We start from the raw sequence: 53,989 nt of genomic DNA on the forward strand, positions 1-53,989 counted from the left end.
CCGCGTTGTTCTTGTGTCTGGTGGGCTGGTTTTTTTTAATACGAGCCGGGGGGGGGGGGTCGCGCGCGGCGCGGGGGGGGGGGCGGGGCCCACACCCCCCCCCGCCCCCGCCCCGGCCCCGCTCGGCTCGGACCCCGCTCCGGCTCAGACCTCGCGCACGCCCGCCCGCCAGACCGCCGCGGTCAGCGGCACGCCCGGCCGGTAGGCCAGGTGCACGTGCGAGGGCGCGTCCAGCAGCTGAAGGTCCGCCCGGGCGCCCACCGTCACCGTGCCGACGTCCGTGCGCCGCAGCGCCCGGGCGCCGCCCGCCGTCGCCGCCCACACCGCCTCGTCCGGCGTCATGCCCATCTCGCGCACCGCCACCGCGATGCAGAACGCCATCGAGCTCGTGAAGCTGGAACCCGGGTTGCAGTCGGTGGAGAGCGCCACCACCGCCCCCGCGTCCAGCAGCCGGCGCGCGTCCGGGTAGACCGCGCGGGTGGAGAACTCGGCGCCCGGCAGCAGCGTCGCCACCGTCGAGGAGCCGGCCAGCGCGGCCACGTCCTCGTCGGTCAGGTGGGTGCAGTGGTCGGCCGAGGCCGCTCCCAGCTCGACGGCCAGCTGCACGCCCGGACCGTAGGTCAGCTGGTTGGCGTGCACCCGGGGCGTCAGCCCGCGCGCCGCCCCGGCGCTGAGGATCGCCCGCGCCTGGTCGCCGTCGAAGGCGCCCTTCTCGCAGAACACGTCCACCCAGCGGGCGTACGGCGCGCAGGCGTCCAGCATCGGGCCGGTGACCAGCTCGACGTAGCCGGCCGGGTCGTCCGCGAACTCCGGGGCCACCACGTGCGCGCCCAGGTAGGTGGTCTCCGGCGTGTACGAGGAGGCGATCCGCAGGGCCCGGGACTCGTCCTCCACGGTGAGCCCGTAGCCGGACTTGCACTCGACCAGCGTGGTGCCCTGGCGCAGCGCCTCGCGCACCAGCCGGGCCAGGTTGGCGTCGAGCTCGGCGTCGGCGGCGGCCCGGGTGGCGGCCACCGTGGTGCGGATGCCGCCCGCCGAGTAGGACTGCCCGGACATCCGGGCGTTGAACTCGGCGGTGCGGTCGCCCGCGAACACCAGGTGGGCGTGCGAGTCGACGAAGCCGGGCAGCAGGGCGCGGCCCGCCGCGTCGAACCGCTCGTCGGCGGCGGGCGCCTCGGCGGCCGGTCCGACCCAGGCGACGGTGTCGCCGTCGATCACCACCGCCGCGTCGGTGAGCAGGCCGAGCGGCCCGGTCCCGTCCGCGGGGTTGTTGGTGACCAGCGTGCCGATGCCGGTGATCAGCGTGCTCGGGATGCTCGGGGAGGTCACGTCATGCCTTTCGGGGGGACTCGGGGAGCTCGGGGGCCGGGGAGCTCCGGGGCCCGGAGAGCTCGGGAAGCAGCGTCTCAGCAGCTCAGGGCGTCGATCGAGGACCTCAGCGCGCCCGGCACGTCCGGCACCAGCAGGTGCACGCCGTCCCGGACGACCTGCCGCCCGCCGACCACCACGTGCCGCACGTCCGCCGCCGAGGCCGCGAACACCGCGATCTCCGCGCCGAGCCGCGGCGCGGGACCGGCGGTGCGCACCGAGTCCAGCGCGATGACCGTGAAGTCGGCCAGCGCGCCCGCCTCGATCCGCCCGGCCTCGGGCCAGCCGAGCGAGGCGTGGCCGTCCTCGGTCCCGGCCCGCAGCAGCGCGTTCGCCGTCCAGTGGCCGCGGGTGCGGGTGCGCAGCCGCTCGTCCAGCTCCAGCGCCCGGGCCTCCTCGAACGGGTCGATGACGGCGTGGCTGTCGCTGCCGAGGGTGACCGGGCAGCCGCCGGAGGCCAGCTGCCGGGCCGGGCCGATGCCGTCGGCGAGGTCCCGCTCGGTGGTGGGGCACATGCAGACGGTGGTGGAGGAGTCGGTGAGCAGCTTGACGTCCTCCTCGGTGAGGTGGGTGGCGTGCACGGCCGAGGTCCGCGGGCCGAGCACCCCGTGGTCGGCGAGCAGCCGGGTCGGGGTGACGCCGTGCGCGGCGAGGCAGGCGTCGTTCTCGGCGGTCTGCTCCGAGAGGTGGACGTGCAGCGGGGCCTCGCGCATCGCCGCCCAGTGGGCGACGGTGCCGAGCTGCTCGGCGGGCACGGCGCGCACCGAGTGCACGGCGGCGCCGATCCGGGCGTGCTCGCGCGGGCGCAGCGCGGCGGCCCGCTCGGCCCAGGCCTCGGCGTCGCCGTCGCTGAACCGCAGCTGCGGCTTGGCCGGCTCGGCGCCGAAGCCGGAGGAGAGGTAACAGGTGTCGAGCAGGGTGATCCGGACACCGGCCCGGGCGGCGGCCTCGATCAGCGCCTCGCCCATCGCGTTGGGGTCGTCGTAGCGGACGCCGCCGGGCGCGTGGTGCAGGTAGTGGAACTCGCCGACGGCGGTGATCCCGGCGAGCGCCATCTCCGCGTAGACGGCGGTGGCGAGCGCCAGGTAGCGGTCCGGGTCGAGCGCGCCGGCGAACCGGTACATGGTGTCGCGCCAGGTCCAGAAGGTACCGAAGCCGACCTGGACGTGGCCGCGCAGCGCCCGGTGGAAGGCGTGCGAGTGCGCGTTGGCCTGGCCCGGCAGCAGCAGGCCCTCCAGCCGGACGGCGCCGGGCGGGCAGGGTCCGCTGTCCGGCTGCACCTTGGCGATCTTGCCGCCGGCGCCGGTGTTGATCAGGACGTCCTGTTCGACCACCGGCCCGTTGACGTGCGGCAGCCAGGCGTACTGCGCCCAGAAGGTCGTCGTCTGCGTGCCTCCGGCACGGCCTAGTGACACGCCAGGTCCTCCAGTACGTCGGCGAGGGCGGCGACGCCGGCCAGGCAGTCGGCGGTCTCGGCGTGCTCCGCCGGGGAGTGCGAGACGCCGCTCGGGTTCCGCACGAACAGCATGGCGGTCGGCACGGCCGATGCCAGGATTCCGGCGTCGTGTCCCGCGCCGGTGGGCAGCACGGGGGCGCCGCCCAGCACGGCGGCGAGGCGGTCGCGCAGCGGGCCGTCGAAGTCGACCACCGGGGTGTACGACTCGCGGGTCAGCTCGACCCGGACGCCGTCGCGCTCGCCGCGCTCGGCGGCGGCGCGCTCGATCTCCGCGACCAGCGCGGCGAGGGTGGGCTCGTCGGCCGCCCGGGAGTCCAGCCAGCCGCGGACCAGGGAGGCGATCGCGTTGGTGCCGTTGGGTTCGACGGCGACCTTGCCGAAGGTGGCCAGCGCGCCCGCGAGCCGTGCCTTCTTGCGGGCGGCGAGCACGGTGGTGGCGTAGGTCAGCATCGGGTCGCGGCGGTCCTCGATCCGGGTGGTGCCGGCGTGGTTGGCCTCGCCGTGGAAGTCGAACCGCCAGCGGCCGTGCGGCCAGATCGCCGAGGCGACGCCGACCGGCCGGTGCTCGGCGAGGTGGCGGCCCTGCTCGACGTGGAGTTCGACGAAGGCGCCGATCCGGGCCAGCCGCTCGTGGTCGGCGCCGATCGCGGTCGGGTCCTGGCCGGCCCGCTCCATCGCGTCGGGCAGCCGGACGCCGTCGGCGTCGCGCAGCTCGTACGCGGCCTCCCGGCCCAGCACCCCGGCGGTGAGGCGGGAGCCGATGCAGGCGACGCCGAACCGGGCGCCCTCCTCGTCGCCGAAGTTGACGATCGCCAGCGGCCTGTTGAACTCCGCGTTCCGGGAGCGCAGTTCGTCGAGCGCCGCGAAGGAGGACACCACCCCGAGCGGGCCGTCGAAGGCGCCGCCGTCGGGGACGGAGTCCAGGTGCGAGCCGGTGACGACGGCGTCGCCGGCCGCCGGATCGCCCAGCCAGGCCCACTGGTTGCCGTTGCGGTCCAGCTCGTAGGCGAGGCCGCGGTCGCGGGCCTGCTGCTCGAACCAGGCGCGGCACTCGGCGTCGGCGGCGTTCCAGGCGAACCGGCGGTAGCCGCCGGACGCGGCGGAGCGGCCCACGGGGAGCAGCTCCGCCCACATCTCCTCGAAGCTCCCGGCGGTCAGCCCGGTCACAGCTCGCCCATCGGGACGCGCACGCCGCGCTCGGCCGCGACCTCGGCGGCCCGGTCGTAGCCGGCGTCGACGTGCCGGATGACGCCCATGCCCGGGTCGTTGGTGAGCACCCGGCGGATCTTCTCTCCGGCCAGCGCGGTGCCGTCGGCGACGGTGACCTGCCCGGCGTGGATCGAGCGGCCGATGCCGACGCCGCCGCCGTGGTGGATGGAGACCCAGGACGCGCCGGAGGCGACGTTGACCATGGCGTTGAGCAGCGGCCAGTCGGCGATCGCGTCGGAGCCGTCCAGCATCGCCTCGGTCTCCCGGTAGGGGGAGGCGACCGAGCCGCAGTCCAGGTGGTCGCGGCCGATGACGATCGGCGCGGAGAGCTCGCCGCTCGCCACCATGTCGTTGAACCGCTCGCCGGCCTTGTCGCGCTCGCCGTAGCCGAGCCAGCAGATCCGCGCCGGCAGCCCCTGGAAGTGCACCTTCTCCTGGGCCATCCTGATCCAGCGGTGCAGCGACTCGTTCTCCGGGAAGAGGTCGAGGACGGCCTTGTCGGTCTTGTGGATGTCCTGCGGGTCGCCGGAGAGCGCCGCCCAGCGGAACGGGCCCTTGCCCTCGCAGAACAGCGGGCGGATGTAGGCGGGGACGAAGCCGGGGAAGGCGAAGGCGCGGTCGTAGCCGGCCAGCTGGGCCTCGCCGCGGATCGAGTTGCCGTAGTCGAACACCTCGGCGCCGCGGTCCTGGAAGCCGACCATCGCCTCGACGTGCCGGGCCATCGACTCGCGGGCACGCCGGGTGAACTCGGCGGGCTTCTCGGCGGCGTAGGTCGCCATGTCGTCGAAGGAGACGCCGACCGGCAGGTAGCTCAGCGGGTCGTGGGCGCTGGTCTGGTCGGTGACGATGTCGATCGGCGCGTCCATCGCGAGCAGCTGCGGGACCAGCTCGGCGGCGTTGCCGAGCACGCCGATGGAGAGCGGCTGCCGCTTGTCGCGGGCGGCGGTGGCGAGCTCCAGCGCGTGGGAGAGGTCCTTGGCCTCGACGTCCAGGTAGCGGTGCTCGATCCGGCGGGCGATCCGGGACGGGTCGCAGTCGATGCAGATCGCGACGCCGCCGTTCATGGTGACGGCCAGCGGCTGGGCGCCGCCCATGCCGCCGAGGCCGGCGGTGAGGGTGATGGTGCCCTCCAGGGTGCCCTCGAACCGCTTGTTGGCGACGGCGGCGAAGGTCTCGTAGGTGCCCTGGAGGATGCCCTGGGTGCCGATGTAGATCCACGACCCGGCGGTCATCTGCCCGTACATGGTGAGCCCGAGGCTCTCCAGCCGGCGGAACTCCTCCCAGTTGGCCCAGTCGCCGACCAGGTTGGAGTTGGCGATCAGCACCCGCGGCGCCCACTCGTGGGTCTGCATGACGCCCACCGGCCGCCCGGACTGCACCAGCATGGTCTCGTCCTGCTTGAGCCCCTCCAGCGTGCGCACCATGGCGTCGAAGGACCGCCAGTCGCGCGCCGCCTTGCCGGTGCCGCCGTACACGACCAGCTTCGACGGGTGCTCGGCCACCTCGGGGTCGAGGTTGTTCATCAGCATCCGCAGGGCCGCCTCCTGCTGCCACCCCTGCGTCGTCAGCCCCGTCCCCCGCGCCGCCCGCACCTCACGGGGTCCGCTCGCCTGCTGCACCATGTCCCGGCCTCCTTGCGGATGAATTCATTCAGGATCGACACGGCTGAATATATCCAAACATCCAGCCTCCGGCCAGAGGCTGCACGCTGAGCAGATTGAAGAATTGCCAGTGCTGCCCAGTCCTGCCTGAAGCATCTGCTACTCTAGTCGAGCACGATTCGACGAAGGGGGAAAAGTGCCGCACGTAGAGGTCGACATCCAGACCGCCAGGGCGCTGGAGTTCGCAGCACGGATGGCCGGGATCACACCGGGGCAGGTCGTCGCCCGACTGGTGCAGGAGGCCAGCCCGGTGCACACCCGGGAGGCGACACCCACCGAATCCAGGCCGACGGGCGACAAGCGCGTGGCGATCCACGCGCAGTACGAGGGTTTCCTCACCGAAGCCCTGTTCGACCCGGCGACCGGACGGGTGGACATCATCTCCGGCCCCCTGAAGGGCACCTCGCACAGGACTCCGAGCTCCGCGGCCAGGGCGATCATCAACCACCACAACCCCAAGGTCTCGGGCGCTCGCAATGGGTGGTCGTTCTTCTCGCTGAGCGACGGCAGCGGCCGCCCCCTGCAGACCATCCGACCCTGAAGCCCCAGGAGGGGTTAACAAGAGTCAGCTCATCGCAATGCACTTGATCGCGGGCGGATGACGCAGTAACGTCTCCAGTGCCGGGGAAGGTGCTCGCGCGGCTGATCACGCCGCACGGACACCGGGAGCGCGGGGCTGCCGACGCGCAAGAAACAGCAGTGCCCCGGGCGGCTTGATTTCAGAGGCGACCCGGGGCTTACCCGATCGACACTACCACTCATCCTCGGGGCTTCAACGGTCCCGCAAGATCCCAGGGGGGACTCCAATGGACACCGGCGAGTGGACGCCCTGGATGCTGCGCAGCCTGTCGCAGCCGCGACTCGACTCCTACGCTGCGGCCGCCGGCGGCATCGCCGAGGGCTCCCGGCTGTACTGGTGGAACATCGAGGCGTCCGGGGCGTTCTACGCGCCGCTGCAGTTCCTGGAGGTCGCCCTTCGGAACGCGCTTCACAACACCTTGCGGCAGAAGTACGCCCGCGCGGACTGGTGGTCGGCCGCCCCGCTGGACCCGCACGGCATCCGGCTGGTCGACAAGGCTCGCCAGGACCGGGTGCACCGGAGCCGCCCTTCGGCAACCGCCGACGACATCGTGGCGGGGCTGTCGTTCGGCTTCTGGGTCAAGCTGCTGTCCAGCCGGCATGACCGGACGTTCTGGGTGCCCACGCTTCACCGCGCCTTCCCGCGGGGCGTCGGGCGTCGGGACTCGCTGCACGGCCAGTTCAACAGCATGCGTGAGCTGCGCAACCGGATCAGCCACCAGGAGCCGATCCACCACCTCGACCTCGAAGCCGCCCACACCACCCTCCATCGTCTGCTGGGCGCCCTCGACCCCGAGCTCGCGCAGGAGGTCCTGCGGATGGACCGGACGCCGACCGTGCTCAAGAACCGTCAGGACACCTGTGCGGGACTGCGGACACCACAGTTCTGACCGGACGGACAGGGAGGAACCGATGACAGAAGCAGCCGAACCGCTGTTCTCCCGCTCGGAGATCGCCGAATACGCCGGGGTGAAGCGGCCCGCCGTCACCAACTGGGAACGGCGGCACAGCGACTACCCCCGGCCGGTGGCGGTCGAGGGCAGCGAGCTGTTCCGGGGCCAGGAGGTGGCCGCGTGGCTGTCGACCCGCGTCATTCCGGTTCGGTCGCTACTCCCTGGCGAGGCAGCGGGAACCACCTACGGCGACCGGTTCCGCCGTTCCGTGCAGCTGCCCGCGATCGACGACCGAGCCGGCACGGCGACACACGGACATGACGCGGCGCAATCGGCACAGATGGCGCACGCGCTGTTGGGTGCGCCCTTCGAGCCATGGCGACAGACCGGGAGGGCGAGCGAATACCTGCAGATCCTTCTGATCCTCGTGTTCGTCCGTGGCCTCATGCCCGAGGAATGGCGAGCCTCATACCAGGAAGCCCGCTGGGACCGTAACTGGTTTCACCAGTTCTCTCGGTTGCTGCCCGAGGAAGCCCGACCGGTCGGCGATTCGCTGCTGATGCGGCTCGACGACCAGCTGAGCGAGTCCGACCTCCGCGCGCTGGATCACGCCGAGTGGATCATCAACAGCCTCGACAGCCGCGCTCAGGCGGCCGCGCTCTTCGAACACCTTCTCCTGGTCACCGCTGAACGGGAGGGCCCGCGCAGCTCGGAACTCGTCACCCCGCCCTCGCTACGACGGCTCATGGTGGAACTGGCGACCGACCAATCGACTCCGACGAAGGTGTATGACCCGTACTGCCGCTCCGGCGAGCTGCTCACCGAGTTCGCGCGAGCACGCACCCGGCTCACGCCCACCTACGAGGCCGTCGTCTCCACTCCCATCCAGTACCACCAGTTCGTCACCGCTCTGAACCTCGGCCTGCACGACGTTCCGTTCAAGAGCCGTCTGGACCACGATCTCCCCGCCCCGCCGGCCGCAGCCGCCCGCAGGATGTACGACCTCGTCCTCAGCAACCCGCCGTTCAGCATGCGAGCCCGCTACGGCACGGGTTTCGACCAGTACGACTGGCCCTTCGGCGCTCCACCGCGCCATAACGCGGATCTGGGCTGGCTCCAGCACGTCGTCGAGTCCCTGGCCCCCGGTGGCAGGGCTGTCGTCGTCATGGCCAACGGAGCAGCGTTCCGCCGAGGCCGGGAGAAGGACATCCGCGGGCGGTTGCTGGAGGCCGGTGCCGTGGATGCCGTGATCGCCCTTCCGCGCAACCTCTTCAGTTCGACCGGCGTGGCGGTCAGTCTGTGGCTGCTGCGCTGTCCGAACGATGACCGCACCACAGATGTGTTCTTCCTCGACGCGCACGACGCCGGTTCCATGGTGACCAGGACCCTGCGGGCACTCACCGATGCGGACATCACGGACGTGATCAGCGAGTACCGCTCCTGGCGCCGGGCTCCCCGCGGGTTCGAGGGTCGTCGCACGGCGACATGGTCCAGCGGCAAGGCCACGTTCGCCGAACTGCGTGACAACGACTTCGTGCTCGAGCCCACCCGCTACGTACGCCCATCCGACGACAAAATCCCGGATCGCGAAAGCGTCCTGACCGACATCGGGCAGCTGTACGAGCGGCTGCGCCGACTCCATGGGCAGGCGCAGGATGTGGATGAGCAGGTCAAGCAGCTGCTGAACGGAATGACATGACGCCCTCCTCGCCAGTACCGTCCGCCGCCGGCTGGGCGAGCACTCTGCTCGGTGATCTTTGTGAAATCCATTCGGGTCCCGGCCACTTGGCGGCGCCGGCCAATCGCGCCGAGCGCGGTATCCCCCTGCTGCGCCCCATGAACATCGGTCACCGCGGCGAGATCGTCCACCACGATCTGGCCCATGTGCCCGAAGAGGACAGCACCAAGGTCTCCGGGTACCGGCTCGCGGTCGGCGACATCCTCTGCGTACGCACCGGTTCGCCGGGCCGAGCTGCCCAGGTCTCCGAAGCCGAGGCCCAGTGGCTCTTCACCAGCAATCTCCTGCGCCTGCGACTCCGTACGCCCGAGCTGGGGCGCTACTTGGTGCACTATCTGAACAGTCCTCAGGCCAGAACCTGGATCGGGCGGGAGACCCCCCGGGGTGTCGGCATCCCGAGCATCTCGGTAGCCGTCCTGGCACAGCTCCCTGTCGCCGTTCCTCCCCCGGACGAGGCCGAGCACATCTGCACCGTGCTCGACACACTGGCGGAGAAGGCCTCGGTGCACGAGGAGATCGCCCGCACGACCATGGAAATCCGTGAGCGTTTGTCCGCTCTTCTCTTCGCCGGGTTCGATCACACCCTCGGGAGGACCGCGGGGACCATGTGATCCCCGCGCCCTCACGCTGCGGCGTCGTCGTCCCAGTGGATGCCGATCTCCTCCAGCCAGCGGCGGTCGGCGGCGTCGGGGACGGGGGCGCGGGGCGGGCGGGGGATCTCCTGGACGGGGCCGAGGCCGTACTGTGCGGCGGCCTCGGCGGCGCGGGCGTCGGGTTCGATCACGCCGACGTGGACGACGGTCTCGTCGCCCGGGTCGAGGACGGTGAGTTCGGGGTCGGGCAGACGGCGCAGGGTGACGCGGCGTCCGCAGGTCGGGCAGGACCACTCGTCGGCTCCCGAGGCGAGCCGGCCGACGAACTTCATCTCGTGGATCACGCGCATGGCGGCACCCCCTGACTGGAGTGATGCCCGCCCTGGGCGGATCGCCAACCTGCGGGTACGGTCGGCGGAGCCGGTGAACCGGCCGGGGTCGACGGGGAGGGGCGGCATGGACCGCGAGTGGAGCGTCGAGGAGAGCATCGGCCTGGCGGCGGAGCCCGCCGCGGTCTACCGCGCCGTCAGCACGGTGCGGCGGACAAGCGAGTGGAGCCCCGAGTGCCGGGCGGTGTGGGCCCCCCGGGGACCGCTACGGACCGGTGACCGGTTCGTCGGCTTCAACCGGCGCGGGCTCCGCGTCTGGTTCACCACCTGCCGGGTGACGACGGCCGAGCCCGGCCGCGAGTTCGTCTTCCGGGTGGAGTCGTTCGGGCTGCCGATCGCCGAGTGGGGCTACCGCGCCGAGCCGGACGGGGCGGGCGGCACCACCCTCACCGAGTACTGGCGCGACCTGCGGACCGGGCGCGGGGCGCCGGTCGCCGAGCTGCTCGGCAAGGTGTTCACCGGCGTCCCGGCGGAGCGGCGGGCGGCCGCCAACCGGGCCGGCATGCGGCTGACCCTGGAGCGGATCCGGCGGGCGCTCACCGTCTGACCGCTACTCCAGGAACAGCCCGCGGGCCGCCGCCGACTGCTCGATGGCCTCCAGCCGCGCCTCGGCGCCCGGGAGTTCGTCGCACATGGTCTGCAGCAGCACCCGGCCGAGCATCATCGGCGCGCAGGCCGTGTCGAAGACCAGGCCGGTGCCGACGGCGGCCGGCAGCATCAGGTCGGAGAGCTTGGCGACCGGCGCGAAGACGCTGTCGGCCACGGTGATGACGGTCAGTCCGCACTCGCGGGCCACCGCCAGGGCGTCCATCAGCTCGCGCGGGTGGCGCGGCAGGGCGAAGCAGAGCAGCACGCTCGCGCCGGCCGCGGCGGCCTGTTCGAGGCGGTCGGCGAGCATGCTGCCGCCCTCGTCGAGCAGCCGGACGTCCGGGTGCACCTTGGCGGCGAAGTACGCGAAGCCGCGGGCCTGCGCGGAGGCGGCGCGCAGGCCGAGGACGGGCAGCGGGCGGGAGGCGGCGAGCAGCCGGGCGGCCCGGGTGATCGGCTCGGGGTCGGCAAGCAGTTCGGCGAGGTGGCGCAGGTGCTCGATCTCGGCGAGGACGGCCTGCTGGTGCTCGTTGCGGACGGCGTCGGCCGGGGTCTCGGGGGCGGCGGGCTCGCCGGCGCCCAGCTCGCGCAGCTGCTTGCGCAGCGCCGGGTAGCCGTCGTAGCCGAGGGCCACCGCGAAGCGGGTCACCGAGGGCTGGCTGACGCCGGCGAGTTCGGCGACCTCGACGCTGGAGAGGAACGGCGCCTCGGTGGCGTGCCGCACCAGCGAGTGCGCGATCCGCCGCTGGGTGGGGGTGAGCCGGTGACCCTCGAAGAGCTGGAGCAACCGGGCGGAGGGACCGACCGGGCCGGCGTCGTCGGTGGCGGTCATGGGGCGGTACCTCCGGATGCGAGCTGTTCGGATGACTGTGCAGCAGCGGACCGCCACTGGCAAAGACGTCTCGTACGGCGGGACGACGGCTGAGATGTCCGGGATGCGGCCCCGTCCGGGCCGCGCACGGGCTCGGGGTGACCCTGAAATCCCCCTGAGACCCCCCTGAATACCGGCGAACGGGTGGACCCGCGTGCCCCGGCGGGCGCAGTCTGGTCTCCATGGACACTCGCCAGGACGGCCTGGGACGCGATCTGGACGCCACGCTGCAGGCCCGCAAGGAGCTCGGCAAGGAGTACGAGTCGGAGCTCATCGACTCCTTCCTGTCCCGGCTCGACGCCCGGCTGGACGCCCGGGTGGAGCGCCGGGTCAGCGAGCGGCTCGGCCCGGCCGACGGGTACGGCGCCCCGGCCGAGGCCGGCCGCCCCTACGGCCCGAACCCGGGGTACGGGCTCGGGCCGCACCGCTTCGGCCGTTCGGCCACCCGGCTGCCGATCATCTCGATGGCCCTGGGCATCCCGCTGTCGGCCATCTCCGGCGGTGTCGCCGGCTTCTGGGGTCTGCTGGTCTGCTGGGGCGGCATCGTCGGCGTCAACATCTCGGCCGCCCGGGCCGAGCGCCACGAGGAGAAGAGCCGCTCCTCGGCCGCGCGGAGCGAGTGGGAGTAGGCCGGGGCGCCGATCCGCCGTCACCCGTCCCACCCGCTCCGCACGATCGGGCCGGCCGTCAGGCCAGCGGCCCGGTGACCCGCTCGACCGCCCGCACCAGTTCGCCGGAGGCGACCAGCGCGGCCGCGGCCTCCAGGTCGGGCGACAGGAAGCGGTCGCGCCCGGCGCCGCCCACCCCGGCGGCGCGGGCGGCGGCCAGTGCCGCGGCCGTGGCCGGAGCCGGCGCGCCGCTGGCGTCGGCCTGCTGCCGGATCTCCAGGGCCCGTGCGGCGGCGGTGAGTTCGACGGCGAGGATGCGGCCGAGGTTCTCCACCGCCTGGCGCAGCTTGCGGGCGGCGGACCAGCCCATCGAGACGTGGTCCTCCTGCATGGCCGAGGAGGGGATCGAGTCGACCGAGGCCGGAACGGCGAGCCGCTTGTTCTCGCTGACCAGCGCCGCCTGGGTGTACTGGGCGATCATCAGACCGGAGTCCACGCCCGGGTCGTCGGCCAGGAAGGCCGGCAGGCCGTGCGAGCGGGCCTTGTCGAGCAGCCGGTCGGTGCGGCGCTCGGAGATCGAGCCGAGGTCGGCGGCGGCGATGGCGAGGAAGTCCAGCACGTAGGCGACCGGGGCGCCGTGGAAGTTGCCGTTGGACTCGACCCGGCCGTCCGGCAGCACCACCGGGTTGTCCACCGAGGCGGCCAGCTCGCGGGAGGCGACCAGCTGGGCGTGCGCGAGGGTGTCGCGGCCGGCGCCGGCCACCTGCGGGGCGCAGCGGATCGAGTAGGCGTCCTGGACGCGCGGGGCGTCGTCCTGGTGGTGGCCGGTGAGGCCGGAGCCCTTGAGCACGGCCAGCATGTTGGCGGCCGACAGCGCCTGCCCGGGGTGCGGGCGGATCGGGGCGTGCAGCTCGGGGGCGAGCACCTTGTCGCTGCCGAGCAGCGCCTCCAGGGTCATCGCGGCGGTGATGTCGGCGGTGGTGAACAGGCGCCGCAGGTCCGCGACGGCCATGACGAGCATGCCGAGCATGCCGTCGGTGCCGTTGATGAGGGCCAGGCCCTCCTTCTCCAGCAGCTCGACGGGCTCGATGCCGGCGGCGGCGAGCAGCTCGCCGGCGGGCTTCTCGACGCCGTCGGGGCCGGTCGCCACCCCCTCGCCCATCAGGACGAGCGCGCAGTGGGAGAGCGGCGCGAGGTCGCCGGAGCAGCCGAGCGAGCCGAACTCGCGGACCACCGGGGTGATCCCGGCGTTGAGGATCGCGGCCATCGTCTCGGCGACCAGCGGGCGGACGCCGGTGCGGCCGCTGGCGAGGGTCTTCATGCGCAGGAACATCAGCGCGCGGACCACCTCGCGCTCGACCGCCGGGCCCATCCCGGCGGCGTGCGAGCGCACCAGCGAGCGCTGCAGCTGGGCGCGCAGCTCGGGGCTGATGTGCCGCACGGCGAGGGCGCCGAAGCCGGTGGAGACGCCGTAGACGGGGCGCGGTTCGGCGGCCAGGGCGTCGATCCGGGCGCGCGCGGCCGCCATCTCGGCGAGCGCGTCGGGCCCGATCCCGACCCGGGCGTTCCCCCGGGCGACGGCCAGCACGTCCTCGGCGCTGACGTCGGCCTTGCCGACCTGGACGAGCGGCGCGTGGGGGGCCGCAGCACTGTGCATATCCATATACACCATCTCACCAGGTGAATGAAGATATGACAACCACCCCGGCGCGGTGGAACGTCGGCCACCGCACCGACCGGTCACCTGGATTTTCGGATATCCCGTCCGGTGGCGCACTCTGTGGGGAGGCGGACGGCACGGTGCCGGACGCGGCGGGCGGAGAGGCGGACCTGGCGATGACGCGGGCGACGGCACGGCGGCGGGTGCTGCGGCTGCGCGGGGACGGGCGCACCACCCGGCCGGACGCGCTGGCCGCCGAGGAGCCGCTGGAGATCCGGCTCGGCGGCGAGCCGCTCACCGTCACCATGCGAACCCCCGGCCAGGACTTCGACCTGGTGGCGGGCTTCCTGGTCGGCGAGGGCATCGTCCACACCGCTGAGGACCTCGCGGCGCTGCGCTACTGCGCCGGCACCGACGAGAACGGCGCCAACACCTACAACGTGGTCGACGCGACGCCGCGCGGCGGCGCCCGGCCCCTGCCGCTCTCCGCGCACCGCAACCTGCTCACCACCAGCGCCTGCGGCCTGTGCGGGCGGGACACCGTGGACGCCGTGCGCACCCACGTCCGCCACCCGGTCGGCGACGACCCGCTGACCGTCCCGCCCGCACTGCTCTACGGGCTGCCGGACCGGCTGCGCGCCGCCCAGCGGACCTTCGACTCCACCGGCGGCCTGCACGCCGCCGGACTGTTCGACGGCCGCAGCGGCGAGCTGCTCTGCGCCCGCGAGGACGTCGGGCGGCACAACGCGGTGGACAAGGTGGTCGGCTGGGCGCTGCGCGCGGGCCGGCTGCCGCTGACCGGGCACGTGCTGCTGGTCAGCGGCCGGGCCTCGTTCGAACTGACCCAGAAGGCGGCGCTGGCCGGGGTGCCGCTGCTGGCCGCCGTCTCGGCACCGTCCTCGCTCGCCGTGGACCTCGCCGAGGAGCTGGGCCTGACCCTGGTCGGCTTCCTGCGCGGCGAGGGCGCCAACGTCTACACCCGCCCCGACCGGATCGGCTGACCGGATCAGCCGAGCGCGGCCCGCGTCAGCTCCGCCTCGACGAGGTCCGCCGCCCGCGCCGTGCCGCCCTCGGCCCGGACCTCGGCGCGCAGCTCCGCCAGCCGGCCGGCCACCGCCGGGTCGCCGGTCAGCTCCAGCAGGGCGGCGCGCAGCGCGCCGGCCGTCGCGTCCTCGGTGTCCAGCCGGCGGGCCACGCCGAGCGCCACCAGCGAGTCGGCGTTGGCGAACTGGTCGACCGCCTGCGGCACCGCGATCATCGGCACGCCGTGGAACAGGCCCTCGCTCGCGCCGCCGGTCCCGGCGTGGGTGACGAAGGCGTCGGCCTGCGCCAGCACGTCGAACTGCGGCACCCACCGGTGCACCTCGACGTTGCCCGGCACCTCGCCCAGCGCGGCCGGGTCGGTGTGCTTGCCGATCTGCAGGACGACGTGCCAGCCCGGCAGGTCGCCGAAGGCCTCCGTACACGCCCGGTAGAAGGCCGGCCGGTCGGTGAAGGCCGAGCCGAGCGAGACCAGCAGCACCTTCTCCGCGCCTTCGGGCCGCTGCCAGTGCCCCTGGTGCGAGCGGTCGCCGAAGCACTGGCCGACGAAGGTGATCCGCCCGGTGTCGACCCGGTCCGCGTTGGGCTGCAGGGCCCGAGGGATCAGGGCGAGCGCGCGCTCGGGGCGGTTCTTGAAGCGGTCGACGTCCCGGACGGCGGCACCGGCGCCGGCCAGCCAGTCGCCGAACCGCCGGTAGTGCTCGGGGCCGCCGGGGCCGGTGCGGAGCGCCTCGAAGACCTCGGCCATGTCCTGCTCGATGCCCTCCCAGCCGACCATCGTGGGCGAGAGCTGGAGCAGCGGCACGCCGTGCGCCTCGGCCACCGCCCGGGCGGCGAAGGCGCCGATGTCGTGCAGCACGAGGTCGGGCCGGTCCTCGGCGAAGAGCTCGCGCAGGACCGGCGTCATGGCGACGGCGTCGTCGAGGAAGACCTCCTGGACGGCGACCGGGTCCTCCGGCCACCCCGAGGGGTCGTCGGCGAGCGGCAGCGCCGTCGGGTACGGGACGAACGCGGCGCCCGTGGCGGCGACGGTCCCGGCGAAGGACGGGTCGTTGACGTAGCTGACCCGGTGGCCCCGGGCGACGAGCTCGGCGATCACGGCGAGGCTCGGGTTGACGTGGCCGTGGGCCGGGATGGAGGCCATGACGATGTGGGCGGAGCGGCGGGTCATCTCGGCGTTCCCTTCGACGGTGCGAGACGAGACGTTTCGTCTCGCTGACGTCCCATAAGAATGCGCCCCCGGGAGGGCGCTGTCAAGACGATACGCATCGTCTCGCCGGATCGTAGGATGGCCCCCATGGCCAGACCGCAGAGCGCCCCCGACCCCAGCCGCCGCAACGAGCAGAGCCGCGCCGCGATCCTCACCGCCGCCGGCGAGCTGGTCGCCGAGATCGGCTTCGGCAAGCTCACCATCGAGAAGATCGCCGCCCGCGCGGGTGTCGGCAAGCAGACCATCTACCGCTGGTGGCCGTCCAAGGGCGCCGTCGTCTTCGACTCCTTCCTCGCCGCCAACGAGAACGCCTCCGGCAGTCTGGCCCTCCCCGACAGCGGGGACCTCGACGAGGACCTGCGGGCCCTGCTGCGGGGCACCGTCCTCGAACTCGCCGACCCCGCCTTCAACCGGACCGGACGCGCCCTCGCCGCCGAGGTCCTCACCGACCCCGACCTGCTGCGCGAGTACCGCGAACGGCTGCTGGACCCGCTGCTGGAGGTCACCCGCGACCGCCTGCGGGCCGCCCGGGAGGCCGGGCACCTGCGGGCGGACACGGACCTCGACCTCGCCGTCGAACTCCTCTACGGTCCGCTGTACTACCGCTGGCTGCACGGGCTCGGCCCGCTGGACGCCGGCTACGCGGACCGGGTGGCGGCGGCCCTGCTGGCCGCGTTCGGCACCACCGGCGGCTGAGCCGCGCCCGGGCTCAGGACCGGTTGCGGCGCCGGAGCAGCAGCACCACGGCGATGACCGCCACGACCACCACCAGCACCACGACGGCACCGATGATCAGGGCCAGGAACTTGCCGAGGCCCTTCTTTTTCTTCTTCTTCGACTTGTCCTTGGCCAGCTGGGCGGTGATGTGCCGGTTCGCCGCCGCCCCGGCCCGGCCGGCCTGCGCCGCGTGGGCCGTACCACCCGCCACCGCGCCGCCCGCCACCGCGCCCACCGCCCCCGCTCCCGCCGCCGTCCGCGGCGCGGCCACCGCCGCCGAGGCCGCCGGAGCAGCGGCCAGCGCGGTGCCGCCGAAGGCGAGCACCGCGGAGAGAACCAGACCCGTCAACCGAGCGCGCACAGGAATCAACCCCCGACATCCGACCCGGCGGCGCCCCGACGGCCCGCCGACCGCGGACACCCTCCCACGCGGACCCCGCCGCGCCCACCCCCGCGACCGGACCGCGACCCGCTCGGGACAGACCGGTCACCGAAGCTCCACACTCCCCCGGCCGGACCCTCAGCCCTCCGGCGGGGAGGCCGGGCCGGCCAGGGCCACCGCGGCCAGGGCGCGCAGGGCGGAGGCCACCTGCCCGAGCGGCAGGGTGGCGTCGTCGGCGAACAGCTCCAGCAGCCAGCCGCCCGCCACGTTCTGGCCGCCGGCCGCGACCATGCCGCGGTAGCCGGAGACCACCAGCATCGCCTCCTCCGCCGGGTCGTTGCCCGCCGCGCCCGCGCGCAGCGCGAAGGCCCCGCCGCGCACGGCCCGCCGCGTCATCGGGTAGTGGCGCAGGTCGAAGACGGCGTCCGGGGCCTCGATCTGGGCGCGCTGGGTCTCCGCCCGGGTGCTGCTCGGCCCGCTGGTCATCCGGTAGACGGCGTGCCGGGCGGTGCGCATCAGCTGCGAGCCGGGCGGCACGTACGAGATCCACCAGCCGACCGCGTCCAGCAGCCGGGCCGAGGTCTCGGCCACGATCGTGAGCTTGCCGATGGTGTCGGCCGGATGCACGGCCCGCACCGCGCCCTGCCGGTCGAGCGCGGCGAGCACCGCCGTCAGCAGCTGCCCCGGGTCGGCGCTGTGCGCGGCGCCGCGGAACCGCCGCCGGTCCCCGGCCCCGGGACGGCCGCCGGGGCGGAACCGGCCGTCGCCGCGGTGCTGCGGCTCGGCGGCGTCGGCCAGCAGCACCGTCGGGTCGGGCGCGAACCCGGGACCGTGGCTGCGGCCGGCCACCACGGGGTGGGCGGCCCGGGCGGCCTTGGCCCGGTACTGGGCGGCGTCGGCGAGCCGGAACAGCCGGTCGGGGGTGGTGACGGGGCCGATCGAGTCACCGGTGGAGGCGACCCCGCAGGCCACCCCCTCGCCCTCGGCCAGGGCCAGCGCCCGGGCGCACAGCTCCTCGGCGACGGCCACCACCTCGTCCGCCTTCTGCCCCTCGACCAGCAGGCAGAACTCGTCGCCGCCGAGCCGGGCGGCGAGGCTGCCGGGGAGCTTGGCGGCGGCCAGCGACAGCTGGTGGGCGAACCGTTCCAGCAGCCGGTCGCCGACCTCGTGGCCGAGCTGGTCGTTGACCCGCTTGAGGCCGTTGACGTCGCAGACCACCAGGGAGACGACGGTGTTGTCCCGGTTGTGCGCGGCCAGCGCGTTCTCCAGCCGGGCGTCCACGGCGCGCCGGTTGGCGAGGCCGGTGAGCGGGTCGGAGAAGGCGAGTCTGCGCAGGTCGGCGAGGCGTTCGGTCTGGGCGAGGCCGGCCGAGATCTGGGCGGCCAGCAGGGTCGCGTAGTCGGCGTCCGCCTCGGTGAACGCGGCCGTCCCGGCGGTCCGGGCGAGATAGAGCTCGCCCCAGGCCTGCCCGTGCAGCACGATCGGCGCGACCACGCAGCAGGCCCGGCCGCGCCGGCGCAGCGCGGCGGCGCGCTCCTGGCAGTACGCGCCGGCGGTCGGATGCGCGTGTCCGGCGTGCGGCTGGCTGTTGTCGGCCGTCTGCACCCAGGCGCGCGGCAGCCGCCCGGTCGTCCAGCGCTCCTCCAGGTACGTGACGATCTCCGGGAAGTCGGCCACCGGGTAGGACTCGTCCTCGGGCAGCTCCTCCTCGCCCGGGGCGAGTTCGCCGTGGTTGACCAGGACCCGCAGCCGACCGGACTCGCGGTCCCAGACCGAGACGGCGGCCATCGTCGCGCCGAGCGCCTCGGTGGCGCGGACGGCGGCGGCCCGGACGGCCTCCAGCGGGGTGAGCGCGCCGGCCATGTCCTGGGCGAGTTCGACCACGGCCCGCAGCCGCGCGTCGGTGGCCGGGGCTCCGCCGCCCGCCGTCCCCGCCCCGGGCTCGGGCACGGCGGGCGGCGGCTGCTGGGTCCGGCCGCGGTCCGTCATGATCGCCTCACTGCTCACCGGCTCGCCTCGCTCCCTGTGCCCGGTCCTGCTGGTGGCCCACCCGGACGCCCGCGTCGGCGGGCGGGGCCGTGCCCGCGCCCCGACCGCTCTCCTACCCGTCCGGCGGCGCCGCCCCGCGGCCGATCGCACCGAGGCGCCTGCACCAAGACTATGGCGGTTTCGTTCGGTTATGCCCCGTTTTCGGCGCGGCACCCGCAAGACCGCGCAGCCGTCCGCCCTTCGGCGTGTCGCTGCTCGTCACGGTGTGTCACGATGCCGGGCGCGGACGGCGCCCCCCGCGGTCCCTCCGGGGGCGGGGTCCGGTTCAGTCGGTGCGCGGCCGACGGGAGAGCAGCCAGGGCTCGACCAGCCCGAGCCCGCGCACCGGCCGGCGCCACATCGGCTGGAGATGGAACCGGTGTGCCGCGTCCGGCCCGGGGACCGACGGGCCGGGCGGCGGCATCCCGGCCGCCGCCGACAGCGCCTCGGCCAGGCCCGGGCCGTCCGTGTCGGCCGGTGCGACGCTGCCGTTCTGCTCCAGCGCGGCCGCGAACTCGCCGTCGATCAGCACCGCGTCCTTGGGTGCGATCGAGGTCAGCCGGCTGGCCAGGTTGACCGTCGTGCCGAACACGTCGCCCATCCGCGAGGTGACCGCGCCGAAGGCCATGCCGACCCGCAGCGCGGGGATGGTGTCGTCCTCGGCAAGCGCCTCGATGAGGCCGAGCGCGATGCCGGCGGCGGTCACCGGGTCCTCGGAGACGAAGAGGATCTCGTCGCCGAGCGTCTTGATCACCCGGCCGCCCTGTCCGGCGATGAGGTCGGAGCAGGTGTTCTCGAAGGTCTCGACCAGCTCGCCGAGCTCCTCCTCCTCCAGCCGCCGCGACAGCCGGGTGAAGCCGACCAGGTCGGCGAAGCAGACGGCGAGCCGGCCGCTGGTGATCTCGTGGTCCTCGGCGGCCTGCACCACCCGGCCGGTGACGGCGGCCAGTTGCCGCCGCCAGACGTACACCAGGAACTGCTCCAGCTCCGGCAGCAGCAGCTCGACCAGCGGGTACGCGACGTCGGCGCGGGTCAGGCCGGGCTCGACGGACTGGGTGAGGTTCTCCAGGAAGGTGTCCATCTGCCAGCCCGCCAGCCGGGCGGTGGTCTGGCCGGTGGACCGGGCCACCTGGATCGCCATCGACTCGCTCAGCAGGCCCGACTCGACCAGTCCGGCCAGCCGGCGCAGTGCGATCACGTCACCGTCGGTGAGCGCCCGGGACTGCCCGATGTCCGGGAAACCCATCGCCCGCCAGAAGCGGGTGGCCAGCTCCATCGGGACGTCGGCGGCCCGGGCGGCCTGGTACGGCGTGTAGCGGCGGGGCGCGTCCAGGATCAGGCGTTCGAGGTCGAGGGCGACGGTCTGGTCGTCGGAGCCCGCCGGGCCGCCGTTGCCTCCGGCGCCGTTGCCGCCGCCGCTGCTGCCGTCCTCTGCCACCGGTCCGTCCCCGTGCGGTCGCCGCACTCGCCTCGTGTCCTGCGTGTCCGGCGCGCCCGCCACCCGGCGGGCAGTGGCGCGCCTCACACTGCTGCCAGGTGGAATGTTCGCACGGAATCGCGCGATCCGGGGCATCCGCCCGGGTCAAGGGGAGGTAAGGGGACGCACGGGGCGCCCGTCCGGCGCACGGCACCGGCTCCCGCCCGGCGCGCGGGCGCGACTACCCGGCGACGCGCGGCTCCGGGCGCACGTGGACGACGTCGCCCGCGCCGACCGCCTGCCGGGCGCCGTCCGGGGTGCGGACCACCAGCCGGCCGTCCCCGTCCACCGCGACGGCCTCGCCGCGCAGCTCGCGGTCGCCGGGCAGCAGCACCTTCACCTGGCGGCCCAGCGTGGTGCAGCGGGCCGCGTAGGCGCGCAGCAGGCCGCTGCTGTGCGGGTCGCCGGCGGCGGCCGTCCACTCCCCGTACAGCTCGGCGAACTCCCGCAGCAGGGCGCGCAGCAGGGTGGACCGGTCGGTGACGGCGGCGCCGGCCAGGGCGAGCGAGGCGGCGGTGGGGACGGGCAGTTCGGCGGCCCGCAGCGAGACGTTGAGGCCGAGGCCGGCGACCACCGCGCCGCCGGCCAGCTCGGTGAGGATGCCGCCGAGCTTGCGCTCCGCGCCGTCGACCTCCACCTGGAGGTCGTTGGGCCACTTCAGGCCGACCTCGACCTCGGCGACCCGGCTCAGCGTGCTCGCGGCGGCGACGCCGACCAGGATCGGCAGCCAGCCGTACCGTTCGACGGGTACCCCGTCCGGGCGAAGCAGGACGGAGAGGAAGAGGCCGGAGCGGGCGGGGGCGCTCCACTGCCGCTCCAGTCGGCCGCGTCCGGAGTTCTGGGCCTCGGCGACCAGCACCGCGCCCTGCGGGGCGCCCTCGCGGGCGCGGGCGGCGAGGTCGGTGTTGGTGGAGCCGGTCTCCTCGACGACGTCGATCGAGGTCCAGAGCCCGCCGGGACGCAGCAGGTCCCGGCGGAGCCCGGCGGCGTCCAGCGGCGGGCGGTCCAGGTCGGTCCACGGCGACGGCCCGACGTGGCCGAGGCCGCGCAGTCCACTGCGGCGGGGGGTGTCGGAGGTCATGCGGCTCACCCTAGGTCGGGTGGCCGCAGGCCGCCCCATCGTCCCCCACAACCGGCGTCGACCACACTGTGTCGCTGGCCATAACGCTCGGACGTTACGTCGGCCCCCCGCGCTGGCTACGCTACCCAGCGGTAGTTCGTTGTGCCGCCCTGCACCCCTCGTCCGCGCCGGCCCCACCCGGCCCGCGCGCCCTCGAAAACAGGTCGCGGCCCAGGATGCAGGGAGAGCCACCGGAATGACCGAGGCGCCGCACGACCCGCACACCACCGCCGGAAAGCTCGCCGACCTCCGGCGCAGGATCGACGAGGCGGTGCACTCCGGCTCCGCCAAGGCGGTGGAGAAGCAGCACGCCAAGGGCAAGCTGACGGCCCGCGAGCGGGTCGCGGAGCTGCTGGACGAGGACTCCTTCGTCGAGTTCGACGAGTTCGCCCGGCACCGCTCGACCAACTTCGGCCAGGAGCGGAACCGGCCGTACGGGGACGGCGTGGTCACCGGCTACGGCACCGTCGACGGCCGTCAGGTCGCCGTGTTCGCCCAGGACTTCACCGTCTTCGGCGGCTCGCTCGGCGAGGTGTTCGGCGAGAAGATCGTCAAGGTCATGGACTTCGCGCTGAAGACCGGCTGCCCGGTCATCGGCATCAACGACTCCGGCGGCGCCCGGATCCAGGAGGGCGTGGTCTCGCTCGGCCTGTACGGCGAGATCTTCCGCCGCAACGTGCACGCCTCCGGGGTGATCCCGCAGATCTCGCTGATCATGGGCCCCTGCGCGGGCGGCGCGGTCTACTCCCCCGCGATCACCGACTTCGTCGTGATGGCCGACCGGACCTCGCACATGTTCATCACCGGCCCCGACGTGATCAAGACCGTCACCGGCGAGGACGTCGGCATGGAGGAGCTGGGCGGCGCGCGCACCCACAACACCAAGTCCGGCAACGCGCACTACCTGGCCGCGGACGAGAAGGAGGCGGTCGAGTACGTCAAGAGCCTGCTGTCGTACCTGCCCTCCAACAACCTCTCCGACCCGCCGTCCTTCCCGGAGGAGGCGGACCTGTCCGTCACCGACGAGGACCTCGAACTCGACACCCTGGTGCCGGACTCGGCGAACCAGCCGTACGACATCCACCGGGTGATCGAGCACGTCCTCGACGACGGCGAGTTCCTGGAGACCCAGCCGCTGTACGCGGGCAACATCGTCACCGGCTTCGGCCGGGTCGAGGGCCACCCGGTCGGCATCGTCGGCAACCAGCCGATGGACCTGGCCGGCTGCCTGGACATCGCCGCCAGCGAGAAGGCCGCGCGGTTCATCCGCACCTGCGACTCGTTCAACATCCCGGTGATCACCTTCGTCGACGTGCCCGGCTTCCTGCCCGGCACCGAGCAGGAGTGGGACGGCATCATCCGCCGCGGCGCCAAGCTGATCTACGCCTACGCCGAGGCGACCGTGCCGCTGATCACCGTGATCACCCGCAAGGCCTTCGGCGGCGCGTACGACGTCATGGGCTCCAAGCACCTGGGCGCCGACCTCAACCTGGCCTGGCCGACCGCGCAGATCGCCGTGATGGGCGCGCAGGGCGCGGTGAACATCCTGCACCGGCGGGAGATCGCCGAGGCCGAGGCCGCCGGGAACGCCGAGGAGAAGCGGGCCGAGCTGATCACGTCCTACGAGGACACCCTGCTCAACCCGTACCTGGCCGCCGAGCGCGGCTACGTGGACGCCGTGATCGCGCCGAGCGAGACCCGCCGGCACATCGTCCGCGGGCTGCGCGCGCTGCGCGGCAAGCGCGAGGTGCTGCCCCCGAAGAAGCACGGCAACATTCCGCTGTAGTGGTTCCGCGCAGGAGGATGGCGAGAGGATTGAGCATGGCCCCGATCCACGTGCTGCACGGGCAGCCGACCCCCGAGGAGCTGGCCGCCGTCCTGGCGGTGGTCCAGGCCCGGGCCGCCGCCGCGCAGGCCGCCGCCGAGGCCGCCCGCCGCGCCGGCGCCGGCCCGGGCTCCGCCTGGAACGACCGCGCGCGCCGGATGCGCGCCACCCCGCGCCCGGGCGTCAACGCCTGGCGCGCCTCCGGCTGGGCCGGATAGCGCCACGCCCGACGAAGGCCGCCCCCGCCCGGGGCGGCCTTCGCCCGTGTGCGACCCCTCGCACACAGGCTCCGCGCACGGGCTCCGCAAAAGCCCGGATTGCCCCCGAAACCCCCGAAACCTGAGTACGGATACTCAGGCGTCCCACCGGCCCGCCGGAGCACCCTGGAACGATGCTCTGGTCAGACCCCCGCGACGAGCCCTCCCCGGAAGCCCGGCGGATGCAGCGCAGGCTGCACCGGGCCGGGCACGTGCTCGCCGTCCTCGCCCTGCTGATCGCCGTCCTGCTGATGATCTGACGATCACCGGACGACCGCCCCGGAGCCTCCCTCTACCCTGGTGGGCATGACCGACCGCCGCACCCTCGTCCTCGCCTCCGCCTCCCCCGCCCGCCTCGGGCTGCTGCGCCAGGCGGGCCTCGACCCGAAGGTGGTGGTCAGCGGCGTCGACGAGGACGCGCTCACCGCCCCCACCCCCGGCGAACTCGCGCTCGTCCTCGCCGAGGCCAAGGCCCAGGCCGTCGCCGCCGGCCTCGCCGACGGCGAGCTGGTCGTCGGCTGCGACTCCGTGCTGGAGCTGGACGGCCTGGCCCTCGGCAAGCCCGCCGACGCGGCCGAGGCACTGGCCCGCTGGCAGTCGATGCGCGGCCGGGCCGGCGTGCTGCGCACCGGCCACTGCGTGATCGACACCGCCACCGGCCGGCGGTCCTCCGCCACCGCCTCCACCACGGTGCGCTTCGGCACCCCGGACGACGCCGAGGTCGCCGCCTACATCGCCACCGGCGAACCGCTGCACGTGGCGGGCGCCTTCACCCTGGACGGCCGCTCGGCGCCGTTCGTCGAGGGCATCGACGGCGACCCGGGCAACGTCATCGGCCTCTCCCTGCCGCTGCTGCGCGCACTGCTCGCCGAGGTGGACGTCCGGATCACCGACCTCTGGGCCTGACCACCCCGCCAACGACCGGCGACGGCGCGCCAAACACCGGCACAATTGTCGCCAACCACCCCGTTGATAACCTCATTTGATGCACGCTAGAGGAGCGTCCGGACAACATCGCCGCTCCGGAGCGACGGGGGAGGTGGCGAGCGGATGACCGACGGTCTGCTCAACGTGGTGCTGGGCCTGGTGGCCAGCGCGATCAGTGCCGCACTCGGCTGGCTCGGCCAGAGCCTGCGCCGAAGACGCCGGCTGGACCGGGCCAGGGCCTTCCTCGGCCTGCCCGCCGGCAGCGAGTGCCTGATCGTGGTCAACCGCAGCATCGGCACCGGCGCGCACCCCCGGACGGTCACCCGGCGCGACGCCTACGCGCTGATGGAACTGGCCGCCCTGGTGAAGGAGTGCGGCGCGCACGCCGACCTGGTGGCGCACGACGCCGCCCCGCGCGGCCTCGGCACCAGGACCGAGCTCTGCTTCGGCGGCCCCGTCTCCAACGAGCGGATGGCCGCCCACCTGGCTTGGGGCCTGCCCGGGGTGACGATCTCCAGCGACCACGCCGTCCTGGACAACACCATCACCGTCGGCGGCCGCTCCTACACCGCCGACCTGGAGGCCGGGGAGTACGTCCTGCTGGCCCGGCTGGCCACCCCCGGGGACGGCCGCCCCGTCTTCCTGATCTCCGGACAGACCGGCATCGCCAACCACGCCGGTGTCCGCCACCTGGTGACCCACCACCGCCGGCTGGCCCGCCGCTACGGCACCGACGGCACCTTCGCCCTGCTGCTCAAGGTGGTCAACCCGGCCGCCTACGGCCCCGACGTCGTCGAGCAGGTCGCCGACGTCACCGACCGGGCCCTGGAGCGCGGACCGACCCCGCCGGGCGCCTCCGCGCCGGGCGCCCCGGCCCCCGCGACCGCCGCCACCGCTTGAGCCCCGCTCGCGGAGCGCCGGAGTGTGGCCAAGCCCACCGCCGCGCCACGCCGCCCCCGTCACCGAGTGCTGACGCCGGGCCTCCGTGACCGCACCCACCACCACCTGCGAGGACTCCCGTCGGGCCGCCCACCGCCCGCCCGGGCGCATCACCCTCCGTGTGGGATAGTTCACAACCTGGGGCTACTCGCCGGTACTGCCCAGGAATCCATAAACTCAACGAGGTTCAAGAAGGGAGCCACAGTGCGCAAGGTGCTCATCGCCAACCGCGGGGAAATCGCCGTCCGCGTCGCCCGTGCCTGCTCGGACGCCGGTATCGCCAGCGTCGCCGTCTACGCCGAGCCGGACCGGGATGCGCTGCACGTCCGCGCGGCCGACGAGGCTTACGCGCTGGGCGGCGACACCCCCGGCACCAGCTACCTGGACATCGCCAAGGTCCTCCAGGCCGCCGCCGACTCGGGTGCGGACGCCGTCCACCCCGGCTACGGCTTCCTGTCGGAGAACGCCGACTTCGCCCAGGCCGTGATCGACGCGGGCCTCACCTGGATCGGCCCGCCGCCGCAGGCCATCCGCGACCTCGGCGACAAGGTGACCGCCCGGCACGTGGCGCAGCGCGCCGGTGCCCCGCTGGTGGCCGGCACGCCGGACCCGGTCTCGGGTGCCGACGAGGTCGTCGCGTTCGCCCAGCAGCACGGCCTGCCGGTCGCCATCAAGGCGGCGTTCGGCGGCGGCGGCCGCGGCCTGAAGGTCGCCCGCACGCTGGAGGAGATCCCGGAGCTGTACGAGTCCGCGGTGCGCGAGGCGGTCGCCGCCTTCGGGCGCGGCGAGTGCTTCGTCGAGCGCTACCTGGACAACCCGCGGCACGTCGAGACCCAGTGCCTGGCCGACAAGCACGGCAACGTGGTGGTCGTCTCGACCCGTGACTGCTCGCTGCAGCGCCGGCACCAGAAGCTGGTCGAGGAGGCGCCCGCGCCGTTCCTGACCCCGGAGCAGAACGCCGAGCTGTACCGGGCGTCGAAGGCCATCCTCAAGGAGGCCGGCTACGAGGGCGCCGGGACCTGCGAGTTCCTGGTGGCGCTGGACGGCACGATCTCCTTCCTGGAGGTCAACACCCGTCTGCAGGTCGAGCACCCGGTCACCGAGGAGGTCACCGGGATCGACCTGGTCCGCGAGATGTTCCGGATCGCGGACGGCGAGGAGCTCGGGTACGACGACCCGGAGGTGCGCGGCCACTCGTTCGAGTTCCGCATCAACGGTGAGGACCCCGGCCGCAACTTCCTGCCCGCCCCGGGCACGGTGACGCTGTTCGCGCCGCCGTCCGGTCCGGGCGTGCGGCTGGACTCGGGCGTGGAGACCGGTTCGGTGATCGGCCCGGCCTGGGACTCGCTGCTGGCGAAGCTGATCGTGTCCGGCCGCGACCGCAGGCAGGCGCTGGAGCGGGCGAAGCGCGCGCTGGCGGAGTTCAAGGTCGAGGGCATGGCGACGGCCATCCCGTTCCACCAGGCGGTCGTCACCGACCCGGCGTTCGCGCCGGAGGTGCACGGCGGCGACGGGCCGTTCAAGATCTTCACCCGGTGGATCGAGACCGAGTTCGACAACACCATCCCCGCGTTCGCCGGTGCGGCCGGCGAGGGCGAGGAGGCCGAGGGCCGGGAGACCGTGGTCGTCGAGGTCGGCGGCAAGCGGATCGAGGTCTCGCTGCCGTCCTCGCTGGGCGTCTCGACCGCTCCGGCGGCCGGTGCGGGGGCCGCGAAGGCCAAGCGCCGGGTCGGTGCGAAGAAGGCCGGTTCGGCGGTCAGCGGTGACGCGCTGGCGTCGCCGATGCAGGGCACCATCGTCAAGGTCGCGGTCGAGGAGGGCCAGGTCGTCGCGGAGGGCGAGCTGATCGTCGTCCTGGAGGCGATGAAGATGGAGCAGCCGCTGAACGCGCACAAGGCGGGCACCGTCGTCGGCCTCAAGGCCGAGGTCGGGGCGAGCGTCTCCAGCGGCGCGGCGCTCTGCGAGATCAAGGACTGACGCCTCCCGCGTCGTCCGCCGCCGGTCCGTACACCCTCGGGTGTGCGGACCGGTCGCGTTCTCGGCGGTGGTGCGGGGGCGTACGGGCGGTACGGGATCGCACAGGCGGTGCGAGCGGTGCGGCCGGGCGGTCAGCGTCCGCGCGGGAGGCCGAGTTCGGCGAGCCTGGCCTGCATCGGCCCGCCCGGGCCGGCCGGTCCCCCGGGGCCGTGCACGCCCGGGCGGCGCTGGCCGGGCAGCGGGGCCCCGCCGCCGGGGGGCGGCGGGACGGCGCGGCGGGCCAGCGGGCCCGGCTGGGGCTGGTGGACCGGGCCGCTGCCGGTGCCGTGCACCGGGGCGTCGCCGGACGGCGGGGAGCCGAGCGGGGCGAGGTCGATCTGCACGCCGCAGTCGGCGAGCGCGTCCAGCTCGCGGGCGGTGGCGTCGTCGGCGGTGGCGTGCTCGTCGGTGACCAGGCGGGTGATGGCCTCGGTGGGGACGGTCTGGAACATGCTGTCCGCGCCGAGCTTGGTGTGGTCGGCGAGGATGATCACCTCGGCGGCCGACTGCACCAGGGCCCGGTCCACGCTCGCGGAGAGCATGTTCGTGGTCGACAGGCCGCGTTCGGCGGTCAGTCCGCTGCCCGAGACGAAGGCCTTGGTGACTCGCAGCCCGTGCAGGGACTGCTCGGCGCCGCTGCCGACGAGGGCGTAGTTGGAGCCCCGCAGGGTGCCGCCGGTCATCACCACCTCGACCCGGTTGGCGTGCGCGAGCGCCTGGGCGACCAGCAGCGAGTTGGTCACCACGGTCAGCCCGGGCACCCGGGCCAGGCGCCGGGCGAGTTCCTGCGTGGTGGTGCCGGCGCCGACCACCACGGCGTCGCCCTCCTCCACCAGGCCGGCGGCGAGATCGGCGATGGCGCTCTTCTCGGCGGCGGACAGGTGGGTCTTCTGCGGGTAGCCGGGTTCGCGGCTGAAGCCGCCGGGGAGCACCGCGCCGCCGTGCCGGCGGTCGAGGAGCCCTTCTGCCTCCAGGGCCCGTACGTCGCGGCGCACGGTCACTTCGGAGGTCTGGACGACGCGGGCCAACTCCCGGAGCGAGACCGCTCCGTTGGCGCGCACCATTTCGAGGATCAACTGGCGACGTTCTGCTGCAAACACAGAACCGACGGTAACCTGCGTGACCGTCTGCTTTCAGGCGTTTGCTGCTAGTAGCGGGAATTGCTCACGGCGGAGCGGCGCGTGACCGTACAATGCGCGCCGTCGGTGATCCGGGACTGCGCCCGCCGTCCGGGTGATGCCCGGGACCGCGCGAAGGGCGGCCGCCGGCCGGCGACCGCCCCCAACTGAGCGCCCTGGGCTCAGGATTCGCCCGATTCGCGCTTGCGGATGTGGAGCTGGCGGGCGGCCTCGGCGGTGGAGCCGGAGACCGACGGGTAGACGGTGAAGGCGCTGGCCACCTGTTCGACGGTCAGATTGGCGTCCACCGCGAGCGAGATCGAGTGGATGAGCTCGCTGGCCCGCGGGGCGACGACCACGCCGCCGACCACGATGCCGGTGCCGGGGCGGCAGAACAGCTTCACGAAGCCGTCGCGGATGCCCTGCATCTTGGCCCGCGGGTTGCCGCGCAGCGGGAGCTTGACCTCGACCGCGTCCATCGTGCCGCACTCCACGTCGGCGGCGGTGTAGCCGACGGTGGCGATCTCGGGGTCGGTGAAGACGTTGGAGGCCACGGTCTTGAGGTTCAGCGGCTGCACCGCGTCGCCGAGCGCGTGGTACATGGCGATCCGGCCCTGCATGGCCGCCACCGAGGCGAGCATGAAGACGCCGGTGCAGTCGCCGGCCGCGTAGACGCCGGGGGCGCTGGTGCGGGAGACCCGGTCGACCTGGATCTGGCCCCAGTCGTTGAGCTTGACCCCGGCCTCCTCCAGGCCCAGGCCGGCGGTGTTCGGGATGGAGCCGACCGCCATCAGGCAGTGGGTGCCCTCGATCACGGTGCCGTCGGAGAGGGTGACCTCGACGGTGTCGCCGATCCGCTTCACCGTCTCGGCCCGCGAGCGGCCCATCACGTTCATGCCGCGGCGGCGGAAGACCTCCTCCAGCACCTCGGCGGCGTCCGGGTCCTCGCCCGGCAGCACCCGGTCGCGCGAGGAGACCAGGGTGACCTCGGAGCCCAGCGCCTGGTAGGCGCCGGCGAACTCGGCGCCGGTGACGCCGGAGCCGACCACGATCAGCTCGCGGGGCAGCTCCTCCAGGTCGTAGACCTGGGTCCAGGTGAGGATCCGCTCGCCGTCGGGCTGGGCGTCGGGCAGTTCGCGCGGGTGGGCGCCGGTGGCGATCAGCACGGCGTCGGCGCGCAGCGACTGGACGCTGCCGTCGGGCGCGTCCACCAGCACCTCGCGGGAGCCGTCCGCGGCCTGCCCGCCGGTGCCGAGCCGGCCGCGGCCGCGCAGCACGGTGACGCCGGCCCGGGTGACCGACTGGGTGATGTCGTGGGACTGCGCGATGGCCAGGCGCTTCACACGCCGGTTGACCTTGCCGAGGTCCACGCCGACCACTCTGGCCGGGGTGTCGACGTGGGGGGTGTCGTCGGCGACGATGATGCCGAGTTCCTCGTACGAGCTGTCGAAGGTCGTCATCACCTCCGCCGTCGCGATCAGCGTCTTCGACGGCACGCAGTCCGTGAGCACCGCCGATCCGCCCAGGCCGTCGCGGTCGACGACGGTCACCTCCGCGCCGAGCTGGGCCGCGACGAGCGCCGCCTCGTAGCCGCCGGGTCCGCCACCGATGATCACGATCCGAGTCACGTCAACCATTGTCCCGCACGCCGGGAGCACTGCCACGCCGGGGTCGGGGCTTCTGTCGGATCGGCCGGTGAACGTAGGCTTCCCCCCATGCCCCTTTACGCCGCGTATGCCACGAACCTCGATGCCCGGCAGATGACCCGCCGCGCTCCGCACTCGCCGCTGCGCGGCACCGGGTGGCTGTCCGGCTGGCGGCTCACCTTCGGTGGCGAGCACCTCGGCTGGGAGGGCTCGCTCGCCACGGTGGTGGAGGACGAGAAGGACCAGGTCTTCGTCTCGCTGTACGACGTGGCGCCGATGGACGAGGAGGGGCTGGACCGCTGGGAGGGCGTCCAGCTCGGCATCTACCGCAAGATCAAGCTGCGGGCGCAGACCCTGGACGGCGACGTGCCGGTCTGGACGTACGTGCTGAACGACTACGAGGGCGGCCTGCCCGCGGCCCGCTACCTGGGCCTGATCGCGGACGCGGCGGAGAGCGCCGGCGCCCCCGACGACTACGTGCTGGACCTGCGCCACCGCCCCTGCTGAGCGGGGTCCGGCCTCAGGGCCGCCCCCAGGCCCCGGCCGTGCCGGCCAGGGCCGCGGCCACCCGCGCGCGCCGGACCGGGTCGGTGCGCAGCGGGCCGGCGAGTTCGACGTGGAGCCAGGTGGCGCCGAGGGCGGCGGCGAAGCGGCCCTCGACGTTGGTGGTGCCGGCCAGCCGCCCGCAGGTCTCCCGCCAGGCCCGGCAGACCGTCAGCCCGGCCGCCTCCAGCCCCGCCGCGGTGCGTTCGGCGGCCTCGCCGGCCGTTCCGGCGCCGCTGGAGACCACGGCGTCCGCGCCGGGCAGGCTGCTCCGGTCGAAGCCGTGCAGTTGGAGGCCTGGCAGTCCGCGCGCGGTGAGGGCCCCGACGACCGCGGCGAAGACGGTGTCCTGGCGGTGGGCGACGTCCGCCGATCCGCCGGCGCCGGCCCGCCGGTGGGCGCCGGCGAGGACGAGCACGCCGCCGGGGACCCGTTGGAAGAGTTCGGCGCCGAGGAGCTCGGTGCGGCGGTCGGCGACCGGGTGCGGGACCTGGGCGGACCAGCCGGCCCGGGTGGAGAGGTCCAGGTAGATCCGGCCCCAGCCGCGCGGGTCCGCGCCGGAGGCGTCGGCGATCTCGGCGGTGCGGCGGCCGCTGACCGCCTCGGTGAACTCGGTGAGCCGGTAGCCGGCGCCGGCCAGGTGCCGGTCGGCCCGCTCGGGGTGGCCGTCGACGGCCGACCGGACCCCGTCGGCGACGGCCCGGCGCCGGGCCGGGTCCGGGGCGGTGTACGCGCCGAAGGCGAAGGCGGCGGTGTAGGCCTCGACGCGGGCGGCGAGGTCCGCCGGGTGCCGGGCGCGATCGGGGCCTGCCTGATCCGGGACCATGACCGGAGAGGATAGGGGCGGCCTCCGGGTCCGGGGCCGAGGCCGGGCCGGGCCGGACCGGACCGGACCGGACCGCCAGGGGGCGCAGGTCCCGGTGCGCGGCGGGGTTCCGGGGGCGCCCGGCGCCGGGGCGGCGCGCCGAGCTGTGGGTTCCGGCCGTCCGGGTAACGATCCGGCACGTCGTACCAGGATTTTCTACGCGCGTAGCCGTTTCCCGTCTATCCTCGGACCCGTGAACGCATCTCCTCAGTCGGTCGTCTCCGCCGACCCCTACGCCGCCGCCCAGGCCGCCGCCGAGCGCCTGCGCGAGCTGACCGGTGCCGAGCGCCACGACGTCGCCCTGGTGATGGGCTCCGGCTGGGTGCCGGCCGCCGACGCCCTCGGCGAGACCGTGGCGGAGTTCCCGGTCACCGACCTGCCGGGCTTCCCCGCCCCCGCCGTGGCCGGCCACGCCGGCACGATCCGCTCGGTGAAGATCGGCGAGAAGCGCGCCCTGATCTTCCTCGGCCGCAACCACTACTACGAGGGCCACGGCGTCGCGACCGTCGTCCACGGCGTGCGCACCGCCGCCGCGGCCGGCTGCGGGATCATCGTGCTGACCAACGGCTGCGGCGGCCTGCGCCCCACCTGGCGCCCCGGCCAGCCGGTGCTGATCAGCGACCACATCAACCTGACGGCCGACTCGCCGATCGTCGGCGCGAACTTCGTCGACCTCACCGACCTCTACTCCAAGCGGCTGCGCGAGCTGTGCCGCGAGGTCGACCCGACCCTGGACGAGGCCGTCTACGTCCAGTTCCGCGGCCCGCACTACGAGACCCCGGCCGAGGTCAACATGGCCCGGGTGATCGGCGGCGAGCTGGTCGGCATGTCCACCACCCTGGAGGCCATCGCGGCCCGCGAGGCCGGCGCCGAGGTGCTGGGCATCTCCCTGGTCACCAACCTGGCCGCCGGCATGACCGGCGAGCCGCTCAACCACGCCGAGGTGCTGGAGGCCGGCAAGGCCTCCGCCGAGCGGATGGGCGCGCTGCTGGCCAAGGTCCTGGAGCGGATCTGACACCGGAGCGGGTGCGAACGGCATGAGCGGCGGGGCCCGGGGCGGGTGTGATCCGGTGATCACACCCGGCCGGGCCCCGTCCGCGTCCGCCGGCCCGACACGCCCCGCCGGGCCGGAGGCTCCGCCGCGCCGCCGCGGCGCCGTACGTTTCGTCCCGTCCCCGCCGGGCACCGCGCCCGGCCACAGCCGCCCCTCCGCGCCCGTCCCCCACGTCCGTCTCCCCCCGGCCCGTCCCGCCGGGCCCGGGCCGGGGCACCCTCCCCGGCCGACCACCGACGCACTTCCCGATGGAGCTGCAGCCATGACGCAGGCAACCACCACCGACCTCCTCGCCCGGGCCCGCACCTGGCTCGCCGAGGACCCGGACCCGCAGACCCGCGAGGAGCTCGCCGCGCTGCTCGCCGCCGCCGAGGCCCCCGAGGCCGAGTCGACGGCCAAGCTGGCCTGGGCCGACCTGGCCGACCGCTTCGCCGGGCGCCTCCAGTTCGGCACCGCCGGCCTGCGCGGCGAGCTCGGCGCCGGACCGATGCGGATGAACCGCGCCGTGGTGATCCGGGCCGCCGCCGGCCTGGTCTCCTACGTCAAGCAGCAGGGCCTCGGCGACCTCGTCGTCATCGGCTACGACGCCCGCCACAAGTCCTACGACTTCGCCCGCGACACCGCCGCCGTGGTGGTCGGCGCCGGCCTGCGCGCCGCGCTGTTCCCGCGCCCGCTGCCCACCCCGGTGCTCGCCTTCGCCGTCCGCCACCTCGGCGCGGCCGCCGGCGTCACCGTGACCGCCAGCCACAACCCGCCGCAGGACAACGGCTACAAGGTCTACCTGGGCGACGGCTCGCAGATCGTGCCGCCGGCCGACGCGGGCATCGCCGCCCGGATCGACGCGATCGGCTCGCTCCACGAGGTCCCGCTCGCCGCGAGCGGCTGGGAGACCGTGGACGAGTCGGTGGTCGAGGCGTACCTGGACCGCGCCGCCTCCATCGTCGACCCGCACAGCGCGCGCGACCTCTCGGTCGTCTACACCCCGATGCACGGCGTCGGCCGCGACACCTTCCTGGCCGCCCTGGACCGGGCCGGCTTCCCCGCGCCCACCGTGGTCGCCGAGCAGGCCGAGCCGGACCCGGACTTCCCGACCGTCTCCTTCCCCAACCCGGAGGAGCCGGGGGCGATGGACCTCGCCTTCCGCACCGCCGCCGCGGTCGGCCCGGACATCGTCATCGCCAACGACCCCGACGCCGACCGCTGCGCGGTGGCCGTCCCGGTCAACGGCGACGCCGCGGGCGGCGGGCAGGGCGCGCACGGCTGGCGGATGCTGCGCGGCGACGAGGTCGGCGCGCTGCTGGGCGCCGCGCTGGTCGCCAAGAAGGCCGTCGGCACCTTCGCCACCACCATCGTCTCCTCCACCCTGCTCGGCCGGATCGCCGAGGCCGCCGGGCTCGGCTACGCCGAGACCCTCACCGGCTTCAAGTGGATCTCCCGCGCCGACGGCCTGCGCTACGGCTACGAGGAGGCGCTCGGCTACTGCGTCGACCCGCAGGGCGTGCGCGACAAGGACGGCATCACCGCCGCCCTGCTGATCGCCGAGCTCGCCGCCACCCTCAAGCGCTCCGGCCGCACCCTGGGCGACCTGCTCGACGACCTGGCGCTGGAGCACGGCCTGCACGCCACCGACCAGCTCTCGGTGCGCGTCGAGGACCTCTCGCTCATCGCCGACGCCATGCGCACCCTGCGCGAGCAGCCGCCCACCGCGCTGGCCGGCCTCACCGTGACCCGTGCCGACGACCTCACCGCCGGCTCCGCCGACCTGCCGCCCACCGACGGCCTGCGCTACCGGCTGGCCGGCGACGCCGTCCGCTCGGCCCGCATCGTGGTCCGCCCGTCCGGCACCGAGCCCAAGCTCAAGTGCTACCTGGAGGTCGTCCTGCCGGTCGCCTCCGCCGCCGACCTCGCCGCCGCCCGCACCCGGGCCGCCGAGCTGCTCGCGGCCGTCAAGCGCGACCTCGCCGCGGCCGCCGGCATCACCGTCTGACGGCCCCGGTACGCGGAAGGGGCCCGCCGGTCCGGCGGGCCCCTTCGTCGCGTTCCGTACGCCCCGCGGGCTCAGGCCGCGATCACCGCGATCATCGCGATCAGGCCGGCCAGCGTCGGGGCGATGATCCACCAGCACCAGCGGACCTCGACCGGGCCGGCCGCGTCCGGGTGCGGGGCGTTGCGCTCGGCCATCTCCTGGAGGATGCCGACCACCTGGTCGGACCAGGCCCGGTTGGGGTCGGCGGAGCCCTGCACGCCGGGGCCGGACGGCTCGGCGCCCTGGCCGAAGACCAGGCCGAGCCGGGAGACGTGCTGCGGGCGGCCGGCCCGGTCCTGGGCGCGGGCCGCGCGCTTGCGCTGGCGCAGCGACACCGGCACCGCCCACACCTGGAACTTCCGGCCGTCGGCGAGCAGCTCCACCGAGTAGCCGGCGCGCAGCGCGTCCACGGACGCCCAGGGCGCGGTGATGGTGCGCAGCGGGTTGCGCACCACCAGGCGCCGCGCGTTGGCGCGGACGGCGGGGCGCAGGGTGTAGGCGATCACCGGGAGGGCGAAGACCGGGACGGCGGCCAGCGACACCCACGGCGTCTTGCCGCTGCCGTTCAGGGCCGCATCCCCGATCAGCCACCCCGCCACGGCCAGCAGCAGCACACCGGAGATCACGCCGGGAACGGAGCGGTACACGCGGTCGGCGTACACGGGCTCGCCATCGGAGCCGGCCGGGCCCTGTTGGGGCCTGCCGTCGGAATCGGTCATGCCCACGATTCTGCCCCATGGCCCCCGGTATCCACAGGGGTGGCGATCACACCGCCAGGTCTCGGTCCGGCATCGATGCGTCGCGGCCCTAGCGGTGGACTACGCGCGTAGATATGCTGGTGTGGTGACTATGTCCACTCTTGCAGCCAACGCCCCGGGCGTCGCCGGCAGCGGTCTCGCGGACGTCGCGGCGTCCGAGGCCTCGCTCCGCCGCTTCCTGCACGGCCTGCCCGGTGTCGACCAGGTCGGCCTGGAGGCGCGTGCCGCCACGCTCGGTACCCGCTCGATCAAGACCACGGCCAAGGCGTACGCCATCGACCTGGCCATCTCGATGATCGACCTGACCACGCTGGAGGGCGCGGACACGGTCGGCAAGGTGCGCGGTCTGTGCGCCAAGGGCAGGAACCCCGACCCGACCGATCCGACCACCCCCCGCGTCGCCGCGATCTGTGTCTATCCGGACATGGTCGCCACCGCGAAGGCCGCGCTGCAGGGCACCGACATCCAGGTCGCCTCCGTCGCCACCGCCTTCCCGGCCGGCCGCGCCGCACTGCCGGTCAAGCTCGCCGACACCGCCGACGCGGTCGCCGCCGGCGCCGACGAGATCGACATGGTCATCGACCGGGGCGCCTTCCTCTCCGGCCGCTACCTGGACGTCTTCCGGGAGATCGTCGCCGTCAAGGAGGCCTGCCGCCGCCCCGACGGGAGCTCCGCCCACCTCAAGGTGATCTTCGAGACCGGCGAGCTGCAGACCTACGACAACGTCCGCCGGGTCTCCTGGCTGGCGATGCTGGCCGGCGCCGACTTCATCAAGACCTCCACCGGCAAGGTCGCCGTCAACGCGACGCCGCCGGTCACCCTGCTGATGCTGGAGGCGGTCCGCGACTTCCGCGCGGCCACCGGCGTCCAGGTCGGCGTGAAGCCGGCCGGCGGGATCCGCACCACCAAGGACGCCATGAAGTACCTGGTGATGGTCAACGAGACCCTCGGCGACGACTGGCTGAGCCCGCACTGGTTCCGCTTCGGCGCCTCCAGCCTGCTCAACGACCTGCTGATGCAGCGCCAGAAGCTGACCACCGGACGGTACTCCGGCCCCGACTACGTGACGGTGGACTGATCACCATGCCCAAGAAGAAGAACACCGAGGAGCCCGCGGCCCAGAAGCCGGCGGGCGGCCTCTTCACGTACGCCCCGGCGCCCGAGTCGCCCGCCGCGGCCGGCGACATCGCCGCCTCCTACGGCCACTTCATCGGCGGCGAGTTCGTCGACTCCTCCGGCAGCGAGGCGCTGAAGACGGTCAACCCGGCCACCGAGCAGGTGCTCGCCGAGTTCGCCCAGGGCACCGGGGAGGACGTCGACCGCGCCGTCGCCGCCGCCCGCAAGGCCTTCGCCGACTGGTCGGCGCTGCCCGGCAGCGAGCGCGCCAAGTACCTGTTCCGGATCGCCCGGATCATCCAGGAGCGCAGCCGCGAGCTGGCCGTGCTGGAGTCGATCGACAACGGCAAGCCGATCCGCGAGACCCGCGACGTCGACCTGCCGCTGGTCGCCGCGCACTTCTTCTACTACGCGGGCTGGGCCGACAAGCTGGACTACGCCGGCTTCGGCCCCAGCCCGAAGCCGCTGGGCGTGGCCGGCCAGGTCATCCCGTGGAACTTCCCGCTGCTGATGCTGGCGTGGAAGATCGCCCCGGCGCTGGCCACCGGCAACACGGTCGTGCTGAAGCCGGCCGAGACCACCCCGCTGACCGCGCTGCGCTTCGCCGAGATCTGCCGCCAGGCCGGTCTGCCGAAGGGCGTCGTCAACATCGTCACCGGCGACGGCCGCACCGGAGCCGCGCTCACCGCGCACCCGGACGTCAACAAGGTCGCCTTCACCGGCTCCACCCCGGTCGGCCGGGCGATCGCCAAGCAGGTGGCCGGCACCCGCAAGAAGCTCTCGCTGGAGCTGGGCGGCAAGGCCGCGAACATCGTCTTCGACGACGCGCCGATCGACCAGGCCGTCGAGGGCATCGTCAACGGCATCTTCTTCAACCAGGGCCACGTCTGCTGCGCGGGCTCGCGCCTGCTGGTCCAGGAGTCGGTCCAGGACGAGCTGCTGGAGGCGCTCAAGCGCCGGATGGGCACCCTGCGGGTCGGCGACCCGCTGGACAAGAACACCGACATCGGCGCGATCAACTCCGCCGAGCAGCTGGCCCGGATCACCGCGCTGACCGAGGCCGGCGAGGCCGAGGGCGCCGAACGCTGGTCCCCCGCCTGCGAGCTGCCGGGCAGCGGCTTCTGGTTCCGGCCGACCGTCTTCACCGGCGTCAGCCAGGCCCACCGGATCGCCCAGGAGGAGATCTTCGGACCGGTGCTGTCGGTGCTGACCTTCCGCACCCCCGCCGAGGCGGTCGAGAAGGCCAACAACACCCCCTACGGCCTCTCCGCCGGCATCTGGACGGAGAAGGGCTCGCGCATCCTCTGGATGGCGAACCGGCTCAAGGCCGGCGTGGTCTGGGCCAACACCTTCAACAAGTTCGACCCGACCTCGCCGTTCGGCGGCTACAAGGAGTCGGGCTACGGCCGCGAGGGTGGCCGGCACGGTCTGGAGGCCTACCTCGATGTCTGATGTCGTGAGCCGTCTTGATGTCCTCAAGACCTACAAGCTGTACGTCGGCGGGAAGTTCCCGCGCTCCGAGAGCGGGCGGGTGTACGAGGTGACGGACGCGAAGGGCGAGTGGCTGGCCAACGCCCCGCTCGGGACCCGCAAGGACGCCCGCGACGCGGTCGTGGCCGCCCGCGCGGCGGTCAAGGGCTGGGCCGGCACCACCGCGTACAACCGCGGCCAGGTGCTGTACCGGGTCGCCGAGATGCTGCAGGGCCGGCGCGAGCAGTTCGCCGCCGAGGTGGCGCTCTCCGAGGGCATCGGCCCGAAGAAGGCCGCCGCCCTGGTGGACGCCGCGATCGACCGCTGGGTCTGGTACGCCGGCTGGACCGACAAGGTGGCCCAGATCGCGGGCGGCGCCAACCCGGTCGCCGGCCCGTACTTCAACCTCTCCACCCCGGAGCCGACCGGCGTGGTCGGGATCGTCGCCCCGCAGGCCGGGTACGGGCACTCGCTGCTCGGCCTGGTCTCGGTGGTCGCCCCGGCGATCGCCACCGGCAACACCGTGGTGGTGGCGGCCGCGGCCGACGCCCCGCTGCCGGCGCTGTCCCTGGGCGAGGTGCTGGCCACCTCGGACGTCCCGGGCGGCGTGGTCAACCTGCTGTCCGGCCGGACCGCCGACATCGCGCCGACCCTGGCCTCCCACCAGGACGTCAACGCCGTGGACCTCACCGGCGCGATCGCCGCCGACGGTCCCGGCGCGGCGGGCGCGCTGGAAGCCCTCGCCGCGGATACCCTGAAGAGGGTGATCCGCCCGGAGCTGGACCCGTTCGCCCAGGACTGGACGATTGCTCCCGGAACGGACCGGCTACTCTCGTTCCTGGAGACCAAGACGGTCTGGCACCCGATGGGTATCTGACCACCAGGTCCCCGCAGCGGCTACGCTCCGTGGCCGCCGGTTGTGAAACAACTCCACAGACTGGCCGTCCCCCGTGCCCTCTCCCCCCCAGGGCCCGGACGGTCATAGGACGGACCCGCGCCTCTCCCCCCCTGGCGCGGGTCCGTCGACTTTCGTCGCCGCGCCGTCCGCCTTTCGGCGCTCCCGCGGCCCCGCACCGCCCGGCCAGACTGGGGCGGCACGCGCACCGAGGGGGGACGACGCTCATGGGAGAACTGGCCGCCGAGCTGATGGCACTGTTCGCGGACGGGTTCTGGCGCACCGCGCGGGTGGCCCGCGCCCGGCGCCGGCTGGCCGCCGGACGGCCGGTGCGCATCCCCTGCTCGGCGCGCGCCGCCGGCCCGGGAGCGCGCGGCGACTACGTCGGCGGCCTGCTGCGGATCGCCCCCGGCGCCCCGGCCGCCGCCTTCACCGCCCGCGGCCGCGCCCGGGTCGTACTGGCCGCGGGCGGCACCTTCCACGACCCCGAGCCGGACACCTGGTACGACCAGGACTGGGCCGCCACCGCCTACCGGCCGCCGGGCGCCGAGCACCCCGTTCACCTCCAGGTCGACAGCCGCTACCTGCCGCTGCTGCACGCCGCGCTGACCGCCCCGGGAGCGGCGAAGGCCGGCTGATCCGACCGGTTTCGGCATCGGGCCCCGATGCGTCAGACTGGTGTCCCGTGAGTGACTCCCCGCTGAACCCTGTGCCGATAGCCCGCGCCCGGGTGGTCCTGCTCGCCGGGCCCTCCGGATCGGGGAAGTCCTCGCTCGCCGAGCGCAGCGGCCTTCCGGTGCTCCAGCTCGACGACTTCTACAAGGACGGCGACGACCCGAGCCTGCCGCGGCTGCCCGACGGCTCGGTGGACTGGGACTCCCCGCTCTCCTGGCACCGCGAGCAGGCCGTCGCGGCCATCCGGGCCCTGTGCACCGCCGGCCGGGCCGAGGTGCCGGTGTACTCGATCCCGGACAACGGCCGGGTCTCCACCCGGGTGCTGGAGCTCGGCGGGGCCGGCGCGTTCGTCGCCGAGGGCATCTTCGCCGCCGAGATCACCGCCGACTGCGCCGCCGAGGAACTGCTCGGCGACGCCCTGTGCCTGCGCAACGGCGCGCTGACGACCGCCTGGTGGCGGCTGCGCCGGGACGTCCGCGAGGGCCGCAAGTCGCTGCCGGTGCTGCTGCGCCGCGGCTGGCGGCTGATGCGGGCCGAGCGGGGCATCGTCGGCCGGCAGGTCGCGCTGGGCGCGCGCCCGTGCAACGGGCCGGAGGCCGGGCGGCGGATCCGCGCGGCGGCCGCCGCCGGGGAGCTGTCCGCCGTCTGAGGACCCGCCATCTGAGGACCCCCCGTGCCTCCCCAAGAACGCGGAACGGCGGGCCCGGTGCGTCTCCCCCGCACCGGGCCCGCCGCCTTCCCCGGACGGTCGCGGATCCCCTCCGGTGCCGCCGCTCCCCCGAGCCGGCGCCACCCGTACCGCGTCCGTCCTGCTACCCGTCCCCCGACGGGAGCCCTGTCCGGTCCCACCCCCACGGCGGACCGGAACGTCTCGATGGTGCTACGCGACCAGCTCGCCGAACGCCCGCAGGGTGTCGCCCGAGGTGTTCAGCTGCTCGTCGTCGCGCAGCCGGCGCAGCGCGCGCCAGATGCTGCTCTTGACCGTGCCGACGCTGATGCCGAGGACGTCGGCGATCTCCGGGTCGGTCTTGCCCTCGTAGTAGCGCAGCACCAGCATGGTGCGCTGGTTCTCCGGGAGCTTGGCCAGCGCCTGCCAGAGCACGGTGCGCAGCTCGGTGCCGCCCATCGCGTCGGTGTCGCCGACCGTCTCCGGCAGCTCCTCGGTCGGGTACTCGTTGACCTTGCGGCGCCGCCAGGCGGAGATGTGCAGGTTGGTCATGGTGCGGCGGAGGTAGCCCCCGACCGCGGCCTTGTCGGTGATCCGGCCCCAGGCGCGGTAGGTGCTGAAGAGCGCGCTCTGCAGCAGGTCCTCGGCCTCGTAGCGGTCACCGGTGAGGTGGTAGGCGGTGGCGTACAGCGAGGCGCGGCGCTCGCGGACGTACGCGGTGAACTCGGTGATGTGGTCCTCGGCGGCGGCGGGGCGCTCCCCCTGCGTCCCGGCCCGCTGCGTCCCGGCCCGCTGCGCGTCGGTGGCGGGCGCCGCCGCGGGGCTCAGCCGCAGCAGCGTCGCACCGGCGGCCTCGCGGCCGGCCGACTCCCCCGAGTCGGCCTTCCGCAGGCCGGTTCCCCCGACGCCCCGGTTCCCCCCCAGGGCGTCCTTGCCCTCGACGCGGACGGGGAGGATCCCCCGCAGCGTCAAGGTGCCGGCGGAGTCGGCCGCGTTCCCCCGGCGGCCGATCCCGTGCAGCTCCCCCGTCCTGCCGCCGCCGCTCACCCGGCGGGCGACAGTGTTTCCACCGGTGCTGTGCGCGCACCCCCGTACGATCACGGCACCCGAGGCCTCCTCGGTCCCGGCGTCGATCCGGGTCCCGAAGGCGGTGACCGATGAACGCGCGGTGCGGACAGCCGGGTTGGTCCGGGTCTGAAGCGTGGCGTTCATCGTGCGCCCCCTGGGTCGGTTCGAGCGGTTCCTTTGTCGCCGCCTCGGCCGGCCCTTCGGCCCGCTGTCCTGCGGCGACATCGAAAATCCTGCCCGCCGGTTGTGATGGCGCTGTCCGTCGACTGTCACAGGGCTGTCACAGGGCCGGGCCTTTCGTCCCGTGCGCCCTCCCGCCGTTGACGGACGCCGGCGGCGGGCCCTCCGGTTCCCGCCCGGGCGGCGCCCGGACCGGGCCGGGCGGTAGGGGGGTGATTACCCGCTCCGGGTGAGCCAGAATGAGGCCGTGCCTTTCCTCCTTCTGATCGAGGACGACGACGCCATCCGCACCGGCCTCGAACTCGCCCTCACCCGCCAGGGCCACCGCGTGGCCACCGCCGCGTCCGGTGAGGACGGTCTGAGGCTCTTCAAGGAGCAGCGGCCGGACCTCATCGTGCTGGACGTGATGCTGCCCGGTATCGACGGCTTCGAAGTGTGCCGCCGGATCCGCCGCACCGACCAGCTGCCGATCATCCTGCTCACCGCGCGCTCCGACGACATCGACGTGGTGGTGGGCCTGGAGTCCGGCGCGGACGACTACGTGGTCAAGCCGGTGCAGCCGCGCGTGCTGGACGCCCGGATCCGGGCCGTGCTGCGGCGCGGCGAGCGGGAGAGCTCGGACTCCTCGGTCTACGGCAGCGTGGTGATCGACCGGGCGGCGATGACGGTCACCAAGGACGGCGCCGACCTCCAGCTCACCCCGACCGAGCTGCGGCTGCTGCTGGAGCTCAGCCGGCGGCCCGGCCAGGCGCTGTCGCGCCAGCAGCTGCTGCGGCTGGTCTGGGAGCACGACTACCTGGGCGACTCCCGGCTGGTGGACGCCTGTGTCCAGCGGCTGCGGGCCAAGGTCGAGGACGTGCCCTCGGCCCCGACGCTGATCCGCACGGTGCGCGGCGTCGGCTACCGGCTGGACCCCCCGGCGTGACCGCCATCCTCCGTCCGGCGCCGGCGATATCCCGCCGCGCGCGCTGACCTTCCGCAACGACAGGCTCCCGTGACTGACCATCAGACGACGGCCCGGTTCTCCTCCGGCCCGTGGCGGCGGCTGCGCTCGCTGCGCGTGCGGCTGATCGCGGTGTTCGCCGCGGTCGCCCTGCTCACCGCCGTCTCCGCCTCCGGCATCGCGTACTGGCTCAACCGCGACGCGGTGCTCAAGCGCGCGCAGGACACCGCGCTCAACGACTTCCGGGTCTCGCTCAGCCGCAACGTGTCGAGCCTGCCGCTGGGCGCCACCTGCGAGGACCTCAACACGCTGGCGAACACCGTCGCCAGCTCCGGGCTCAGCTACGACGTGGTCGTGGCGGACCCGGCGCTGCCCGACTGCATCGCCTCCTCCAGCCCCACCCAGTACACCCTGGCCAACGTGCCGACGCCGCTGCGGACCGCGGTCGGCAAGCCCCGCGAGCTCACCGAGTCCAACCCGTACACGTACCACCTGTACTGGCAGCGGCAGAACCTCGACGGGCGGCCGTTCGTGATCGGCGGCACCAAGGTGGTGCCGACCGGCCCGACCGCGTACATGTTCAAGTCGCTGGAGAACGAGCGGGCCGATCTCAACACGCTCGGCTGGTCGCTGGCGATCGCCACGCTGCTGGCGCTGATCGGCTCGGCGCTGCTCGCGCAGGCGGCCTCGGCGACGGTGCTGCGGCCGGTCCGGCGGCTCGGCGACGCGGCGCGGCGGCTCGGCGAGGGCCACCTGGACACCCGGCTGGAGGTCGAGGGCTCGGACGAGCTCGCCGACCTGGCGCGGACCTTCAACCGGACCGCGGAGTCGCTGCACGAGCAGGTCGAGGAGCTGAGCGCGCGCGAGGCGCAGAGCCGGCGGTTCGTCGCCGACATGTCGCACGAGCTGCGCACCCCGCTGACCGCGATGACCGCCGTGACGGACATCCTGGAGGACGAGGCGGAGTCGCTGGACCCGATGATCGAGCCGGCGGTGCGGCTGGTGGTCAGCGAGACCCGCCGGCTGTCGGACCTGGTGGAGAACCTCATGGAGGTGACCCGCTTCGACGCGGGCACGGCCAAGCTGGTCGCCGACGAGGTGGACATCGCGGACCTGATCATGTCCTGCATCGACGGCCGGGCCTGGTACGACGCGGTGGAGGTGGACGCGCCGCGCGGCGTGCGGGCGGTGGTCGACCCGCGCCGGCTGGACGTCGTCTTCGCCAACCTCATCGGCAACGCGCTGAAGCACGGCGGCTCGCCGGTCCGGGTGCGGGTGCGCGAGGACGGCGACAGCGTGGTCGTCGAGGTCTCGGACAGCGGCCCGGGCATCCCCGAGGACGTCCTGCCGCACGTCTTCGACCGGTTCTACAAGGCCGACAAGGGGCGGGCGCGCTCGGAGGGAAGCGGCCTGGGCCTGTCCATCGCGATGGCCAACGCGCAGATCCACGGGGGGACCATCACCGCCGCGAACGGCGAGGTCGGCGCGGTGTTCACGCTGACGCTGCCGCGGACCCCGCCGCCCGTGCCGCCGGCCGACGCCGCCTCCGAGGAGAGTGCCCAGTGACCCGAGTCCGTCGACGACGCCCGCTCGCCGCCGCCGCGCTGCTGGGGCTGGCCGCGCTGGCCGTGGGCTGCGGCATCCGCCCGACCGCCGTCCCGGTGGACGCGGGCGCGCCGGCGAGCCGGACGGCCTGCCCAACGGTGGCGCGGATACCCACGGCGCCGAGCACGCCGTCCCCGGCCGCCGGATCGGGCGCGGGCGCGACCGGCCAGACCCCGGCGCACACCGCTGCCGCGCGCGCCGGTTCCTCGCCGTCCCCGGCGCCGTCGCCCGCCGTGGTGTCGCCGACGTCGCCGGCGACGCCGCCTGCGGACAACGTGTTCGGCGCGCTGCCCTCGCCCACGGCGTCCACCACGCCGCCCTGCCGGTAGGGGCCCGCCTTCGGGGCCCCGGGCCGCCCGGTTCACCGGGCGGCCCACCCCGCGGCCCGCGCCGATCCCCGGCGCGCGGCGCGAAGTTCACACCGGGCATGGAACCGTCACGCCGTCGGCGCACGTCCTTCCCCCCGTGCAGCGAGATGGCACCAGGCCACGCGAGGAGCGTGCCGGAGTGCGGACCGAGACCGGACGGGCGACGGCCGTCCAGCGATCCCAGCGTCCACTACGGGTGGTGGGCCTGCTGGGCCTCACCCTCCACCTGCTGCTGGCGGGCTGGATGGTGCTGAGGCCACTGCCGGTGGCCTGGGTCTACGACGCCAACCTGACGCCACTGGCCTCGCTCCGCTCCTCCAGCGCGGGCCAGATCTGCGCCGAACTGCTGCTCCTCGCCCCGCTGGGCCTCTTCCTCCCGCTCGCCGGGGGTCGGCTGACGACCCGTTGGCTGCCGTCCTTCCTGCGCACCACCGGCGCCTCGGCCCTGCTGGCCACCGCGCTGGAGTTCCTCTCCTCCTGGGCCCCGGGCCATGTGCTCAACGTGGACCACATCCTGTTCGCCGTCCTCGGCGTCGCGGCCACCCATCTCGCCCTGGTCCCGGCCGGCCGTTCGTTCCTGCTGCACCGCGCCACGACCCCCCGGGTCCCGCCGGCCGCACCGGCGCCGGCACCCGCGCCCGCTCCGGCGCCGCCGGCCCCGTCCGTCGAGCCGCTGTTCGGCCTCGGCTCGCCGAGCACCGCACGCCGGGGCTGACCCCGCACGGACCGGGTTCCAGCGGCTGTCGCGTTCCGGCGCTCTCCTACCCGGATGGCGACCACGTCGGACGCGCTGTCCTCCGCGGCCCCCTCAGCCCGCGCGGCGGACCCGGCCCCCGACCTCGATCAGGCCGTCGGGCGTGATGCCCGTGACGAGCTGCGAGCCCCGCCCCTGGGTGATGGTCAGGCCGCGGCCCAGTTCGGCGGTCAGCAGGATGGCGGCCGCGCCGGTGGCCTCGTCCTCGTCGATGCCGTCGTCCCGGCCGGGGAATGCCCTGGCGCGGACGGTTCCGGCCGCCTCGTCCTGCCAGGCCCAGGCGTAGATCCACTCGCCCGGCGGCGGCACCGCCAGGCCGTCCACCTCGGCGGGCGTCGCGTGCCGGCGCAGGGTGCGCGGCGGGGCCCAGGCGGCGGGCGCCGCGATCCGGGTGAACGCGCCGTCGCGCCGGACGCCGACCACGCCGGCCGCCGTGACCAGCCGGTCCACGCCGAGCAGCCAGGCGGTGCCGACGCAGGGGTGGCCGGCGAACGGCAGCCGCAGGCCCGGAGTGTAGATGTCGATGGCGCCGCGCCGCGCGTCGTCCACGAACACCGTCTCGCTGAAGCCGAGTTCCCGCGCGACCGCCTGCCGGTCACGCTCCCCGGGAACGGCGGCACCGTCCCGGACGACGCCCAGCGCATTGCCGTGCCCACCGTCCGGGCCGCAGAACACGTGCAGCACCTCGTGCTCGGTCATCCCTCGCTCACCCCTACCCGCTCCTCGCCCGCGCGCCCTTCGCGCGGGCCGGTGGTCACGCCGCCGCGGCATCCGCCCGGGCAGGCGCACGGCGCCCGCCCGGGGGCCGCCGAACACCTGGGCCCCGACTCGGGCGCGCGACGGTCACACGGCGCCGGTGGTCGGACCCCCGGCCCAGCCCGCCTCACATCCGCCCGCGCCGACCGTCACGCCCCCGGGTTCGCCGGCGGACCCGGCTCCGGCCGTGGGGCGGGGGGCGCCGCCGGGCGGGCCGCCGGGGCGCCGCCCGGGCGGGGCGGTCGGGCGGCCAGGGCGTGGCGGGGCCTCTGGCGGCGGCGGGCCACCAGGAGTGTGCCGATGCCCATCGCGATCGCGGTGGCGCCGGTGATCGCCATCGGGGTGTCGGTCGGTGAGCCGCCGGTGGAGGCGAGGCCGGCGGACGGCGCCGCGCCCGCCACGGTCACGGTGACGGCCGGTGCCGAGGCGGCCGACCCGTCCGCCGGGGTCTCGGTGGCCGCCGCCGGGACGGCCCCCGCCGTGCCGCTCGCGTCCGTGCTCGGGGTGACCGCCGCGAGGCCGACCGGCGGACCGCCCAGCGCGCTGGGCGCGGCGGCCGGCGGCTCGGCGGAGGCCGCCGGGGCGGTGCCGGACGTGCTCGGAACGGTGGTCGGCGGGACCGGCGCGGCGGCCACGGTGACGTCGACCGCCGAACTGGCGGCCGCCACCCCGGTGCCGCCCCCGGTGAGGGGCACGCTGAGCCCGGCGAACTGGACCGTCACGACGCCCGCCTGGACGTCCTGGCCGAACGCCAGCCGCACGTTGAGCGTCCGGGACTCGCCGTCGTGCAGCCGGACCGGCGAGGCGTCCTTGTCCGGCGTGCGCAGCAGGAGCGTGAGCGCCCCGGCCGCGGTGCGGCTGCCGTCGGGGGTGGCCGCCAGCCACTGGCCGTCGGGGGTCTGGAAGTCCAGCCCCGCCGCCCCGGCGGCGGGCAGGTTCGCGCCCCGGAGGGTGAGTTCGGGCAGGAAGGAGACGTCCTTGCCGCTGCGGTTGGTGAGCGTCAGCCGGAACGGCCGGGCCTCGCCGCCGGCGGCGAAGGCGGCGGGCACCGCGTCCAGACCGAGGAACGGCGCGCCGGGCGCGGAGGCGGACGTCGGCGCGCCGGTGGGGCCGGCCGCGACGGTGGTGAAGGCCTGGTGCGGGGAGTTCGCCTCGGAGGTCCGGCTCTCCGGCGGCAGGGTCGGGTCGGAGACCACCGCCCGGAAGCCGGCGGTGGCCCGGCCGGCGGGCGCGTCGGCGGTGGCGGCGAGCCGCAGCCGGTAGGTGACGGAGGCGCCGGCGGGCAGGCTCAGCCGGGTGTCGAGGTTCCAGGTGGCGCCGGGGCTCGGCGCGGCGGGCTTCCACGAACCGCCGCCGGGGGCCTGGTAGTCCAGCTTGAGCTGGGAATCGCGGAGGCCGGAGTCGCCGATGGCCACGGTGAAGCCGGGGGTGACGTCGACCGAGTGGTCGGCGGAGTTGCGCAGGGTGGCGGTGAACTCGGCGGCCGGACCACCGGCGGTGAGGGTGCCGGGGAAGCCGTTGAGGGTGGACGTCACCGGGCCGTGCTGCTCCTGGGGGGCGCCGACCGGTCCCGGGGTGCCCTGGGCCAGGGCCTGCCGCACCGCCCCGGTGGTCCCGGCCCCGCCGGAGCGCGGCAGCGCGGCAGCGCCGGGGGCGGCCGCGGTCAGGGCCGCCCCCGAGACCAGGGTGGCGGCGGCAGCGAGGGCGAGGGATCTGCGGTGCTGAGTACGCAAGGGGGACCTCACGGAAGGAAGGCGGGCGAACCCGACGAACCCGGCAGCAGGCGGTTCGCCGAGGTGGGGGCCGCGCCGGGACTCTCACCCGGGTCGCTGCTTCGACCCCCAACCACCAGCGACGGCCGCATCATATCCGAACGCACGGACGCTTCCTGAGCGGTTTTCAAGGGCTGAAACACAGGTTCGCCGGGCGGATTCGGCGATGACACCGTGACGAAATCGTGAGGACGGATGTCGGCGGGCTCCAGTACTGTGCGCACTCGTCCCCGGCGGGCCGCCCCCCGCGCGCCCGCCCGTCCCACCGGAACCACAGGAACACCTCGTGAATCTCGACTTCGACGTCGACCCGCTCTTCTCCTGGTACGTCGTCCTGCTCGCGCTCAGCGGCATCGCGCTGCTGGTCATCGGCGCCATCAACCTCGGCGGCCTGAAGATCGGCTGGCGCATCCTCAACGTCCTGGCCGGCCTGGGCTTCACCGGCTACGCGTACTACCTGGCGTTCGTCTTCGACGGCGGCACCTACACGCTGTTCTTCAAGGCGTTCATCCTGCCGGTGGCGCTGATAGTCAACGCGGTAAAGGCCCTGGTCACGCGCTCCGCGACGCCGGCCGCGCCGCCGGTCCCGGCCGCCTCGCCGTACCAGCCGAACGCCGAGTACCCGCCGAACGCGCAGTACCCCCAGGGCGCCCCGCAGCCGCAGGCCTCGCCCTACCAGCCGCAGGCGGCCCAGGCCCCGCAGGCCCCGCCGTACCAGCCGCAGGGCTGAACCCCCGCCCGCCGGGTGGCGCCGCCGGGATGCGGGGCGCCACCCGGCGGCACCGCGCCGGCTCACCTCACGGCGTCAACCGGTGGGCGTCGCGCGGGAAGAGGGCGGTGCGGCGGACGTTCTCCTCCCCCGCCAGCCGCGCCGTCCAGCGCTCCAGCCCGAGCGCGAACCCCCCGTGCGGCGGCATGCCGTGGGCGAAGGCCCGCAGGTACCCCTCGTACGGCCCGGCCGGCTCGCCGCGGGCGGCGAGGGCGGCGAGGTAGTCCTCGTACCGGTGCAGCCGCTGGCCGCCGGTGACCAGCTCCAGTCCGCGGAAGAGCAGGTCGAAGCTGTTCGAGTACTCCGGCCGGCCCGGCTCGGGGTGGGTGTAGAACGGCCGTTTGCGCATCGGGTACCCCGTGACGAACAGGAACGGGCTGCCGTGCTCGCGCTGCGCCCACGCGCCGAGCCACCGCTCGTGCGCCGGTGCGAGGTCCGGCTCGTCGGCGCCCAGCATCCGCATCGCCTCGGCGAAGTGCAGGTGCGGGATCTCGGCCGGGACGGCGGGCGGCTCGACGCCCAGGGTCGCGAGCGCGGCCCCGGCCTGGTCGGCGACCGCCGCGACCATGCCGGCGAGGGCGGCGCGGACCACCGCCATGACGTCCCGGTGGTCGGTGACGAAGCCGAGTTCGGCGTCCAGGCTGGTGTACTGGGCCAGGTGGCGGGCGGTGTCGTGGGGTTCGGCCCGGAACACCGGCCCGGTCTCGTAGACCCGTTCGAAGACGCCGACCATCGTCTGCTTGAAGAACTGCGGCGACTGCGCCAGGTACGCCTCGCGCCCGAACCAGTCCAGCGCGAAGACGTCCGCACCGGACTCGGTCGCCGAGGAGACGACCTTCGGTGTGTGGATCTCGGTGAAGCCCAGGCCGTCCAGCGCCGCCCGGAAGCCGTGCACGGAGGCCGCCGAGACGCGGTGCAGCGCCGCCGGCCGGGGGTGGCGCAGAGCAACGGGGGCGTGGTCGAGGACGACCGGCAGCGAGGCCGGGACGGCCGGGCGGAAGAGGTCGAACGGCGGGGCCGCGGCGGGGCGGGCGAGCACCTCCACCTCCGGCCGGGTCAGCTCCACGCCGTTCGGCGCCTGGGGGTTGGCCGTGACCGTGCCCCGGACGCGCAGCACCGTCTCCTCGGGCAGGTCGGCGACCCCGGCGGGGGCCACCACCTGGGCGAGGCCCGAGCGGTCGCGCAGGACGAGGAAGGTCACGGACTTCAGCGCGCGACGGCGGTGCAACCAGCCGGCGAGTTCGACGGTTCCGCCGATCCGGCCGGGCAGCTCGGCGGCCAGGACGCGGGCGGTGTCGGTGAGAGGGGGGTGGATCATCGCGGCCCTCCGGGGGCGTCGTGGTGATCCCTTGGGAGTGCGGGCGAGAAGGGGACTCGCGGTGCCACCGCACTTTCGCCGCCGTCGCCGGGGCGGGCGGCGGCCTCGATCGGGCCCGGTGACGGGGGCCGGTCGGCGGGGCATTTCCTCCCCGCACTCGGGAGTGTCTTCCCTCCCGGACGCGAGGCCGCCTTCACAGCAGCCGGCGGCTCTCTCGGCTCGCGGGGCCCGGAGGTACTCGTCTCCGTCGACGTGTTGCGGCGAGGCTAGGCCGCCACCGGCCGCCCCGGCAACCGCATTTCGGCCCGGCGGCCGTTACGCTGCCCTGGTGACCCGACAGTCCACCGCACCGTACGACCTGGTGATCGTCGGCGGCGGCCCGGCCGGCTGCGCGGCGGCGGTGATGGCGGCGAGCGTCGGACTGCGGTCGGTGCTCGTCGAACGGTGCGGGCTCGGCGCCACCCTGCGGCGCGTCCCGGCGGTGGCCAACGTCCTCGGCTTCGCCACCGGCACCGCCTACGCCGACGCCCTCGGGGCGGACGTGCGACGGATCGCCGACTCCTGCGAACTCCTGCTCGGCACCGCGGCGACGGAGCTGCACGCCGACGAGGAGGGCGTCACCGTCCTGCTCGACCCGGGCACCGCCGTCCGCGGCCGCTACGCGATCGCCGCCACCGGCGTCCGGGCGGCCCGCCCCGACGAGGCCGGCTGGCTCACCTCGGCCGACGGCCCGGACGCCCCGCCGCCGCTCTGGGAGGCGGACGCCGCCCGGCTGGCCGGCCGCCGCGTCCTCGTCCTCGGCGCCGACCGCCCCCTCGGCACCCTGCTGCGCGCCCACCCCGACGTCCCGCTCGACCTGGTCGTCCCGCACCCGCCCGCGGACGCCTACAAGGCCGACGAGGTCCGCGGCGACCCGCGCGCCGCCCTCCTGGAGACCGCCGCCCTCGACCTCCGCCGCTCCCCCGACGGCTCCTTCGTCGCGGGCGAGTTGGGCACCTTCGCCCCGGACACGGTCTTCGTGAACCTCGGCGTCCGCCCGGCCGCCCTCCCCGGCTCCCTGGCCACCACCCCCGACGGCTACTGCCCACCCGACCGCCAGCACCCCCGCGTCCTCACCGCCGGCGACCTCCGCTCCTCCCGCGGCCAGCGCATCATGACCGCCACCGGCTCCGGCGCCGACGCCGCCCTGCACGCCTACTACGCCCTCCGTCTGGGCGGTTGACGGTGGAGTGGAACGTCGGCGGATCCGACTTCCCACTCCACCGTCGGGCCCGGCACCTTCAAGATCTTTAGGCGAGAACGGGAATAGTCGCCTGTTCGGATGGCCACCACCCGGTCGCACTCCGTAGCGTGATCCTCGGTTTGTTCAACCAGGCGCACCCACAAGGGGGTTCACCATGACCGGAAAGCCGGGACTGATCCGCCTCACGCACGGCGGCAGCGGCGAAGGGTCCGGCGAGTGCGGCGCGGACGACTGCCCCAACGTCTACGCGACCGACCGGGGCTCGTTCGTCGTTCAGGGCGACACGTTCACCGGATTCCTCGCTCCCGACGGCGAGTCGCTCGTCGAGATCCCCGAGGAGACCCTGCGGGAGGCGTTCCGTGTTCTTGGATGGTGACGACTGGCGGGCGTACTTCGACGCCATGGAGTACGACGCCTGGCGGCTGGAGACCCACCCCGTCTACACGGTGCCGCAGGAGGAGGACGGGATTCGCCGTTTCCTCGCCGGCGAACCGCTCGACACCGGGGCCACCGCCGCTTGGAAGGCCCGGCTACGCGGGTACCGGGAGACCGGCCGGCGCGTCGGCCGGGTCCATGTGCTCACGCGTCCGCTGACGGACTACCTGCGCTTCGAGTTCGCGCACTACCGTCACAACGTGGAGGCCGGCGAGGACGTCCGGATCCTCGACCTCACCGACCGCCCGAACCCGGGCCTTCCCGACCAGGACTTCTGGCTGTTCGACGACCGCCGTGTGGTGCTGATGAACTACCGCCCCGACGGCACCCAGATCAACCGCCGGATCCACGGCGGCGATCCCGCCCCGTACGTGGCCTGGAAGGGACTGGCCATCGCCGAGTCCGTTCCCTTCACGGAGTACCTGAAGGATCATGGGTGAGTGACCTTCGCCCCTGAGCCATCGATGGCCGGGGCGATACGCCGCAGATTGGGCTGCCGGTCGCGGACGTGCCTGCGACCGGCAGCCGTTGGAGCAGGAAATCGGCGGGTCCGACTTCCTGCTCCGCTGCCGTCAGGCCTGAAGGCGCGAAACCTGGCTGCGACGAGCCGAAGCCTCTGTGATGTGGTCGAACTCGCCTGTCTTCGTCGCCAGGAGGAATACAGCCAGCCGCTCCGCATCGACCACCAGAACGCTCTCCGGGGCGTCGGACTCCCGCAGGTGGCGAAGTACCCCCGCGTCCATGGCGAGTTCAAGGCAGCTGCCGCCTTCGTTCGAGCCGCTGAAGGACGACTTCTGCCACTGGGGCTCGGACATCGCAGACCTCTCGGATTCGGTGGCCCGGCGCCGTGGGATCACCGGGTGGCTCATGGTGCCGATGACGTGGGGCGGAGGCTGCGGACGGCGAGGGAGAAGGCGGCGGCAGTGAGGGCGGTGGAGAGGAGGAAGAGGAGGGCGACGCCGAGGTGGAGGAGGGCGTGCGGCTCGCGGAGGATGCGGGCGAGGACGAGGTAGCCGGCGGACGCGGTGAGGAGTGCGCCGAGGACGGGGGCGGACCAGCGGTGGAGGGCGAACCGCTCGGGGAGGGCGGAGAGCAGGGAGCCGGTGGGTATGGAGACGAAGGTCCCGAAGAGGAGGCCCACCATGGCCCCGAGCGGTACCGAGGTGTAGCGGAAGGCGACAAGGGCAACCAGGGCGCCCCAGAGGGCCCCGCCGATGACGCCGAACTGGGTGGTGCGAACGATGAGACGGATACGCCAGGCTTCGGCGTTCATCGCTGGGGGTCCTCCGGAGTTGGGCTGCCGATCAGATGAGGTGGTCGAACTCGCCGGTCTTGGCGGCGAGGAGGAGCGCGCGGAGCTTGGGAACGTCGACTGCCATCACGAGGGCAGGTTCATCGGATTCACGCAGGAAACGGAATCCGTCGGGCCCCGAGGCAAGTTCGATGCAGGCGTTCTCAGGGTCCCCTGCACTGAACGACGACTTCTGCCAGATGATCTCGGACATCGCAGGCCTCTCAGGCTTGGAGCAGATAGAGCAGGTGCTGGAGGATTCCCCAGGAGTCACGCGCCGCCGATCCCCGCCGCAGCCCGGAATCATCGACAGGGGGAAGGGCCAAGTCCGTCAGCTGGTCGAACCTCTGGCGGTACGTCGCGACACTCTCGCGATCACCATAGTGGTCAGCTCGCTTGGGAGCATCCAGGACGATCGTCGAGAGTTCAAGGCAACCCGGGTCGCAGAGCAGGAACGAGACCGGACTCGGCGGCTTCTTCGCCACGGTGAAGGGCATCACCTGAATCGTGACGTTCGGACGTTCGACCATGGCAAGCAAGTGCCGCAGTTGATCCCTCATCACAGCGTCGCCGGGGAAGCGCATCCGTAGTGCCGCTTCCTGGATCACGAAATGGAAGTCCTTGCGCTCTTCCAGGATCCGCTGCCGGGCCAACCGGAACCTGACCAGATCCCCCACATCCCACTGGTGATTGCTGTCAGCGCCCTCGAAGACAGCCGCCACATAGCCGGGCACCTGAAGCACTCCGGGAATGTAGAGGGTCTCGTAGTTCGCCAGACGAATCGCCCGGTCCTCGACCTCCGCCAGGTCGAGCGCCAGATCCGGGACCTTGCCCTCGAACTCGCTCCACCAGCCCTTGCCCGTGCTCCGCCCCATCGCCGCGAGCGTGGCCCGGTAGACCGGATCGGTACAGCCGTAGGCGTCCAGCCAGGTCTCAAGGCGCTCCGCGTTCAACGTGATTCGCCCCGCCTCGGTGTGACTCACCGCCGGGCCCCGCATGCCGACCAGCGCTCCGGCCTCTGGGGCGGACAGGCCGGCTGCCGTCCGCAGACGTTGCAGCTCGTCACCGAACCGGCGCTGTCGCTGGCTGATCGGCCCCTTGT

At 74.1% G+C, this 53,989-nt stretch carries 53 protein-coding genes and 1 pseudogene (1 of these 54 cut by a window edge); 30 read left to right on the top strand and 24 right to left on the bottom strand.

Annotated features, from left to right (window positions below; translation table 11 throughout):
- Positions 1-144: 144 nt before the first annotated feature.
- The 4 genes from hutI to hutU form a co-directional block, all read right to left on the bottom strand.
- Positions 145-1,314 carry an imidazolonepropionase gene (gene hutI, locus ACFVFS_RS20970; RefSeq protein ID WP_380626173.1) on the bottom strand — a complete coding sequence of 390 codons (1,170 nt, stop codon included), beginning with the start codon at positions 1,312-1,314 and terminating at the stop codon, positions 145-147.
- 92 nt (positions 1,315-1,406) lie between these two features.
- On the bottom strand, positions 1,407-2,783 hold the full coding sequence (locus ACFVFS_RS20975; RefSeq protein WP_380626102.1) for a formimidoylglutamate deiminase: 1,377 nt from the start codon (positions 2,781-2,783) through the stop codon (positions 1,407-1,409).
- Entirely contained in the window at positions 2,774-3,958 is a 1,185-nt protein-coding gene (locus tag ACFVFS_RS20980; RefSeq protein ID WP_380626174.1) for an allantoate amidohydrolase, read from the bottom strand. The genes ACFVFS_RS20975 and ACFVFS_RS20980 overlap by 10 nt, the downstream gene beginning before the upstream one ends.
- A 29-nt stretch (positions 3,959-3,987) precedes the next feature.
- Positions 3,988-5,655, bottom strand: coding sequence for a urocanate hydratase (gene hutU / locus ACFVFS_RS20985; RefSeq protein WP_380626103.1), 1,668 nt, complete (start codon positions 5,653-5,655; stop codon positions 3,988-3,990).
- A gap of 175 nt (positions 5,656-5,830) precedes the next feature.
- Here hutU and ACFVFS_RS20990 point away from each other — a divergent pair, with 175 nt between their 5' ends.
- The 4 genes from ACFVFS_RS20990 to ACFVFS_RS21005 all read left to right on the top strand — a co-directional run bounded on the left by ACFVFS_RS20990 (position 5,831) and on the right by ACFVFS_RS21005 (position 9,515).
- A complete protein-coding gene (locus tag ACFVFS_RS20990) occupies positions 5,831-6,235 on the top strand; it encodes a hypothetical protein (protein WP_380626104.1) in 405 nt (134 codons plus the stop codon).
- Positions 6,236-6,500: 265 nt separating this feature from the next.
- Positions 6,501-7,163 (top strand): hypothetical protein, encoded by a 663-nt coding sequence (locus ACFVFS_RS20995; RefSeq protein WP_380626105.1) that lies wholly within the window; start codon positions 6,501-6,503, stop codon positions 7,161-7,163.
- Positions 7,164-7,185: 22 nt separating this feature from the next.
- Positions 7,186-8,865 (top strand): N-6 DNA methylase, encoded by a 1,680-nt coding sequence (locus ACFVFS_RS21000; protein ID WP_380626106.1) that lies wholly within the window; start codon positions 7,186-7,188, stop codon positions 8,863-8,865.
- The gene (locus ACFVFS_RS21005) at positions 8,862-9,515 is read left to right on the top strand and encodes a restriction endonuclease subunit S (protein ID WP_380626107.1); all 654 of its coding nucleotides are present in this window, start codon (positions 8,862-8,864) and stop codon (positions 9,513-9,515) included. Before ACFVFS_RS21000 ends, ACFVFS_RS21005 begins: the two co-directional genes overlap by 4 nt.
- Before the next feature lie 11 nt (positions 9,516-9,526).
- On the opposite strand, the gene ACFVFS_RS21010 is transcribed toward ACFVFS_RS21005, so the two are convergent.
- Entirely contained in the window at positions 9,527-9,847 is a 321-nt protein-coding gene (locus tag ACFVFS_RS21010; RefSeq protein WP_380626108.1) for a hypothetical protein, read from the bottom strand.
- Positions 9,848-9,953: 106 nt separating this feature from the next.
- On the opposite strand from ACFVFS_RS21010, the gene ACFVFS_RS21015 reads away from it, so the two are divergent.
- On the top strand, positions 9,954-10,433 hold the full coding sequence (locus ACFVFS_RS21015) for an SRPBCC family protein (protein WP_380626109.1): 480 nt from the start codon (positions 9,954-9,956) through the stop codon (positions 10,431-10,433).
- 3 nt (positions 10,434-10,436) lie between these two features.
- Here the strand turns inward: ACFVFS_RS21015 and ACFVFS_RS21020 are convergent, their stop codons facing one another.
- Positions 10,437-11,306: a MurR/RpiR family transcriptional regulator gene (locus ACFVFS_RS21020; protein WP_376095389.1), complete on the bottom strand. Its 870-nt coding sequence runs from the start codon at positions 11,304-11,306 to the stop codon at positions 10,437-10,439.
- A 221-nt stretch (positions 11,307-11,527) separates the two neighbouring features.
- Between ACFVFS_RS21020 and ACFVFS_RS21025 the strand changes: the two genes are divergently transcribed.
- Positions 11,528-11,974, top strand: a complete 447-nt coding sequence (locus ACFVFS_RS21025; RefSeq protein WP_380626110.1) for a hypothetical protein — start codon at positions 11,528-11,530, stop codon at positions 11,972-11,974.
- A gap of 58 nt (positions 11,975-12,032) precedes the next feature.
- Here ACFVFS_RS21025 and hutH read toward each other — a convergent pair whose 3' ends face one another.
- Positions 12,033-13,610: a histidine ammonia-lyase gene (hutH, locus tag ACFVFS_RS21030; RefSeq protein WP_380626175.1), complete on the bottom strand. Its 1,578-nt coding sequence runs from the start codon at positions 13,608-13,610 to the stop codon at positions 12,033-12,035.
- 179 nt (positions 13,611-13,789) lie between these two features.
- Here hutH and fdhD point away from each other — a divergent pair, with 179 nt between their 5' ends.
- A complete protein-coding gene (fdhD, locus tag ACFVFS_RS21035; protein ID WP_380626111.1) occupies positions 13,790-14,614 on the top strand; it encodes a formate dehydrogenase accessory sulfurtransferase FdhD in 825 nt (274 codons plus the stop codon).
- 5 nt (positions 14,615-14,619) lie between these two features.
- Here the strand turns inward: fdhD and ACFVFS_RS21040 are convergent, their stop codons facing one another.
- Positions 14,620-15,825 carry a macrolide family glycosyltransferase gene (locus ACFVFS_RS21040; protein ID WP_380626112.1) on the bottom strand — a complete coding sequence of 402 codons (1,206 nt, stop codon included), beginning with the start codon at positions 15,823-15,825 and terminating at the stop codon, positions 14,620-14,622.
- A 126-nt stretch (positions 15,826-15,951) separates the two neighbouring features.
- Between ACFVFS_RS21040 and ACFVFS_RS21045 the strand changes: the two genes are divergently transcribed.
- Positions 15,952-16,560: a TetR/AcrR family transcriptional regulator gene (locus tag ACFVFS_RS21045; RefSeq protein ID WP_380626113.1), complete on the top strand. Its 609-nt coding sequence runs from the start codon at positions 15,952-15,954 to the stop codon at positions 16,558-16,560.
- Positions 16,561-16,573: 13 nt separating this feature from the next.
- On the opposite strand, the gene ACFVFS_RS21050 is transcribed toward ACFVFS_RS21045, so the two are convergent.
- The 4 genes and pseudogenes from ACFVFS_RS21050 to ACFVFS_RS21065 form a co-directional block, all read right to left on the bottom strand.
- Complete coding sequence (locus ACFVFS_RS21050) at positions 16,574-16,930, bottom strand: hypothetical protein (RefSeq protein WP_380626114.1); 357 nt, start codon at positions 16,928-16,930, stop codon at positions 16,574-16,576.
- 759 nt (positions 16,931-17,689) lie between these two features.
- Positions 17,690-18,826: pseudogene (locus ACFVFS_RS21055) on the bottom strand (diguanylate cyclase domain-containing protein); the annotation flags it as partial.
- Positions 18,827-19,277: 451 nt separating this feature from the next.
- A complete protein-coding gene (locus ACFVFS_RS21060) occupies positions 19,278-20,564 on the bottom strand; it encodes an adenylate/guanylate cyclase domain-containing protein (protein WP_380626115.1) in 1,287 nt (428 codons plus the stop codon).
- An 85-nt stretch (positions 20,565-20,649) separates the two neighbouring features.
- The gene (locus ACFVFS_RS21065) at positions 20,650-21,549 is read right to left on the bottom strand and encodes a biotin--[acetyl-CoA-carboxylase] ligase (RefSeq protein ID WP_380626116.1); all 900 of its coding nucleotides are present in this window, start codon (positions 21,547-21,549) and stop codon (positions 20,650-20,652) included.
- 235 nt (positions 21,550-21,784) lie between these two features.
- Here ACFVFS_RS21065 and ACFVFS_RS21070 point away from each other — a divergent pair, with 235 nt between their 5' ends.
- The 6 genes from ACFVFS_RS21070 to ACFVFS_RS21095 all read left to right on the top strand — a co-directional run bounded on the left by ACFVFS_RS21070 (position 21,785) and on the right by ACFVFS_RS21095 (position 27,513).
- Positions 21,785-23,374 carry an acyl-CoA carboxylase subunit beta gene (locus ACFVFS_RS21070; RefSeq protein ID WP_380626117.1) on the top strand — a complete coding sequence of 530 codons (1,590 nt, stop codon included), beginning with the start codon at positions 21,785-21,787 and terminating at the stop codon, positions 23,372-23,374.
- A 35-nt stretch (positions 23,375-23,409) separates the two neighbouring features.
- Entirely contained in the window at positions 23,410-23,631 is a 222-nt protein-coding gene (locus ACFVFS_RS21075) for an acyl-CoA carboxylase epsilon subunit (RefSeq protein ID WP_380626118.1), read from the top strand.
- Positions 23,632-23,804: 173 nt separating this feature from the next.
- Positions 23,805-23,930: a morphogenic membrane protein MmpB gene (mmpB, locus tag ACFVFS_RS21080; protein ID WP_376141433.1), complete on the top strand. Its 126-nt coding sequence runs from the start codon at positions 23,805-23,807 to the stop codon at positions 23,928-23,930.
- A gap of 46 nt (positions 23,931-23,976) precedes the next feature.
- Positions 23,977-24,576 (top strand): nucleoside triphosphate pyrophosphatase, encoded by a 600-nt coding sequence (locus ACFVFS_RS21085; RefSeq protein WP_380626119.1) that lies wholly within the window; start codon positions 23,977-23,979, stop codon positions 24,574-24,576.
- A gap of 144 nt (positions 24,577-24,720) precedes the next feature.
- Complete coding sequence (locus ACFVFS_RS21090) at positions 24,721-25,497, top strand: hypothetical protein (RefSeq protein ID WP_380626120.1); 777 nt, start codon at positions 24,721-24,723, stop codon at positions 25,495-25,497.
- A 243-nt stretch (positions 25,498-25,740) separates the two neighbouring features.
- The gene (locus ACFVFS_RS21095) at positions 25,741-27,513 is read left to right on the top strand and encodes an acetyl/propionyl/methylcrotonyl-CoA carboxylase subunit alpha (protein ID WP_380626121.1); all 1,773 of its coding nucleotides are present in this window, start codon (positions 25,741-25,743) and stop codon (positions 27,511-27,513) included.
- Positions 27,514-27,644: 131 nt separating this feature from the next.
- Here the strand turns inward: ACFVFS_RS21095 and ACFVFS_RS21100 are convergent, their stop codons facing one another.
- Together ACFVFS_RS21100 and ACFVFS_RS21105 are read right to left on the bottom strand one after the other, a co-directional pair.
- Positions 27,645-28,616 carry a DeoR/GlpR family DNA-binding transcription regulator gene (locus ACFVFS_RS21100; RefSeq protein WP_380626176.1) on the bottom strand — a complete coding sequence of 324 codons (972 nt, stop codon included), beginning with the start codon at positions 28,614-28,616 and terminating at the stop codon, positions 27,645-27,647.
- A gap of 236 nt (positions 28,617-28,852) precedes the next feature.
- The gene (locus ACFVFS_RS21105) at positions 28,853-30,307 is read right to left on the bottom strand and encodes an NAD(P)H-quinone dehydrogenase (protein ID WP_380626122.1); all 1,455 of its coding nucleotides are present in this window, start codon (positions 30,305-30,307) and stop codon (positions 28,853-28,855) included.
- 78 nt (positions 30,308-30,385) lie between these two features.
- Here ACFVFS_RS21105 and ACFVFS_RS21110 point away from each other — a divergent pair, with 78 nt between their 5' ends.
- Positions 30,386-30,823, top strand: a complete 438-nt coding sequence (locus ACFVFS_RS21110; protein WP_380626123.1) for a gamma-glutamylcyclotransferase — start codon at positions 30,386-30,388, stop codon at positions 30,821-30,823.
- Between the two features lie 13 nt (positions 30,824-30,836).
- Here the strand turns inward: ACFVFS_RS21110 and ACFVFS_RS21115 are convergent, their stop codons facing one another.
- Positions 30,837-31,685, bottom strand: a complete 849-nt coding sequence (locus ACFVFS_RS21115; RefSeq protein ID WP_380626124.1) for a hypothetical protein — start codon at positions 31,683-31,685, stop codon at positions 30,837-30,839.
- Between the two features lie 232 nt (positions 31,686-31,917).
- Here ACFVFS_RS21115 and ACFVFS_RS21120 point away from each other — a divergent pair, with 232 nt between their 5' ends.
- A complete protein-coding gene (locus ACFVFS_RS21120) occupies positions 31,918-32,739 on the top strand; it encodes a purine-nucleoside phosphorylase (protein WP_376095441.1) in 822 nt (273 codons plus the stop codon).
- Between the two features lie 301 nt (positions 32,740-33,040).
- On the top strand, positions 33,041-34,765 hold the full coding sequence (locus ACFVFS_RS21125) for a phospho-sugar mutase (protein ID WP_380626125.1): 1,725 nt from the start codon (positions 33,041-33,043) through the stop codon (positions 34,763-34,765).
- A gap of 71 nt (positions 34,766-34,836) precedes the next feature.
- On the opposite strand, the gene ACFVFS_RS21130 is transcribed toward ACFVFS_RS21125, so the two are convergent.
- Positions 34,837-35,523 carry a PH domain-containing protein gene (locus ACFVFS_RS21130; RefSeq protein WP_380626126.1) on the bottom strand — a complete coding sequence of 229 codons (687 nt, stop codon included), beginning with the start codon at positions 35,521-35,523 and terminating at the stop codon, positions 34,837-34,839.
- Between the two features lie 130 nt (positions 35,524-35,653).
- Here ACFVFS_RS21130 and deoC point away from each other — a divergent pair, with 130 nt between their 5' ends.
- The 5 genes from deoC to ACFVFS_RS21155 all read left to right on the top strand — a co-directional run bounded on the left by deoC (position 35,654) and on the right by ACFVFS_RS21155 (position 40,367).
- A complete protein-coding gene (gene deoC, locus ACFVFS_RS21135) occupies positions 35,654-36,640 on the top strand; it encodes a deoxyribose-phosphate aldolase (RefSeq protein WP_380626127.1) in 987 nt (328 codons plus the stop codon).
- Between the two features lie 5 nt (positions 36,641-36,645).
- Complete coding sequence (locus ACFVFS_RS21140) at positions 36,646-38,130, top strand: aldehyde dehydrogenase family protein (protein ID WP_380626128.1); 1,485 nt, start codon at positions 36,646-36,648, stop codon at positions 38,128-38,130.
- Positions 38,123-39,025 carry an aldehyde dehydrogenase family protein gene (locus ACFVFS_RS21145; protein ID WP_380626129.1) on the top strand — a complete coding sequence of 301 codons (903 nt, stop codon included), beginning with the start codon at positions 38,123-38,125 and terminating at the stop codon, positions 39,023-39,025. The genes ACFVFS_RS21140 and ACFVFS_RS21145 overlap by 8 nt, the downstream gene beginning before the upstream one ends.
- A gap of 245 nt (positions 39,026-39,270) precedes the next feature.
- On the top strand, positions 39,271-39,681 hold the full coding sequence (locus ACFVFS_RS21150) for a hypothetical protein (protein ID WP_380626130.1): 411 nt from the start codon (positions 39,271-39,273) through the stop codon (positions 39,679-39,681).
- A gap of 47 nt (positions 39,682-39,728) precedes the next feature.
- Positions 39,729-40,367: a uridine kinase gene (locus ACFVFS_RS21155; protein WP_380626131.1), complete on the top strand. Its 639-nt coding sequence runs from the start codon at positions 39,729-39,731 to the stop codon at positions 40,365-40,367.
- Positions 40,368-40,598: 231 nt separating this feature from the next.
- Here ACFVFS_RS21155 and ACFVFS_RS21160 read toward each other — a convergent pair whose 3' ends face one another.
- Positions 40,599-41,309 (bottom strand): SigE family RNA polymerase sigma factor, encoded by a 711-nt coding sequence (locus ACFVFS_RS21160; RefSeq protein WP_380626177.1) that lies wholly within the window; start codon positions 41,307-41,309, stop codon positions 40,599-40,601.
- Positions 41,310-41,880: 571 nt separating this feature from the next.
- On the opposite strand from ACFVFS_RS21160, the gene ACFVFS_RS21165 reads away from it, so the two are divergent.
- The 4 genes from ACFVFS_RS21165 (at position 41,881) to ACFVFS_RS21180 (ending at position 45,264) form a co-directional block, all read left to right on the top strand.
- Complete coding sequence (locus ACFVFS_RS21165) at positions 41,881-42,558, top strand: response regulator transcription factor (protein WP_350553901.1); 678 nt, start codon at positions 41,881-41,883, stop codon at positions 42,556-42,558.
- A gap of 69 nt (positions 42,559-42,627) precedes the next feature.
- The gene (locus ACFVFS_RS21170; RefSeq protein WP_380626132.1) at positions 42,628-44,142 is read left to right on the top strand and encodes an ATP-binding protein; all 1,515 of its coding nucleotides are present in this window, start codon (positions 42,628-42,630) and stop codon (positions 44,140-44,142) included.
- Positions 44,139-44,510 carry a hypothetical protein gene (locus ACFVFS_RS21175; protein ID WP_380626133.1) on the top strand — a complete coding sequence of 124 codons (372 nt, stop codon included), beginning with the start codon at positions 44,139-44,141 and terminating at the stop codon, positions 44,508-44,510. The genes ACFVFS_RS21170 and ACFVFS_RS21175 overlap by 4 nt, the downstream gene beginning before the upstream one ends.
- A gap of 178 nt (positions 44,511-44,688) precedes the next feature.
- Positions 44,689-45,264 (top strand): VanZ family protein, encoded by a 576-nt coding sequence (locus ACFVFS_RS21180; RefSeq protein WP_380626134.1) that lies wholly within the window; start codon positions 44,689-44,691, stop codon positions 45,262-45,264.
- 93 nt (positions 45,265-45,357) lie between these two features.
- Here ACFVFS_RS21180 and ACFVFS_RS21185 read toward each other — a convergent pair whose 3' ends face one another.
- Together ACFVFS_RS21185 and ACFVFS_RS21190 are read right to left on the bottom strand one after the other, a co-directional pair.
- Complete coding sequence (locus tag ACFVFS_RS21185) at positions 45,358-46,002, bottom strand: PhzF family phenazine biosynthesis protein (RefSeq protein ID WP_380626135.1); 645 nt, start codon at positions 46,000-46,002, stop codon at positions 45,358-45,360.
- 206 nt (positions 46,003-46,208) lie between these two features.
- Entirely contained in the window at positions 46,209-47,792 is a 1,584-nt protein-coding gene (locus tag ACFVFS_RS21190; RefSeq protein WP_380626136.1) for a hypothetical protein, read from the bottom strand.
- 325 nt (positions 47,793-48,117) lie between these two features.
- Between ACFVFS_RS21190 and ACFVFS_RS21195 the strand changes: the two genes are divergently transcribed.
- On the top strand, positions 48,118-48,561 hold the full coding sequence (locus ACFVFS_RS21195) for a hypothetical protein (protein ID WP_380626137.1): 444 nt from the start codon (positions 48,118-48,120) through the stop codon (positions 48,559-48,561).
- 67 nt (positions 48,562-48,628) lie between these two features.
- On the opposite strand, the gene aspS is transcribed toward ACFVFS_RS21195, so the two are convergent.
- Positions 48,629-49,918, bottom strand: a complete 1,290-nt coding sequence (gene aspS, locus ACFVFS_RS21200) for an aspartate--tRNA(Asn) ligase (protein ID WP_380626138.1) — start codon at positions 49,916-49,918, stop codon at positions 48,629-48,631.
- 328 nt (positions 49,919-50,246) lie between these two features.
- Between aspS and ACFVFS_RS21205 the strand changes: the two genes are divergently transcribed.
- The 3 genes from ACFVFS_RS21205 (at position 50,247) to ACFVFS_RS21215 (ending at position 52,036) form a co-directional block, all read left to right on the top strand.
- Positions 50,247-51,140, top strand: a complete 894-nt coding sequence (locus tag ACFVFS_RS21205; protein WP_380626139.1) for an FAD-dependent oxidoreductase — start codon at positions 50,247-50,249, stop codon at positions 51,138-51,140.
- A gap of 175 nt (positions 51,141-51,315) precedes the next feature.
- Complete coding sequence (locus ACFVFS_RS21210) at positions 51,316-51,537, top strand: hypothetical protein (RefSeq protein ID WP_380626140.1); 222 nt, start codon at positions 51,316-51,318, stop codon at positions 51,535-51,537.
- Entirely contained in the window at positions 51,521-52,036 is a 516-nt protein-coding gene (locus ACFVFS_RS21215; RefSeq protein WP_380626141.1) for a DUF6879 family protein, read from the top strand. The genes ACFVFS_RS21210 and ACFVFS_RS21215 overlap by 17 nt, the downstream gene beginning before the upstream one ends.
- Before the next feature lie 132 nt (positions 52,037-52,168).
- Here ACFVFS_RS21215 and ACFVFS_RS21220 read toward each other — a convergent pair whose 3' ends face one another.
- The 4 genes in view from ACFVFS_RS21220 to ACFVFS_RS21235 are tightly spaced (at most 50 nt apart) and all read right to left on the bottom strand, a layout consistent with a single transcriptional unit that may run on beyond the window.
- A complete protein-coding gene (locus ACFVFS_RS21220) occupies positions 52,169-52,411 on the bottom strand; it encodes a DUF397 domain-containing protein (RefSeq protein ID WP_380626142.1) in 243 nt (80 codons plus the stop codon).
- A gap of 50 nt (positions 52,412-52,461) precedes the next feature.
- Entirely contained in the window at positions 52,462-52,869 is a 408-nt protein-coding gene (locus ACFVFS_RS21225; RefSeq protein WP_380626143.1) for a hypothetical protein, read from the bottom strand.
- 31 nt (positions 52,870-52,900) lie between these two features.
- The gene (locus tag ACFVFS_RS21230; RefSeq protein WP_380626144.1) at positions 52,901-53,101 is read right to left on the bottom strand and encodes a DUF397 domain-containing protein; all 201 of its coding nucleotides are present in this window, start codon (positions 53,099-53,101) and stop codon (positions 52,901-52,903) included.
- 10 nt (positions 53,102-53,111) lie between these two features.
- Positions 53,112-53,989: the 3' portion of a helix-turn-helix domain-containing protein gene (locus tag ACFVFS_RS21235; RefSeq protein ID WP_380626145.1), read on the bottom strand. 7 nt of this gene lie beyond the right edge of the window; only the last 878 of its 885 coding nucleotides appear in the window; its start codon lies off the right edge, out of view — the gene reads right to left on this strand; it ends in the stop codon at positions 53,112-53,114.

Origin of the sequence: Kitasatospora sp. NPDC057692 (genome assembly GCF_042799475.1) — a bacterium.
Lineage (GTDB): Bacteria > Actinomycetota > Actinomycetes > Streptomycetales > Streptomycetaceae > Kitasatospora.

Excerpts from the sequence above, each read along its gene's own strand:
- ACFVFS_RS21230 (WP_380626144.1), bottom strand. The coding sequence starts at position 53,101 with ATGTCCGAGATCATCTGGCAGAAGTCGTCGTTCAGTGCAGGGGACCCT.
- ACFVFS_RS21005 (WP_380626107.1), top strand. The coding sequence starts at position 8,862 with ATGACGCCCTCCTCGCCAGTACCGTCCGCCGCCGGCTGGGCGAGCACT.
- ACFVFS_RS21085 (WP_380626119.1), top strand. The coding sequence starts at position 23,977 with ATGACCGACCGCCGCACCCTCGTCCTCGCCTCCGCCTCCCCCGCCCGC.
- ACFVFS_RS21100 (WP_380626176.1), bottom strand. The coding sequence starts at position 28,616 with ATGGTGCGCGCCAACGGAGCGGTCTCGCTCCGGGAGTTGGCCCGCGTC.
- deoC (WP_380626127.1), top strand. The coding sequence starts at position 35,654 with ATGTCCACTCTTGCAGCCAACGCCCCGGGCGTCGCCGGCAGCGGTCTC.
- ACFVFS_RS21110 (WP_380626123.1), top strand. The coding sequence starts at position 30,386 with ATGCCCCTTTACGCCGCGTATGCCACGAACCTCGATGCCCGGCAGATG.
- ACFVFS_RS21090 (WP_380626120.1), top strand. The coding sequence starts at position 24,721 with ATGACCGACGGTCTGCTCAACGTGGTGCTGGGCCTGGTGGCCAGCGCG.
- ACFVFS_RS21210 (WP_380626140.1), top strand. The coding sequence starts at position 51,316 with ATGACCGGAAAGCCGGGACTGATCCGCCTCACGCACGGCGGCAGCGGC.
- ACFVFS_RS21010 (WP_380626108.1), bottom strand. The coding sequence starts at position 9,847 with ATGCGCGTGATCCACGAGATGAAGTTCGTCGGCCGGCTCGCCTCGGGA.
- hutU (WP_380626103.1), bottom strand. The coding sequence starts at position 5,655 with ATGGTGCAGCAGGCGAGCGGACCCCGTGAGGTGCGGGCGGCGCGGGGG.
- ACFVFS_RS21060 (WP_380626115.1), bottom strand. The coding sequence starts at position 20,564 with ATGCCCCGGATCGCGCGATTCCGTGCGAACATTCCACCTGGCAGCAGT.
- mmpB (WP_376141433.1), top strand. The coding sequence starts at position 23,805 with ATGCTCTGGTCAGACCCCCGCGACGAGCCCTCCCCGGAAGCCCGGCGG.
- ACFVFS_RS21115 (WP_380626124.1), bottom strand. The coding sequence starts at position 31,685 with ATGGTCCCGGATCAGGCAGGCCCCGATCGCGCCCGGCACCCGGCGGAC.
- ACFVFS_RS21015 (WP_380626109.1), top strand. The coding sequence starts at position 9,954 with ATGGACCGCGAGTGGAGCGTCGAGGAGAGCATCGGCCTGGCGGCGGAG.
- ACFVFS_RS21220 (WP_380626142.1), bottom strand. The coding sequence starts at position 52,411 with ATGTCCGAGCCCCAGTGGCAGAAGTCGTCCTTCAGCGGCTCGAACGAA.
- ACFVFS_RS21150 (WP_380626130.1), top strand. The coding sequence starts at position 39,271 with ATGGGAGAACTGGCCGCCGAGCTGATGGCACTGTTCGCGGACGGGTTC.
- ACFVFS_RS21185 (WP_380626135.1), bottom strand. The coding sequence starts at position 46,002 with ATGACCGAGCACGAGGTGCTGCACGTGTTCTGCGGCCCGGACGGTGGG.
- ACFVFS_RS21000 (WP_380626106.1), top strand. The coding sequence starts at position 7,186 with ATGACAGAAGCAGCCGAACCGCTGTTCTCCCGCTCGGAGATCGCCGAA.
- ACFVFS_RS21140 (WP_380626128.1), top strand. The coding sequence starts at position 36,646 with ATGCCCAAGAAGAAGAACACCGAGGAGCCCGCGGCCCAGAAGCCGGCG.
- hutH (WP_380626175.1), bottom strand. The coding sequence starts at position 13,610 with ATGCACAGTGCTGCGGCCCCCCACGCGCCGCTCGTCCAGGTCGGCAAG.
- ACFVFS_RS21040 (WP_380626112.1), bottom strand. The coding sequence starts at position 15,825 with ATGACCCGCCGCTCCGCCCACATCGTCATGGCCTCCATCCCGGCCCAC.
- ACFVFS_RS21020 (WP_376095389.1), bottom strand. The coding sequence starts at position 11,306 with ATGACCGCCACCGACGACGCCGGCCCGGTCGGTCCCTCCGCCCGGTTG.
- ACFVFS_RS21065 (WP_380626116.1), bottom strand. The coding sequence starts at position 21,549 with ATGACCTCCGACACCCCCCGCCGCAGTGGACTGCGCGGCCTCGGCCAC.
- ACFVFS_RS21105 (WP_380626122.1), bottom strand. The coding sequence starts at position 30,307 with ATGGTTGACGTGACTCGGATCGTGATCATCGGTGGCGGACCCGGCGGC.
- fdhD (WP_380626111.1), top strand. The coding sequence starts at position 13,790 with ATGACGCGGGCGACGGCACGGCGGCGGGTGCTGCGGCTGCGCGGGGAC.
- ACFVFS_RS21125 (WP_380626125.1), top strand. The coding sequence starts at position 33,041 with ATGACGCAGGCAACCACCACCGACCTCCTCGCCCGGGCCCGCACCTGG.
- ACFVFS_RS20995 (WP_380626105.1), top strand. The coding sequence starts at position 6,501 with ATGGACACCGGCGAGTGGACGCCCTGGATGCTGCGCAGCCTGTCGCAG.
- ACFVFS_RS21130 (WP_380626126.1), bottom strand. The coding sequence starts at position 35,523 with ATGACCGATTCCGACGGCAGGCCCCAACAGGGCCCGGCCGGCTCCGAT.
- ACFVFS_RS20980 (WP_380626174.1), bottom strand. The coding sequence starts at position 3,958 with ATGTGGGCGGAGCTGCTCCCCGTGGGCCGCTCCGCCGCGTCCGGCGGC.
- ACFVFS_RS21025 (WP_380626110.1), top strand. The coding sequence starts at position 11,528 with ATGGACACTCGCCAGGACGGCCTGGGACGCGATCTGGACGCCACGCTG.
- ACFVFS_RS21070 (WP_380626117.1), top strand. The coding sequence starts at position 21,785 with ATGACCGAGGCGCCGCACGACCCGCACACCACCGCCGGAAAGCTCGCC.
- ACFVFS_RS21075 (WP_380626118.1), top strand. The coding sequence starts at position 23,410 with ATGGCCCCGATCCACGTGCTGCACGGGCAGCCGACCCCCGAGGAGCTG.
- ACFVFS_RS21145 (WP_380626129.1), top strand. The coding sequence starts at position 38,123 with ATGTCTGATGTCGTGAGCCGTCTTGATGTCCTCAAGACCTACAAGCTG.
- aspS (WP_380626138.1), bottom strand. The coding sequence starts at position 49,918 with ATGATCCACCCCCCTCTCACCGACACCGCCCGCGTCCTGGCCGCCGAG.
- ACFVFS_RS21225 (WP_380626143.1), bottom strand. The coding sequence starts at position 52,869 with ATGAACGCCGAAGCCTGGCGTATCCGTCTCATCGTTCGCACCACCCAG.
- ACFVFS_RS21045 (WP_380626113.1), top strand. The coding sequence starts at position 15,952 with ATGGCCAGACCGCAGAGCGCCCCCGACCCCAGCCGCCGCAACGAGCAG.